The organism is Tepidimonas charontis, from assembly GCF_007556685.1.
In the GTDB taxonomy this organism is placed as follows: domain Bacteria; phylum Pseudomonadota; class Gammaproteobacteria; order Burkholderiales; family Burkholderiaceae_C; genus Tepidimonas; species Tepidimonas charontis.
Map to the genome: position 1 here is coordinate 1 of NZ_VJON01000009.1, position 57289 is coordinate 57289.

At 66.9% G+C, this 57289-nt stretch carries 46 protein-coding genes and 5 pseudogenes (1 of these 51 cut by a window edge); 28 read left to right on the forward strand and 23 right to left on the reverse strand.

What is annotated here, in order from left to right; translation table 11 throughout:
* A pseudogene (locus Tchar_RS04175) lies at window positions 1-323 on the reverse strand (transposase); the annotation flags it as partial.
* Between the two features lie 187 nt (window positions 324-510).
* On the opposite strand from Tchar_RS04175, the gene Tchar_RS04180 reads away from it, so the two are divergent.
* The 9 genes and pseudogenes from Tchar_RS04180 (at window position 511) to Tchar_RS04220 (ending at window position 11385) form a co-directional block, all read left to right on the forward strand.
* A complete protein-coding gene (locus Tchar_RS04180) occupies window positions 511-1974 on the forward strand; it encodes a DUF3375 domain-containing protein (RefSeq protein ID WP_144327831.1) in 1464 nt (487 codons plus the stop codon).
* A gap of 24 nt (window positions 1975-1998) precedes the next feature.
* Window positions 1999-2676 carry a DUF4194 domain-containing protein gene (locus Tchar_RS04185; protein ID WP_144327832.1) on the forward strand — a complete coding sequence of 226 codons (678 nt, stop codon included), beginning with the start codon at window positions 1999-2001 and terminating at the stop codon, window positions 2674-2676.
* Window positions 2669-6064: pseudogene (locus tag Tchar_RS14305) on the forward strand (ATP-binding protein). The gene Tchar_RS04185 and the pseudogene Tchar_RS14305 overlap by 8 nt, the downstream one beginning before the upstream one ends.
* Entirely contained in the window at window positions 6061-7278 is a 1218-nt protein-coding gene (locus Tchar_RS04195; RefSeq protein ID WP_144327833.1) for a DUF3322 domain-containing protein, read from the forward strand. The pseudogene Tchar_RS14305 and the gene Tchar_RS04195 overlap by 4 nt, the downstream one beginning before the upstream one ends.
* A 112-nt stretch (window positions 7279-7390) precedes the next feature.
* Window positions 7391-7867 (forward strand): HIRAN domain-containing protein, encoded by a 477-nt coding sequence (locus Tchar_RS04200; RefSeq protein ID WP_144327834.1) that lies wholly within the window; start codon window positions 7391-7393, stop codon window positions 7865-7867.
* On the forward strand, window positions 7864-8949 hold the full coding sequence (locus Tchar_RS04205) for a hypothetical protein (RefSeq protein ID WP_144327835.1): 1086 nt from the start codon (window positions 7864-7866) through the stop codon (window positions 8947-8949). Before Tchar_RS04200 ends, Tchar_RS04205 begins: the two co-directional genes overlap by 4 nt.
* Window positions 8950-9118: 169 nt before the next feature.
* Window positions 9119-10819, forward strand: a complete 1701-nt coding sequence (locus tag Tchar_RS04210; RefSeq protein WP_236640206.1) for a site-specific DNA-methyltransferase — start codon at window positions 9119-9121, stop codon at window positions 10817-10819.
* Between the two features lie 2 nt (window positions 10820-10821).
* Complete coding sequence (locus Tchar_RS04215; protein ID WP_144327836.1) at window positions 10822-11091, forward strand: DUF4160 domain-containing protein; 270 nt, start codon at window positions 10822-10824, stop codon at window positions 11089-11091.
* A gap of 12 nt (window positions 11092-11103) precedes the next feature.
* On the forward strand, window positions 11104-11385 hold the full coding sequence (locus Tchar_RS04220; protein ID WP_144327837.1) for a DUF2442 domain-containing protein: 282 nt from the start codon (window positions 11104-11106) through the stop codon (window positions 11383-11385).
* Window positions 11386-11760: 375 nt separating this feature from the next.
* Here Tchar_RS04220 and Tchar_RS04230 read toward each other — a convergent pair.
* Window positions 11761-12850: pseudogene (locus Tchar_RS04230) on the reverse strand (IS5 family transposase).
* An 85-nt stretch (window positions 12851-12935) separates the two neighbouring features.
* On the opposite strand from Tchar_RS04230, the pseudogene Tchar_RS13950 reads away from it, so the two are divergent.
* The 3 genes and pseudogenes from Tchar_RS13950 to Tchar_RS04245 form a co-directional block, all read left to right on the forward strand.
* Window positions 12936-13276: pseudogene (locus Tchar_RS13950) on the forward strand (IS481 family transposase); the annotation flags it as partial.
* Window positions 13277-13289: 13 nt separating this feature from the next.
* Entirely contained in the window at window positions 13290-16016 is a 2727-nt protein-coding gene (locus Tchar_RS04240; protein ID WP_144327838.1) for a DEAD/DEAH box helicase, read from the forward strand.
* Window positions 16017-16184: 168 nt separating this feature from the next.
* Window positions 16185-17681: a D-alanyl-D-alanine carboxypeptidase/D-alanyl-D-alanine-endopeptidase gene (locus tag Tchar_RS04245; protein WP_144327839.1), complete on the forward strand. Its 1497-nt coding sequence runs from the start codon at window positions 16185-16187 to the stop codon at window positions 17679-17681.
* 77 nt (window positions 17682-17758) lie between these two features.
* Here the strand turns inward: Tchar_RS04245 and Tchar_RS04250 are convergent, their stop codons facing one another.
* From Tchar_RS04250 to Tchar_RS04265, 4 genes are read right to left on the reverse strand one after another with little or no spacing between them, the layout of a single operon-like run.
* Window positions 17759-18295, reverse strand: a complete 537-nt coding sequence (locus Tchar_RS04250; protein WP_144327840.1) for a nucleotidyl cyclase domain-containing protein — start codon at window positions 18293-18295, stop codon at window positions 17759-17761.
* Complete coding sequence (locus tag Tchar_RS04255; protein ID WP_144327841.1) at window positions 18292-18993, reverse strand: fumarylacetoacetate hydrolase family protein; 702 nt, start codon at window positions 18991-18993, stop codon at window positions 18292-18294. Before Tchar_RS04255 ends, Tchar_RS04250 begins: the two co-directional genes overlap by 4 nt.
* A 14-nt stretch (window positions 18994-19007) precedes the next feature.
* Entirely contained in the window at window positions 19008-20099 is a 1092-nt protein-coding gene (locus Tchar_RS04260) for a cupin domain-containing protein (protein ID WP_144327842.1), read from the reverse strand.
* A 24-nt stretch (window positions 20100-20123) separates the two neighbouring features.
* The gene (locus Tchar_RS04265) at window positions 20124-21332 is read right to left on the reverse strand and encodes a 3-hydroxybenzoate 6-monooxygenase (protein ID WP_144327843.1); all 1209 of its coding nucleotides are present in this window, start codon (window positions 21330-21332) and stop codon (window positions 20124-20126) included.
* Window positions 21333-21522: 190 nt separating this feature from the next.
* Between Tchar_RS04265 and Tchar_RS04270 the strand changes: the two genes are divergently transcribed.
* Both Tchar_RS04270 and Tchar_RS04275 read left to right on the forward strand, forming a co-directional pair.
* Window positions 21523-21993 (forward strand): MarR family winged helix-turn-helix transcriptional regulator, encoded by a 471-nt coding sequence (locus Tchar_RS04270; RefSeq protein ID WP_144327844.1) that lies wholly within the window; start codon window positions 21523-21525, stop codon window positions 21991-21993.
* Between the two features lie 86 nt (window positions 21994-22079).
* Window positions 22080-23333 (forward strand): glutamate-5-semialdehyde dehydrogenase, encoded by a 1254-nt coding sequence (locus Tchar_RS04275; RefSeq protein ID WP_408033537.1) that lies wholly within the window; start codon window positions 22080-22082, stop codon window positions 23331-23333.
* Between the two features lie 76 nt (window positions 23334-23409).
* On the opposite strand, the gene Tchar_RS04280 is transcribed toward Tchar_RS04275, so the two are convergent.
* On the reverse strand, window positions 23410-23853 hold the full coding sequence (locus tag Tchar_RS04280) for a hypothetical protein (RefSeq protein WP_144327846.1): 444 nt from the start codon (window positions 23851-23853) through the stop codon (window positions 23410-23412).
* A gap of 22 nt (window positions 23854-23875) precedes the next feature.
* Window positions 23876-24160, reverse strand: a complete 285-nt coding sequence (locus Tchar_RS04285; protein WP_144327847.1) for a hypothetical protein — start codon at window positions 24158-24160, stop codon at window positions 23876-23878.
* A gap of 225 nt (window positions 24161-24385) precedes the next feature.
* On the opposite strand from Tchar_RS04285, the gene mnmA reads away from it, so the two are divergent.
* Entirely contained in the window at window positions 24386-25702 is a 1317-nt protein-coding gene (gene mnmA, locus Tchar_RS04290; protein ID WP_201739300.1) for a tRNA 2-thiouridine(34) synthase MnmA, read from the forward strand.
* Here the strand turns inward: mnmA and Tchar_RS13955 are convergent.
* From Tchar_RS13955 to rpe, 8 genes and pseudogenes are all read right to left on the reverse strand, one after another.
* Window positions 25665-26834 (reverse strand): annotated as a pseudogene (locus Tchar_RS13955) (ABC transporter ATP-binding protein); the annotation flags it as partial. The gene mnmA and the pseudogene Tchar_RS13955 overlap by 38 nt on opposite strands.
* Complete coding sequence (modB, locus tag Tchar_RS04300) at window positions 26831-27496, reverse strand: molybdate ABC transporter permease subunit (RefSeq protein ID WP_144327849.1); 666 nt, start codon at window positions 27494-27496, stop codon at window positions 26831-26833. The gene modB and the pseudogene Tchar_RS13955, both read right to left, overlap by 4 nt.
* Window positions 27497-27511: 15 nt before the next feature.
* Entirely contained in the window at window positions 27512-28477 is a 966-nt protein-coding gene (modA, locus tag Tchar_RS04305) for a molybdate ABC transporter substrate-binding protein (RefSeq protein WP_236640207.1), read from the reverse strand.
* A gap of 80 nt (window positions 28478-28557) precedes the next feature.
* Window positions 28558-29412: a sulfite exporter TauE/SafE family protein gene (locus tag Tchar_RS04310; protein ID WP_144327850.1), complete on the reverse strand. Its 855-nt coding sequence runs from the start codon at window positions 29410-29412 to the stop codon at window positions 28558-28560.
* A 265-nt stretch (window positions 29413-29677) separates the two neighbouring features.
* The gene (locus tag Tchar_RS04315) at window positions 29678-30172 is read right to left on the reverse strand and encodes a single-stranded DNA-binding protein (RefSeq protein ID WP_144327851.1); all 495 of its coding nucleotides are present in this window, start codon (window positions 30170-30172) and stop codon (window positions 29678-29680) included.
* Window positions 30173-30357: 185 nt separating this feature from the next.
* A complete protein-coding gene (locus Tchar_RS04320; protein ID WP_144327890.1) occupies window positions 30358-31551 on the reverse strand; it encodes an MFS transporter in 1194 nt (397 codons plus the stop codon).
* A gap of 130 nt (window positions 31552-31681) precedes the next feature.
* Entirely contained in the window at window positions 31682-34045 is a 2364-nt protein-coding gene (locus tag Tchar_RS04325; protein WP_161595448.1) for a methyl-accepting chemotaxis protein, read from the reverse strand.
* A 375-nt stretch (window positions 34046-34420) separates the two neighbouring features.
* Window positions 34421-35125 carry a ribulose-phosphate 3-epimerase gene (gene rpe, locus Tchar_RS04330; protein ID WP_236640208.1) on the reverse strand — a complete coding sequence of 235 codons (705 nt, stop codon included), beginning with the start codon at window positions 35123-35125 and terminating at the stop codon, window positions 34421-34423.
* 150 nt (window positions 35126-35275) lie between these two features.
* On the opposite strand from rpe, the gene Tchar_RS04335 reads away from it, so the two are divergent.
* The 5 genes from Tchar_RS04335 (at window position 35276) to Tchar_RS04355 (ending at window position 40494) form a co-directional block, all read left to right on the forward strand.
* Window positions 35276-37216 (forward strand): site-specific recombinase, encoded by a 1941-nt coding sequence (locus Tchar_RS04335; RefSeq protein WP_236640209.1) that lies wholly within the window; start codon window positions 35276-35278, stop codon window positions 37214-37216.
* Window positions 37217-37252: 36 nt separating this feature from the next.
* Window positions 37253-38299, forward strand: coding sequence for a thiamine-phosphate kinase (gene thiL / locus Tchar_RS04340; protein WP_144327855.1), 1047 nt, complete (start codon window positions 37253-37255; stop codon window positions 38297-38299).
* The gene (locus Tchar_RS04345; protein ID WP_144327856.1) at window positions 38296-39168 is read left to right on the forward strand and encodes an NUDIX hydrolase; all 873 of its coding nucleotides are present in this window, start codon (window positions 38296-38298) and stop codon (window positions 39166-39168) included. The genes thiL and Tchar_RS04345 overlap by 4 nt, the downstream gene beginning before the upstream one ends.
* On the forward strand, window positions 39165-39725 hold the full coding sequence (locus tag Tchar_RS04350) for a phosphatidylglycerophosphatase A family protein (RefSeq protein WP_236640211.1): 561 nt from the start codon (window positions 39165-39167) through the stop codon (window positions 39723-39725). Before Tchar_RS04345 ends, Tchar_RS04350 begins: the two co-directional genes overlap by 4 nt.
* Window positions 39726-39948: 223 nt before the next feature.
* Complete coding sequence (locus tag Tchar_RS04355) at window positions 39949-40494, forward strand: CinA family protein (protein WP_144327858.1); 546 nt, start codon at window positions 39949-39951, stop codon at window positions 40492-40494.
* Between the two features lie 80 nt (window positions 40495-40574).
* Here Tchar_RS04355 and Tchar_RS04360 read toward each other — a convergent pair whose 3' ends face one another.
* Both Tchar_RS04360 and Tchar_RS04365 read right to left on the reverse strand, forming a co-directional pair.
* A complete protein-coding gene (locus Tchar_RS04360; protein ID WP_144327859.1) occupies window positions 40575-41423 on the reverse strand; it encodes a UPF0149 family protein in 849 nt (282 codons plus the stop codon).
* A 129-nt stretch (window positions 41424-41552) separates the two neighbouring features.
* On the reverse strand, window positions 41553-42692 hold the full coding sequence (locus tag Tchar_RS04365; RefSeq protein ID WP_144327860.1) for a hypothetical protein: 1140 nt from the start codon (window positions 42690-42692) through the stop codon (window positions 41553-41555).
* 68 nt (window positions 42693-42760) lie between these two features.
* On the opposite strand from Tchar_RS04365, the gene Tchar_RS04370 reads away from it, so the two are divergent.
* Window positions 42761-45256: a Lon protease family protein gene (locus tag Tchar_RS04370; RefSeq protein WP_144327861.1), complete on the forward strand. Its 2496-nt coding sequence runs from the start codon at window positions 42761-42763 to the stop codon at window positions 45254-45256.
* A 141-nt stretch (window positions 45257-45397) separates the two neighbouring features.
* Here Tchar_RS04370 and Tchar_RS04375 read toward each other — a convergent pair whose 3' ends face one another.
* The 4 genes from Tchar_RS04375 to Tchar_RS04390 form a co-directional block, all read right to left on the reverse strand.
* Complete coding sequence (locus Tchar_RS04375; RefSeq protein ID WP_236640213.1) at window positions 45398-46507, reverse strand: SGNH/GDSL hydrolase family protein; 1110 nt, start codon at window positions 46505-46507, stop codon at window positions 45398-45400.
* Window positions 46508-46642: 135 nt separating this feature from the next.
* A complete protein-coding gene (locus Tchar_RS04380; RefSeq protein WP_144327863.1) occupies window positions 46643-47248 on the reverse strand; it encodes an MOSC domain-containing protein in 606 nt (201 codons plus the stop codon).
* A gap of 6 nt (window positions 47249-47254) precedes the next feature.
* Entirely contained in the window at window positions 47255-48655 is a 1401-nt protein-coding gene (locus tag Tchar_RS04385; protein ID WP_144327864.1) for an aminopeptidase P N-terminal domain-containing protein, read from the reverse strand.
* Window positions 48652-49422 (reverse strand): nucleotidyltransferase family protein, encoded by a 771-nt coding sequence (locus tag Tchar_RS04390; protein WP_144327865.1) that lies wholly within the window; start codon window positions 49420-49422, stop codon window positions 48652-48654. Before Tchar_RS04390 ends, Tchar_RS04385 begins: the two co-directional genes overlap by 4 nt.
* A gap of 53 nt (window positions 49423-49475) precedes the next feature.
* Between Tchar_RS04390 and Tchar_RS13810 the strand changes: the two genes are divergently transcribed.
* Both Tchar_RS13810 and Tchar_RS04395 read left to right on the forward strand, forming a co-directional pair.
* The gene (locus Tchar_RS13810; protein ID WP_201739301.1) at window positions 49476-49619 is read left to right on the forward strand and encodes a hypothetical protein; all 144 of its coding nucleotides are present in this window, start codon (window positions 49476-49478) and stop codon (window positions 49617-49619) included.
* 491 nt (window positions 49620-50110) lie between these two features.
* Complete coding sequence (locus Tchar_RS04395) at window positions 50111-52000, forward strand: phosphoenolpyruvate carboxykinase (GTP) (protein WP_144327866.1); 1890 nt, start codon at window positions 50111-50113, stop codon at window positions 51998-52000.
* Between the two features lie 89 nt (window positions 52001-52089).
* Here the strand turns inward: Tchar_RS04395 and Tchar_RS04400 are convergent, their stop codons facing one another.
* Window positions 52090-52623 (reverse strand): hypothetical protein, encoded by a 534-nt coding sequence (locus Tchar_RS04400; protein WP_144327867.1) that lies wholly within the window; start codon window positions 52621-52623, stop codon window positions 52090-52092.
* Window positions 52624-52729: 106 nt separating this feature from the next.
* Here Tchar_RS04400 and Tchar_RS04405 point away from each other — a divergent pair, with 106 nt between their 5' ends.
* The 5 genes from Tchar_RS04405 to Tchar_RS04425 all read left to right on the forward strand — a co-directional run.
* Window positions 52730-53701, forward strand: a complete 972-nt coding sequence (locus Tchar_RS04405) for a LysR family transcriptional regulator (protein WP_144327868.1) — start codon at window positions 52730-52732, stop codon at window positions 53699-53701.
* Window positions 53701-54588, forward strand: a complete 888-nt coding sequence (locus Tchar_RS04410; RefSeq protein WP_144327869.1) for a metallophosphoesterase — start codon at window positions 53701-53703, stop codon at window positions 54586-54588. The genes Tchar_RS04405 and Tchar_RS04410 overlap by 1 nt, the downstream gene beginning before the upstream one ends.
* 58 nt (window positions 54589-54646) lie before the next feature.
* Window positions 54647-55627, forward strand: coding sequence for a PstS family phosphate ABC transporter substrate-binding protein (locus Tchar_RS04415; protein ID WP_144327870.1), 981 nt, complete (start codon window positions 54647-54649; stop codon window positions 55625-55627).
* Window positions 55628-55637: 10 nt separating this feature from the next.
* Window positions 55638-56240: a hypothetical protein gene (locus tag Tchar_RS04420; RefSeq protein WP_144327871.1), complete on the forward strand. Its 603-nt coding sequence runs from the start codon at window positions 55638-55640 to the stop codon at window positions 56238-56240.
* A gap of 110 nt (window positions 56241-56350) precedes the next feature.
* Window positions 56351-57289: the start of an ABC transporter permease subunit gene (locus tag Tchar_RS04425; protein ID WP_236640216.1), read on the forward strand. The gene runs 1341 nt beyond the window's last position; the window shows 939 of its 2280 coding nt (coding positions 1-939); it begins with the start codon at window positions 56351-56353; its stop codon lies off the right edge, out of view.

Sequence of the window (57289 nt, forward strand, 5' to 3'; positions counted from 1 at the left end):
CTCATCCGGCACCACATCCACCCCCAGGTCCAACCCAACAAACCGGGCCAGCAGCGGCGTGTCATACAGGGCTTCCTCCACCGCCGGATCCGACAGCCCAAACCACTGCTGCAGAAAGTAAATCCTCAAAAGCTTCTCGACCGCAAAGGGTGGACAACCCCACCCTTGGGGCCTGCCTTGGGCGCATACGGCTCGATGAGCGCAACCAGCTCTTTCCAGGGCACCACACGCTCCATCTGCTCCAAAAACTCACGCTTGCGGGTGCGCTTGGTGCGCAGCTCAAAGCCCGTATACATCGGCACCTGAAGACTCATCTGCTTCATGTCGCTATTGTCCCATCCCGGCAGTCAGGTGGGGGTTTTGCAGACCTTCCTTAATCAAAGTTCGTTCGTTTCGGATCAATAATTCGTCGTCAATGAAGTCACTCCGCAGTTCGGTCGATGCCCTTTGCGCTTTAGCCAGGCGGCACCAAAGCGAGAGGGCATGACATAGGGATTAAACCGTTGCCCAATGGACCACGCCACCCTCTCCGCCCTGCGCGACCGCCACCCGGCCTGGCGGCTTCTGGCCTCGCCGCATGCCCCGCTCGTGGCGAGCTTCCTGCACCGGGTGTTCGTGGCCCCCAATGTGCGGGTGATGAGCGAGGCCGATCTGGCCGAGGCACTGGAGGACGAGCTGTACGCCCTGCGCGAGCAACTGGGGGCTGAGGCCTACCCCAAGTCGGCAATCGAATACCTCAATGACTGGGCCGCAGCGGACAAGGGCTGGCTGCGCAAGTTCTACAAGCCGGGTACGGATGAGGCACAGTTCGACCTGACGCCAGCCACGGAAAAGGCGATTGCCTGGCTGCTGTCGTTGACCGATCGGCCCTTTGTTGGCACTGAATCGCGCCTGCTCACGTTGTTCACGCTTCTGGAGCAGATCAGCACGGGCACCGAGACCGATCCGAGCAAGCGTCTGGCAGACCTTCGCGCCAGGCGCAACGCGCTGGATGCGGAGATTGCCCGGCTGTTGGCAGGCGAGGTACTAATCCTGGACGATACGGCCATCAAGGATCGTTTTCTCCAGTTCCAGCAGCTGGCACGCGAGCTTTTGGCCGACTTTCGCGAGGTGGAGCACAATTTCCGCCAGCTAGACCGCAAGGTGCGGGAGAAGATCGCGCTGTGGGAAGGCAGCAAGGGTGCGCTGCTCGATGAGATCATGGGCGAGCGCGATGCCATCGGGGATTCTGACCAAGGCCGCAGCTTCCGCGCCTTCTGGGACTTCCTGATGTCCAGCCGGCGGCAGGAGGAGCTTTCCGAGCGGCTGGAGCGGATACTTGCGCTTCCTGCGATTGCTGAGCTTGCCCCCGACCCGCGCCTGCGCCGGGTGCATCATGACTGGCTGGAAGCTGGTGAGCACACGCAGCGCACGGTGGCAATGCTCTCGCAGCAGTTGCGCCGTTTCCTGGACGACCGGGCCTTTCTGGAAAACCGCCGCATCCTGGACCTGCTGCACGGCATCGAGAGCAAGGCGCTGGCTTTGCGCGAGGCCATTCCCGCCGGTATGGTGATGAGCATCGACGGCATGGCGGCGGACATCCAGCTGCCGCTGGAGCGTCCGCTGTACACGCCGCAGGTCAGGCCACGCCTGGGCGAATTCGCGCTGGTCGCGGGCGGGGACGATATCGACACCACGAGCTTGTTCGGACAGAGGGTGGTGGACAAGGGGCGCCTGCGCGCCAATGTGCTACACGCGCTGCGTAACAGGCCGCAAGTCACGCTGCGCGAGCTTGTGGAGGATGAGCCGCTGCATCAGGGTCTGGCCGAACTGCTGACCTATCTGGAACTGGCCCACACCCAGGATGGCCTGGACGGGATACGCGCTGTGATCGATGAGCGCGTGACCGATACCATCCGCTGGTCGTCGTGCAACACCGAGGGCGAGGCGGTGATGCGCGAGGCGCGCCTGCCGCGCGTGATTTTCACGCGCTGACCATTGACCGCGAACAGATAAAACATGGGCGAAGTCTTCTACGCGCACGATTCACCCCAAGGGCACCAAGGCACCCCGCATGCCACCCCCGAGCTGACTCAGCTGTTGCTGCACCTGCTCAAAGGGGTGCTTTACCGTGAGGAGGATGAGCGCCTGTGGGCCAGCCTGCTGCATCTGCAGACGCAGGTGCGGGAATACGCCGCCGTGCTGTTGCTTGACTTGGTAGTGGAAGAAGCGGAGGGCTATGCCTTTTTGCGCAGCCGCCCCGACCCGGACGAATCCGAGGACGGTCCGCGCCTGCCCCGTCTCGTTGCGCGGTGGCCGCTGTCCTATGCGGTGAGCCTGATGCTGGCGCTCTTGCGCAAGCGCCTGGCAGAGTTCGATGCCCTTGGCGGGGACACACGGCTGGTGCTGTCCCGTGATGACATCGTCGAGCTGATGCGCGTATACCTGCCCGATGGCACGAACGAGGCCCGCTTGATCGACCAGGTGGACGCAACCCTTACCAAGGTGGTGGAGCTGGGCTTCCTGCGCCGGCTCAAGCCCGCCGTTGGCAGTGCGCACGACCGCGGCCATTACGAGGTACGCCGCATCCTGAAGGCCTTTATCGACGCAACCTGGCTAGCGGAGCTGGATGCCCGGCTCGAAGCGTATCGCCTGGCCCTGTCAGGGAAGGTGGAGGAGGACAACCGCGATGCTTGATGCACCGATGCTTGGGCTTGACTTCGTGGCGGACGACAGTCGGGTGGGCTTTCGGCTGCACTCGCTGGGGGTACTAAACTGGGGCACCTTCAACCAGCGCGTATGGCGGCTCGATCTTGGCGGGCGCAACGGGCTCCTGACCGGCGACATCGGTTCGGGCAAGTCCACCCTGGTCGATGCCATCACAACCCTCCTCGTGCCACCGCAACGCGTGGCCTACAACAAGGCGGCGGGGGCCGAGGCCCGCGAGCGCTCCCTGCGCTCCTACGTCGTTGGCCATTACAAGAGCGAGCGCAACGAAATCACGGGTAGCACCCGCCCGGTCGCGCTGCGCGATGCATCCAGCCACTCCATCATCCTCGCGGTGTTCCGCAATGAGGGCTATGACCAGGCCGTGACGCTGGCCCAGGTCTTCTTCTGGGGAAAAGACACGCAAGGCTAGCCCCAGCGCCTGTTCGTCACGGCCGAGCGGGCCCTGAGCATCGCCGATGACTTCCGGGTCATGGAGGGCGACATCCATACCCTGCGCAAAAAGCTGCGCAGCGCTGACTGCCAGCTATTCGACAGCTTCCCGCCCTATGCCGCCTGGTTTCGCCGCCGCTTCGGCATTGAGCACGAACAGGCCCTGGAACTGTTCCACCAGACGGTTTCGATGAAATCGGTCGGCAATCTCCTCACCGACTTTGTCCGCAATCACATGCTGGAACCGTTTGATGTGGGCAGTCGCATCGAATCCCTGATCGGTCACTTCGATGATCTGGACCGGGCCCAGCAGGCGGTGCTCAAGGCCAAGCGGCAGGTGGAAATGCTGACCCCGCTGGTCGAAAACGGCGCACGTCACCGCCAGCTCACGGACGAGATCGAGCGCTGGCGCCAGGCGCGGGATCAGCTTCGGCCGTACTTCGCCCGCCTCAAGGGCCAGCTGCTGGAGCGCCGCCTCGACCTGCTGGCGCAGGAGGCCGCCCGGCTCGATGCACGGATCGAGCGCCTGGAAGCCGAGCGGGAGGCCGCGCGCGTTGAAATCGGCCGACTGGAACGTGCCATGCGCGACCAAGGCGGCGACCGCCTGGAGGAGCTGGCCGCCGAGATTCGCCGCCTGCAGCAGGAAAAGGTCCAACGGCAGCAACGCGCCGACCGCTATCATGTCCTGCTCGCCCGCATGGATGAGCCAGCACCGGAAGATGAGGCCGGCTTCCTTGCCCTCCAGCAGGGCATGGCCCAGCGGGCCGAAGCATTGCGCACGCAACTGGCCGACCTGGACAACCGCGAGCGCGAAGAGGACTTCGCCTTCCGCAAGGGACGGGAAGAACACACCGCCCTCACCGAGGAGATCGACAGCCTCGCGCGGCGCAAGAGCAATATCGACACAGCCCAGATCCGCATCCGCGAAGCGCTGTGTGCGGCGCTGGGGCTGCCCGAGGACGAGCTGCCCTTCGCGGGCGAACTGATTCAGGTGCGCGCGGAAGAGCGCGACTGGGAAGGCGCCGCCGAGCGGCTGCTGCGCGGCTTCGGCCTGGCCCTGCTGGTACCGGACGGCCACTACAGGGCCGTCGCCACATGGGTGGACCGCCAGCATCTGGGCGCCCGCCTGGTGTACTTCCACGTACGGCCGCGCAAGGTTGCGCCGGGTGCCAGCCTGCATCCGCAATCCCTGGTAAGAAAACTCGTCATCAAGCCCGATTCCCCCCACCACGCATGGCTGGAACAGGAACTGCAAAGCCGCTTTGACTTTGCCTGCTGCGACACCCCCGAGCAGTTTCAGCGCGAGGCGCGGGCCATCACCCGCGCCGGGCAGATCAAAGAGCCGGGTGGCCGTCACGAGAAGGACGACCGCAGCCGGATCGACAATCGCAGCCGCTACGTGCTGGGCTGGAGCAATGCCGACAAGCTGCGGGCCCTGCGCGATGCGCGCGCCCAGCTCGAGGCCAGACTGGCGGTGCATGCCCAGCGCATCAGCGAGCTCAGCCAGTCCCGCCGTGAATTGCAGGGCCGGCTGGATGCGCTGAACCGGCTGGAAGAATTCACCCGCTTTGCCGACATCGACTGGATGAGCCTGGCGCGCAGAATCGCAACACTGACCGAGGAGCGCACACGGCTGGAGACCGCCCCGAACACCTTGCAGGAACTGGGACGCCAGCTCAGGACCGCGCAGGACCGGCTTGGCGAGCTGGAGGGCCAGTACGCCGAGCTTCTGGGCAAGCGGGGTGAGATCAAGAACAAGCACGAAACGGCCCAGGCCATGCGCAACCAGGCCGCTTTGCTATGGCAGCAGGCGCCGCTGACCGAGGCCCAGATCGGGCAGCTGGATCAGTGACGCGCGCAGGCGCTGGGTGAACACCAGCTTTCGGTCGAATCCTGCGACAACCGCGAGCAGGAGATGCGTCAATGGCTGCAGATGCGCATCGACAATAAGAACAGGAACCTGACCGACCTGACCGAACGCATCGTCAACGCCATGCGTGGTTTCAAAGAGGCGTTCAAGGCCGAGACCGTGGAAATGGATGCCAGTCTGGCGGCCCTGCCCGAATATGAACGCATGCTCGAGGGTTTGCAGCGCGACGACCTGCCGCGCTTCGAAGCGCGTTTCAAAGAGCTGCTCAATGTCAACACGATCAACGAGATCGCCCAATTCAACGCCCAGCTCAACCGCGGGCGCGAGCGCATCAAGGAGCGCGTCGAGCGCATCAACCTGTCGCTGCAGGCCATCGACTACAACCCCGGCCGATATATCACCCTGGTGGCCTCCCCCAGCCCGGATGCCGAGATCCGCGAATTCCAGCAAGCCCTGCGCGCCTGCACCGAGGGGACACTGACCGGCTCGGCCGACGAAACCTACTCCGAGGCCAAGTTCCTGCAAGTCAAGGCCATCATCGACCGCTTCCGTGGCCGCGAGGGACTGTTGGACATCGACCGCCGCTGGGCCACCAAAGTCATCGACGTGCGCAACTGGTTTTTGTTCTCGGCCAGCGAGCGCTGGCGCGCCGATGGCGCTGAGCACGAACACTACTCGGACTCGGGCGGCAAGTCGGGCGGCCAGAAGGAAAAGCTGGCCTACACCGTGCTGGCGGCAAGCCTTGCTTACCAGTTTGGCCTGGAATGGGGAGCGGTGCGATCACGATCATTCCGCTTCGTCGTCATTGACGAAGCCTTCGGGCGCGGTTCGGACGAATCGGCGCGATACGGCCTGCGCCTGTTCCAGCAGCTCAACCTGCAGCTTCTCATCGTCACACCGCTGCAGAAGATCCACATCATCGAGCCTTATGTGGCCAGCGTCGGCTTTGTGCACAACGAAGGCGGGCGCGACTCCCGGCTGCGCTGCCTGTCGATCGAGGCATACCAAGCGCAGAAAGCCGCCAATGCAACGGCTGGGATGGGCACGCCCCCATGAACTGGACCCTGCCTGCCGATCTGCGCGCGCAAGTCCAGCGCCTGTGGGATCGCGGCGAACTGCTGCGGGCAGCGGTGATGGACACCCTACCCTGGCCGCTGCGCCTCAATCTCAAGGGCCCCTCGCCTGCCGACCTCACCGAGCGCTTCGAAGCCGTACGAGACTGGCTGTACAACATCGCCAACACTCCGTATGTTCGCATCGAATGGCGCGACTGGAACCACCGCATCCAGGGCATGCAGCGGCTGCCAGCGACAGTGTGGCTCGACACCCTGGGAGACACCCTGGCCTTCATCGGCAAGACCCGCCAGGCCGAACAGTTCCAGGCCCTGTGGCAGCAAACGGCAGCCGCGCAGCCTTGCCTGCTCGACTGGCTTGCCCGGCGGCCGATCCAGGCCCTGGATTGGCTCGACCGCTGGGAACAACTCCTGGCAATCGTCGCCTGGCTGCAGGCTCACCCTCGCCCGGGCATCTATATGCGCCAGGTCGACATCCCCGGCGTCGACAGCAAATTCATCGAGACCCACCGCGGCGTGCTCACCGAACTGCTCAATCTGGCCCTGCCTCCCACCGCCATCGAAGCGGACGCCACCGGCCTTGCCCAATTCACGCGCCGCTTTGGCTTCCTGGACAAGCCCGCGCGGATCCGCTTTCGACTGCTCGATGCCACCCTGCCCAGTCTACCGGGCTGCCCATCCTCACCGCAGAACCTGCCCGACATCACCCTGGACATGGCCAGCTTCGCGGCCCTGACGCTACCCGTGCAGCGCGTGTTCATCACCGAGAACGAAACCAACTTCCTTGCCTTCCCCCCCGTGGCCAAGGCCATCATCATCTTTGGCGCGGGCTACGGCTGGGAAGCCCTGCCGCCCGCAACATGGCTCCAGCGCTGCCGGCTGCACTACTGGGGCGACCTCGACACCCACGGCTTTGCCATTCTCAACCAGCTGCGCAGCCACTTCCCCCACACGGCCTCCTTCCTCATGGACCGCGAAACACTGCTGGCCCACCGCCTCCACTGGGGCGAAGAACCCAAACCGGTCCACCACGACCTCCCCCATCTGACCATCGAAGAGGCCGCCGTTTACGACGATTTGCGCTTTGATCGCTACCAACCCCGGCTGCGAATGGAACAAGAGCGCGTGGGCTATGGCTGGCTACAGCAGCAACTGGCAAGTCGGCTCTCGCGAGCGGACACAGCCCCGTCTTTGTAAACGGGGGCCGGGCCGACGTCTTCAGCGGTATGCGCTGCCTATTCTTCTTTTTGTGAGCGCTGTGTCCCCCTGTTTCGAGGGCGAGCGCATTGGCTGAGTAGGGGGTTTTGGAATGCACGCTGCCGCCGCTGCGCGCGAAGCGGCGGTAGCTGCGGCGCCGTTTGACCCGGTAGCGGACTACGACGTGCGCCAGCCGGCCTTGCCCGCATTGGACGCGACCAGCCGCGCCCGCCTGATCCCGGTCTTGTCGTGCCTTGGGCTGGAACCCGCTGCCCCTGGCACGCTGCTCATCGCCAACGTGGCCGGCTACGCCCATTACGACGGGCCCCAGCTCGAAGCACAAGGGCAGGCCGGTTTTGCCAGCGGCGACGCTCTCACGCTCGAGCGCGAGCCGGACAATCCCCGTGATCCGCTCGCCGTGCGCATTCTCTGGCAAGGGGCGCATCTGGGCCATGTGCCGCGCGCCGAAAGTGCCGAGATCGCACGGCGGCTCGATCGAGGCGAACCGCTCGTCTGCCGCCTGCTGCGCTATACCCCAGCGGCGGCCGCTTGGCGCAAAATCGAGTTTGTCATCGCGGAGGGCAAATGAAAACCGCCACCACTGTGCCTGCGCTGTGGCCGACGTATCGGCTCGCCGCCTTCATTTTTGCGGCGGTCATCGGGCTCATCGGGTTCTTCGCCGCCGAAGGGCTGGGCGAGGGGCTTTTCATCGCCATCGCCATGAGCCTGACGGGTTTTATGGTCATGCTGCTTCTCTATCCGCCCGTGCGCTGGGCGCAACTGGCTTTCGTTCGCGTGGAGCCCTGGCTTGAGCGTCACTTCGGCACGCGCGCAACGGTGCTCGATGACAGCGCCCGTCCGCAGGCGTGGCTTGCCAGCCCCGCAAAGAAGACCAGCGCTTGCTCGGGAAACAGCCGTGTACCATTTCCCGCCGAAGTCGAGGCGAGCTCCCTGTCACGCGCCGTTCCTGCGCTTGTCGGCGAAGAGTGGGCGCGAGCCGCCGACTCCGACCCCGGCGCCCTCGGCTCCGGCGTGCGCTTGCCCACACCGCTGAACCGATCGCTTGCGCACGCCGACACGGTCACGATCCAACCCGGCGTGCGCTGGCTCGCCGAGCAGATGCGCCCATGGCGCGAGCGGCTGAATCGGCGGGAAACTCCTGCCGGGCATAAGCTCTGGGGTAGTTATGAAGAGGCGGCAGCCGCTCTGGAGCATGCCGTGCGCCCCGCCATACAGGGGCTGGCCCGAGAATTGGCGGCGCTGTCCAGGGCCGCTTACGAGGTCGGGGCTGGCCAAGGCATGCCAGAGATTGCCGCAGCACGCTTTGCGGCCACCTTGGAACATTGGCTGACGGTGCGCGCCGCGCTGGCCCAACGCACCTTTGCCCATGACCCCGTGGGCGATGCGCGCGTCGAAGCGATCCTGGATGCGATCGATACGCGACTTGATCGAGTCTTCGCGGCCTATATCCACTTCGCCCAGCACCCCCAGGAGGCACTACGCTGGGCCGATGCAAACGGGCAGATGTCGATTGCTGTCGATTTCGATTGCCAGCGCGAGGTGCGAGACTTCGTCAACTGGGTGGTGCTCAAGACGCGCGGGCGGGGTAGCGGAACCCTCCGGTGGCTGGTCACGGCGTTTGCAATCGGGTACTGGTTGGGGGGGGCGTAGCCCCGCGTCCCCATGGCAAGGTTGCGGCCGTAGTTGACGGGGGACGCTGCCCCTGCCGCCCTGGGGCCAGACCGCGCTGGGGCGGTGTCTGCGCGGTGCGCAGCGGTGCGCCGCCAACGGGCAGGGTAATCGCCTGCCCGCTGATAGACTTCGCATCGACCGTGTCTGCGTGACCGGCGCCATCGACGCGCAGCCGTTGCACGAACACGCGCGCCGGGCAACGCCTTCCCCTGACGCCCGCGCCAACCGCCGACCTCCACACCCCATGCCCACGCTGAACTGGATTGGCAAGGAAGCCGTCGTCAAACACCACCAGGCCGTGCCGTTCCGCCTGCTGGAGGCGGTGCCCGAGCGCTCCTGCGGCGATGCCAGCAGTGGCAACCTCATCGTGCAGGGCGACAACCTGCACGCGCTCAAGGCCCTCTTGCCGCGCTACGCCGGGCAGGTCAAGTGCATCTACATCGACCCGCCGTACAACACCGGCAACGAGGGCTGGGTGTACAACGACAACGTCAACAGCCCGGAGATTCGCAAGTGGCTGGGCGAGGTGGTTGGCAAGGAAGGTGAGACGCTGGACCGGCACGACCGCTGGCTGTGCATGATGTACCCGCGCCTGGTGCTGTTGCGGCAGTTCCTGCGCGAGGACGGCGCGATTTTCGTATCCATCGATGACAACGAGGTGGCCGCGCTACGGTTGGTGATGGACGAGATTTTTGGGGCGAAAAATTTTGTGGCGACCGTCCTGTGGCAGAAGGTTTTTGCGCCGAAGAACTCTGCTCGCCATTTTTCTGAGGATCACGATTACATTGTCATTTACGCTTTAAACGCGGACAGTTGGCGCCCTAACCTGATTCCTCGTGACGAAGGCGCGAACGCGAGATATAAGAATCCGGATAATGACCCACGTGGCCCATGGACATCGGGCGACTTGCAAGCACGCAACTACTACTCTGAAGGAACCTACCCGGTCACCTGCCCATCTGGTCGAGTCATATCCGGTCCAGGAAAAGGAATGTACTGGCGAGTATCAAAAGCCAACTTCGACCGCCTGAATCAAGAGGGGCGTATCTGGTGGGGCGAATCTGGGAACAATATGCCTCGCCTCAAGCGCTATCTCTCCGATGTAAAGGATGGCGTGGTGCCACAGACCATGTGGTTTTACAAAGATGTCGGGCACACTCAGGAAGCGAAAAAAGAACTGCTCGAACTGGTCGACTTCAACACGTCTGACGACGTTTTCATCACGCCGAAACCCACCCGGCTCATTCAGCGCATCCTGCAAATCGCCACCGACAAGGATTCCCTCATCCTCGACTCCTTCGCCGGCTCCGGCACCACGGCCCATGCCGTGCTCAAGCAAAACGCCGAGGACGGCGGCAAGCGTCGCTTCATCCTGGTCGAAATGGATGAAAACATCGCCCGCAATGTCACCGCCGAACGCGTGCGGCGCGCCGCGCTGGGCTACACCAATGCCAAAGGGCAAGCGGTGACTGGCCTTGGCAGCGGCTTCCAGTTCTGTCGTCTGTCCGCCGAACCGCTGTTCGATGCCGACGGCCAGATTCGCCGCGACGTGACTTTTGCGCAACTGGCCGAGTTCGTCTGGTTCACTGAGACCGGCACGGGTTTTACCGGCACCGCCGATTCACCGCTGCTGGGCGTGCACGAAGGCCGCGCGATCTATCTGCTCTACAACGGTATCCTCAAAGACAGGTCGATCGGTGGCGGCAATGTCCTCACCGGCCCCGTGTTCGATACACTGCCCAAGTTTGCGGGCCCGAAGGTGATCTACGCTGCCGCCAACCGCATGGGCGCTCGCGCCGCGCGCGAAGGCATCACCTTCAAGCAAACGCCTTACGCCTTGGAGATGTGACGATGCCGACGATCAGCATGTTTTACGGCATATTGGTGGCCATGTATGTGTTGGATACCGACAAGCATCACCTGCCACATATTCATGTACGCTACAACGATTTCAAGGCCGTGATCCAGATTCCCGATGGGTATTTGCTTGAGGGAGAGTTGCCGCCAAGACAAATGAAACTGCTGCAGGCGTGGATCGAAATTCACCGCGACGAGTTGATGGCAGACTGGTATTTGGCTAGCACGGGGCAGACGCCTTTCAAAATCGACCCATTGCGTTGAGGGGGGATCGTCATGACGCCCGACGTAATTCAAGTCAGACCGCTTCCGGGTTACGTCCTTGTCGTCCAATTCGCATCCGGTGAATGCCGTCGCTTCGATATGCGGAGCCTGTTACGCTACCCGGCATTTTCCGCGCTGCAAGACGAAGCCTTGTTTCGGCGCGCCCACGTCGAGCACGGCACAGTGGTGTGGACGGATGAGATCGACCTCTCTCCAGACATGCTGTATTTGCGTGGCCAGCCAGTGGATGTAGCTGATTTTTCGATTCAGGAACCTCTGCATCCCATGGGGTAAATGTAGAGTTACATAGACGCCCGCCGTCATGCACTCTTCGTCAGTCGCGAAGCGATGCGTGAACTGATCGACAACCTACGGAGCCCCCAACCCTGATGATCCGCCTGCACAAAAACGCCACGACTACGCCGGCTATCCGCGCCTACATCCAGGCTTCGCCCCTGTCCGTGGCGGCGCTGGCGGATGAGTTGGGGGTCTCTGAAGACACGATCCGGCGCTTTAACAGGCCGTTGAAAAAATGTACATCAACGCAACGCCATCAGCATGCACATCGGTTTTCAGCCGACTTCAGAGCCCATTTCGCGGTCTGCGCAGCCCTTTTTCGGGGCCCGTTTCAGGCCTGTTGGCCCATTTTGGGCGCACGTATCCCCGGGCTCACGCATGATGCGCGTCCCACCAGCCGCCGATTGCCCCAAGGCGCTACCCCAGTTGTAGGTGGCAAAGCACAGCAGCGCCTGACCCGTGAGCTTGGCCTGACCGATGAGCTTGGTCTTGGCCAGACCACCCACGGTCTTGATCCAGCCAAAGGCCTCCTCAATGCGCTTGCGCACCTTCTGACTGGTCTTGTAGCCCTCGTGTCGGGTGATCCGGGCATCCACCGCCGAGTGCCTGTCCTTGGCCGCCACGTGCGGCGTGACCTTGAGCTTTCGGCAGCCCTCGATGAAGGCCTTGCTGTCGTAGCCCTTGTCGGCCCCGACCGTAGCCCGCTTGTTCTTGTTGCCCCGGCGCCCAAGCATCGCGAGCGCTGCCTCGCGCTCGGCGGTGCCGCGGGCATGGGTGATCTGCACGTCCACGATCAGACCGTTGCGGTTTTCCATCAGGATGTGGCCCATGTGGCACAGGCGGGACTTGTCGCCCTGGCTCTTCTTGAACAGGCGGGCATCGGCGTCCGTGGTGCTGGCGTGGGTGTCGTTGCAGCGCTGCTGCCCTTTGAAGTCCACCTCGGGGTTGCGCCCGGGCGGGCTGGCGCTGTCGTCGTCCCGGCGCTTGAAGCTCAAGGGCTCCGCCCAGGCCTCGATCAGCGTGCCGTCCACGCTGAAGTGTTCGTCGCTGGTCAAGCTTGCCCAATCGGCGGTGTGCTTGACCCGCTCGAAGAAGGCGCGGGCCAAGTCTTCGTTGAAGAGCCGCTCGCGGTTGGCGCTGAAGGGGCAGTGGCCCCAGACCTTGTCCTCGATGTTCAGGCCCACGAACCAGCGGTACAGCAGGTTGTAGTTGACCGCTTCGACCAACTGGCGCTCGCTGCGGATGGAAAACAGGATCTGCAGCAGCAGGGCATCGAGCATCTCCGGCGGCACCGACGGGCGGCCCCGGCGGGCGTACACCGCGTCGAACTCGCGGTTCATCGTCGCCAGCAGCGCAACGACTGCGGCGCGCAGCTTGCGCAGCGGGTGTGTCTGCGGCACGCGCTCTTCAAGGCTGATGTAGCTGAACATCGCTTGCCTGGGAAGTCTTGGTTGCCTCTCATCGTCCTCGTCCGCGTCGTTCGCCGATCGTTTCAGATCATACTGGCGGAGGCCAGCGTCGACGGGGGATTTTTTCAACGGCCTGTTAAGAGCCGGGATTCGGTGCAAGATCGCTCGCATACCGCGCATCGCCTGCAAACCACGCTCACCCCCGGCGCAGGAGCTTCTGGTGGTGCAATTGCGCAAGACCCCTTCTGCTCCCCCTGGACGACTTCCTGGTGGTGACGCGGGAGTTCATCCACCCCAACGTCTCCCGTTCCGGCCTCAACCGTTGCCTGCAACGGCATGACGTCGGCCGCCTGACGGACTTGCAGCCCACTGCCGGAAAGTCGGGGCACAAGCCGTTCAAGGTCTACGAACCCGGGTATCTCCATGTGAACGTCAAGTATCTGCCCCAGATGCCCGACGAGGATCACCGCCGCTACCTGTAGGAAATTCACCATGACGGCCTTTGCCCCCAAAACATACCAACAGCAGGTGCTCGACAGCATCGAGGCCTATTTCAAGGCCTGTCACGAGCTGCTGTCGCCCTCGATTGCCTTCACGGTCACCACCGAGCGACTGTGGGGACACGGTCTGCCCTACAACCCGTTGTCGGGCTTTCCGGATGACATGCCGTATTTTTGTTTGCGCGTGCCCACCGGCGGCGGCAAGACCTGGCTGGCCGCAAAAAGTGTAGCGCTCGTCAATACACATCTCTTGCGCACCGAGCACAGCGTGATTCTGTGGCTGGTGCCCAGCAAGGCGATCCGCGCGCAGACGATCAAGGCGCTGAAGGATCGTAGCCACCCGTATCATGCTGTGCTGCGCGAGGCGGGGCCGATTACGGTGCTCGATCTTGCAGAGGCCATGAGCGTGACCCGTGCCACGCTGGATACTTCGACTACGGTGATCGTCGCCACACGTCAGGCATTCCAGGTGGAAGACGAAGAGTCGCGCAAGGTATATCAGAGCAGCGGCGCACTGATGCATCATTTCGAGCACCTTTCACCGAGCCAACGCGAGGCGCTGCTGACCGATGGCGAGGGCAGCGAACGTACCACGCCTTACTCCCTGGCCAATGTGTTGCGTCTGCGGCGCCCATTCGTGATCGTCGATGAGGCGCATAACAGCCGCACCGAATTGGCCTTTGACATGCTGGCGCGCTTGCGCCCCAGCGGTATCATGGAGCTGACCGCCACGCCCGACCTGGAACGAACGCCCAGCAATGTGCTGCACAGTGTGTCCGCCGCCGAGTTGAAGGCGGAAGACATGATCAAGCTGCCGGTGATGCTGGAAACGGAGCCGAACTGGCAACAATGCCTGGCCGATGCCATCGCCCGACGCGATGCCCTACACAGGCTGGCGGATGAAGAATACCGGGCCGGCGCGCCCTATCTGCGGCCCATGGTATTGATTCAGGCGCAGCCGCGACGCGCCGGGGTGGAGACGCTCGATGTCGAGCGAGTGAAAAACGAGCTGACGGCCAACCACGGCATTCCTGCCCGTGAGATCGTGGTGGCCACCGGCGAGGAAAAGGGGCTGGAGAGCATCGAGGCCGATTACAGGCTGGGACTATCTGACCCGGCCTGTCCGGTGAAGTTCGTCATCACCCAGAGGGCGCTGGCCGAGGGGTGGGACTGCCCCTTTGCTTACATTCTGGTCAGCTTGGCGGAGCTGCAATCGGCCACCGCGGTGGAGCAGTTGCTCGGGCGGGTACTGCGGCAGCCGGGGGCGCGGCGTTGGCAGGCCAACGCCTTGAATCAGTCCTACGCCTTCGTGGTGTCGCGCAGCTTTGCCGAAACCGCCACCGCCTTGCGCGACCGCTTGGTGGCTGGTGCAGGCTTTGAGCGGCGCGAGGTGCGCGAGTTCGTGGCCGCAGCCAAACCGGAGCAAGGGCGGTTGGACCTGGAAGGCCACAGCGGCCGGGTCGTGTTTCGGCCGGTGGCGATTGCCCTGAACGAGAGGCCGACTCTTTCGAGCGTGCCCAAGCCGGTGCGCGACAAAGTGAGCTGGGATGGCCAACGCCACACGCTGACCATCACCGCTCCGTTGACCGAGGATGAGGCCGAGGTGCTCAAGACAGCGGTGACCAGCGAAACCGCTGCGGCAGCCATCGCGGAAGCTGCCGAAGTCAGCCGCACCACGGCCATCGAGTTCTTCCAGACGCCTGCCGAGCTGGGCGAGCGTTTCCGCGTGCCCCAGCTGGCCTTGCGCGTGCAGGGCGAGCTGGTGCCTTTTGACGATCCGGAGGTGCTGGAGTATCCGTGGGACTTGGCCGCCGAGGAGTCTGCGCCGACAGAGGCGGAACTGGCGACGCTGGATGCAGCGCTGAAGGTGGCGCAAGGGGGCGAGATCGATGTCGATGAGTATGGCCGCGTGGTCTCGCGCTTTTTGCCCGAGTTGCAGCGCGATCTGGGTCTCGTCTACCCACCGGAAAACTGGGACGAGGTGCGCCTGGCGGCGTGGCTGTGCCGCAACCTGCCTGAACCGTCGCTGATCCACACCAGCAAGCTGGCGTTCGTCGCGGCCTGGCTGGCCGCCTTGCTGCGCCGCGAAGGCTTCACGCTGGCCCGCGCCAATCTGCAAAAATTTTTGATTCGCGATCTGCTGGAAGTGCGCATTCGCGAGCTGCGCAAGCAAGCTGTTGGCAAGGCATTCCAGCAGGTCCTGTTCGGTGGCGACGCGGACGCGCGGGTGGCGGTCACCGATTCGTACACCTTCGAGTTTCACCCCCAGGCTTACGCCCCCAGCCGCGACTACGACGGGCGCTTCGGGCGTTTTGACTTCCGCAAGCATTACTACGGACGCATTGGCGACTTCGACAGCAAGGAGGAGTTCGAGTGCGCCTGCCAGTTGGATATGTGGGCGCAGCAAGGGCGCATCCAGTTCTGGGTGCGCAACCTGGTTCGGCGTGAGGGCTGCGCGTTCTTCCTGCAAAAAGCAGACGGACGTTTTTATCCCGACTTCCTGTGTCGCCTGCCGGGCCGCGCCAACGAGCCCGGCCCGATTCTGGCGGTTGAATACAAAGGGGCCGACCGCTGGGAGGCAGCCAAGGATGATCGTTTGATTGGCGGCTTGTGGGCCAGTTTGTCAAATGGGCGCTGCCGCTTTGTGATGGTCAAGGACAAGCGGTGGGACTGGATTGAGTGCGAACTGCCCCTAGTCTCGGCGCCGTTGCTGCCCTGACACGTCAGCGCTGCAAGCGGTATGGGTAACCCGTTTTTTCAGCAAGCACCAGTTTCACGCGCGGCCGAGGTGTTGCGCACCGCTGGGGTTTTCCCTTTTCGCGGTGACGATCTGAGGCCAGCGCGGCGCGCTCTAATGCCTGGGCAGCCAGCGCCCAGCCGGACCCCGATGGCGCGGCAGCCTTGCTGGCAGCTGCGGTGGTGGCTGCTGTGCGGCGCTGCGGTGTGGGTAGCCGGCGTCCATGCGCAAGGCCTGCCGGCTGGCGTGCAGCAGGCTTTGCAGGCCGCCCGTGTACCGTCCGACGCGGTCGCAGCGGTGGTGGCCGATGCGGCACCCGGCGGGCAGGTATGGCTGCGCCACCGTGCGGACGTGCCGATGAACCCGGCGTCGGTGATGAAATTGGTGACCACCGCCGCGGCGCTGGACCGCCTGGGCCCGGCGTACACCTGGCGCACCACGGTGCATGTGGACGGGCCCGTGCGTGCCGGCACGCTCCAGGGCACCCTGTACCTGCGCGGCGGCGGCGACCCCAAGCTAGTGGCGGAGCGCCTGTGGCTGCTGTTGCAGCGCATTCGCGATGGACTGGGCATTCGCGCCATCGACGGCGACATCGTGCTGGACCGCACGGCCTTTGCCTTGCCGCCGCACGACCCGGCCGCCTTCGATGGCGAGCCGCTGCGGCCCTACAACGTCGGGCCAGATGCGCTGCTGGTCAATTTTGGCGCCCAGGTGTTCACCTTCGTGCCCGACACCGAGGCCGGTGTGGCGCGCGTGCAACTGGAGCCGCCGCTGGCAGGAGTGACGCCGCCCGTGCCGGTGCCGCTGGCCGACGGGCCGTGTCAAGACTGGCGGGCGGCGCTGCGCGCCGATTTGTCGGATGCGCTGCGCCCACGCTTTGCTGGGCGCTACCCGCTCAGTTGCGGCGTACGGTCGTGGCCAGTGGCGCATCCGCAGCCACCGTATTTCGCCGCGCGCGCGGTGGCAGGGCTGTGGGCACAGTTGGGCGGGCAGTTGACGGGTGCGGTGCGCGCAGGCGCGGTGCCTGCGGGCTTGCCCGCCCGTCTGGTTTTCGAGTCGGTGCCGCTCGCGGAGGTGGTGCGCGACGTCAACAAATTCAGCAACAACGTGATGGCGCAGCACCTGCTGCTGACGCTGGCGCTGCCGGCACCGCAGGAGGAGGCACGCCGCGCGGAGGGGGTGGTGCGCCCGGCCAGCGTGCCCGATGGGCAAGCCCTGCCCCCGGCAGCACCGGCCACGTTCGAGGCGGCGCGCGCTGCACTGCAAGCGTGGTGGCGTGAGCGCTTCGGCACGCAGCCGAGCCCGCCCGAGGTGGACAATGGCGCCGGGTTGAGCCGCGACGCGCGCACCACGGCGGCGGCGCTGGCGCAGCTGCTGCAGTGGGCGTGGACCCGCCCGTGGATGCCGGAGCTGCTGTCCACACTGCCGGCAGCGGGCATCGACGGCACCCTGCGGCGCAGTCCGATGCCGCCTGGGGTGGCGCACCTGAAGACCGGCAGCCTCGCCGATGTGCAGGCCTTGGCCGGGGTGGTGCATGGGCCGCAGGGGCAGCGGCGGGTGCTGGTGGCCATCGTCAACCATCCCAACGCGCGGGCGGCGCGCCCGGCGTTGGATGCCCTGGTGCAGTGGGCGGCAGCGCTACCGTAAACGAAGCGCTGCCGCACTGGGGGCGCGTGGTGCCAGGACGACGGATGGCTGGCCGTGGTAGGCGGCGAACGGCGTGCTCAGGGCTCGATTTCGATACGCCCGGGGCCATTGGCGGCAGACACGTCGAGCGCGCGCTGGGCAGCGATGATCATCTCCGCCGCTAGGGTGCGCCAGTCGGCCACGGTGTCGTGGTGCGCGGCGCGCGTGTGCACGCCGATACTCAGGCTGATGCCGCCGGCGCCCCTGTGGCCGGGGCGGGCGCCAGCATCGGCGGCGACTTGACGCAAATCACTGGCCAGTACCAACGCGCTGGGAATGTCGGCGTCGGGCAGCACGACGACGAAGGCGCCCGGTGCCCAATGCGCGAGCAGTTCGTGCGTGCGCAACCGTGCCTTGAGCGCGGGCACCAGGCGGCGCTCGGCGCGCCGCACCGCCGCCGCGCTCAGCTGTGCGGCCTCGTCCAATTGCAGGGCCAGCACGGTGGTGTGCAGGCCGCGCCGCGCGGCCAGTGACAGCATGCGCACCAGATAGTCCAGTGCAGCACTGGCATTGTGCAGTCCACTGCTGCGCTCCAGCAGCGGAACGGCCGGCCGTGCACGCGCCGCGCCACTCATAGGCCAGGGCCGATGTGGACGTCCACCGCCCCCGCGCCGTCCACCGATCCGTGCAGGCGGTCGCCGGGCTGAACGGCCGCCACCCCTTCTGGGGTGCCGGTGTAGATCACGTCGCCGGGCTGCAGGTGGTAAAACAGCGACAAATCGGCGATCAGCTCGGGCACGCTCCAGATCAGGTCGGCGATGTCGGCCCGTTGGCGGACCGTGCCGTTGACCGTCAGCGCGATGGCGCCGCGCGACAGCGCGTGTCCCGGCATCGGCGTCACCGCACCGCACACTGCGCTGCCCTCGACATCTTTGCCCAGACACCAGGGGTGGCCCTTGTCGCGCAGACGCAGCTGCACGTCGCGCCGGGTCATGTCCAGGCCGACGGCGTAGCCATAAATCAACTCGTGTGCCTGCTCGACGGGTACGCGATGGCCGCCGCGCCCCAGCACCACCACCAACTCGACTTCGTGGTGAAAGTCGTGCGTTTCGCTGGGGTAGGGCAGGGTAGCCCCGCTGGGCAGCAGATGCACCGGCGACTTGGTGAAATAAAACGGCCGCGCGGTGGCCTTGTCGATGGCAACGCCCATTTCGCGCGCGTGGGCGTGGTAATTGCGCCCGACGAAAAACAGCCGATATACGGGCAAGCGGGCGGCGCCGTCGACGGTGGTGAGCACGGCGGGTTGTGGGGCGGGCCAGAGTTCGGTGGTCATGGTGGGGCAGCGCATCAGGCGGCAGGTGCCAATGGTACGCCATGGCCGACCGTAGGGCGGGTGGGGTCGTCGCACACTTCGTAGATGCCGAGTTTGCGGTGCAGGGGTGCTTCATCGGCGATAAACAGAAACGAGGGACGCTCGATGCAGCGGTTGCGCAGCGTCACCAGTTCATAACCGGGGGCGCAGCAGGTGTCGGCTTCGTCCAGCGAGAAGGTTTGTGCGCCGATGGTGACGTCCACGGCCCCATCGATGAGGTGAAACACCTGCGCGGGCGAGCGCGCCGGCAGGGTAAGCGTTTGGCCGGGGCGCAGCATCAGGGCGTAAAAGCCCAGTATGTTTTGCGCGTCTTCGCCGGTGGCGGGGTTGGTGTAGGTCAGTTGCACGCAGGCGCGCTGGGGGTCGTCCGCCGCCAGCGACAGCAGCGCTGCGCGGGTCTCCACCCAGGGATAACGCAGCAGTGGGGTGCGGGGATTGTCACGGGCGAATACGGTGGTCGGCGCCAAGCCGGCGCGCGTCCAACCGCGCTCGCCGTGGCGGGCGTGGGTGTGTTGGCGTGTGCCGGTTTCGTGGTAGCTGGCCTCCAGCGCGTAGATCAACGGCAGGTCCAGCACGTCCAGCCAAACCACGGGTTCGGTGCCGTCGTGGCCATGCTCGTGCCACAGGCCCGACGGGGTCAGAATCAGGTCGCCGCGCTGCATGGGGCAGCGCTCACCGTCGACCGCAGTCCAGGCACCCTGACCCTGCACCACCATGCGCACCGCATTGGGGGTGTGGCGGTGGGCGGGCGCCCATTCGCCCGGCAGCAGCAGCTGCATACCCAAGTAAATCGCTGGGGTGGCTTGCAGGGCCTCGGGACCGTGGCCGGGATTGGCCAGCACCAGCACGCGTCGCTCGGCCTTGTCGATGGGGGTGAGTTCGCCGGCGCGCAGCAACAAGGGGCGCAGCGCTGCGTAGGACCAGTGCACCGCCTGGGTGGCGCGCGCTGGCCGGTTGGCGGGCAGCAGCGCGCGCAGGTTCGGCCACAGCGGCACCAGATGGTATTGACGCAGTTCGTCACGGTAGTCGGCGGGCAGTTCGTCCAGACGGCCCAGGCGGTCGCTCATCGGGGGTCTCCTTGTTCGGGTGGTTTAGCCCTGTTGCAGGCAGCTGCCGACGTGCCAGCCGTACAGCCATTCCAAGGCGTCGTAGAAGCGCTCGGCGGGACGGTCGCGCCACATTTGATTGCGGATCAGGCGCTCCACCCCGCTGGCGTGGTAGATACGGCCCATTTCTCGGCTGCTCAGCACCACGCGGGCGGTGCGCGCTACGCGGTTGCGTTGGTACAGGTCCAACGCCGCCGCCCAATCGTGATCGGTGTGGCGCAGCGCCTCGCGCAAAGTCACCGCATCTTCCAGCGCCATGCAGGCCCCCTGTGCCATGTACTGCGTCGTGGGGTGGGCGGCGTCGCCCAGAATCGTCACCCGCCCGAACACCCAGTGCTCGATCGGGTCTCGGTCCGCGGTCGCCCAGCGTTTCCAGCTCCGGGGCAGATCGATGAGCTGGCGCGGCAGCGGATGGATATCCTGGAAATAACTTTGTACCTCTTCTCGACTGCCCTCGCGCACCCCCCATTCTTCCGTCTCGCGGCTGTGGAAGGTGACGACGACGTTGTATTGTTGGCCGCCGCGCAGCGGGTAGTGCACCAGATGGCAGCGGGGCCCGGCCCACAGGCTGGCCGCGTTCCATTGCAGCGCTTCGGGAAAGTCCGCTCGATCGACGACGGCCCGGTAGACGACGTGGCCGGTGACGCGGTGCGGGTCGCCGACGAATTGCGCCCGCACCACCGAGCGCACCCCATCGGCCCCGATCAGCGCCTGGCCGCGCCAGCGCTGGCCACGCTGGTCGATGATCGTTACACCGATGTCGTCGGGCTCGACGCGCACGATGCGCGTGTCGGTGTGAAGGCACACGCGCTCGCTGGCCTGCACACCCTCCAGCAGCGCGGCGTGCACGTCCACGCGATGGATCACCGCATACGGATTGCCAAAGCGCGCACGAAATGTGGCCCCGGTGGGCACCCGGGCCACCAGGCTGGTGTCCAACGCGTCGTGCATCACCAGCTCATCAATGTAGACGGCTCGCGAGCGCGCTCGTTCCCCCACGCCCAGGGCGTCCAGGGCCGAAAAGGCGTTGGGCCCGAGTTGGATGCCGGCGCCGATTTCACCGATCTGGGCCGCCTGCTCGAAGACTTGCACGGCATAGCCCAATTGGGCCAAGCCGAGGGCGGCGGCCAAGCCCCCGATGCCGCCGCCGACGACGAGCACGGGTTCGGTTTGAGGGGCGGCGAACGTGATCATGGCTCGGCGCTCCAGGGCGGGAGGTTAAGGATTGACGGAATCGGGGAGTGAATGTCTAAGCGCATACATATTATCAGTACACTGATGATCAGTATAAAATTTCACCACGATCTTGAAATACGGGTTATCCCTTGGCAGCTGGGTGTCACTGCGGCGTTGCCGAAGGCTGGGGGCATGCACAATCACAGCCATGAGCGCATCCGCTGCCATCGTCGATCTCAATGCCCAGCCGGGGCACGTGATCCGTCGCCTGCATCAGATTGCAGTGGGGATTTTTTTGCAGGAAACCGCTGCGCACGGTATCACCCCGGTGCAGTACGCTGCCCTGCAGGCGGTGGCCAACGAGCCGGGCATCGACCAGCGCACCTTGGCCAGCCGCATCGCTCAAGATACATCCACCACGGCGGGTGTGGTAGACCGCTTGCAGGCGCGCGGTTGGCTGCAGCGCCAGCCCGATGCGAACGACCGACGTGTGCGCCGGCTGGTGCTGACGCCCGAGGGGCAGGTAACCTTGCGTGCCGTGGTGCCAGCCATGCAGCGCGCGCAGGCGCGCATTCTGGCCCCGTTGACCCCGGCGGAGCGTGCGCTGTTCATGGCGTTGCTGCAGCGCTTGGTACGCGAGAACAACGATTGCAGCCGCGCCCCAGCGGCTGGAACTTGAGCCGGCGGTCACGCCAACGCTCGGCCAAGGTGCGACAATCACAGGCCATGAATGCTGCGACACCTGCTGAATCCGTCGTCGAGTTGATGGCCACCCTGGGCCAACAGGCGCGCACTGCCAGCGCCGCCATGGCGCGCGCCACCGCCGCACAAAAAAATGCCGCGCTGCGCGCGCTGGCGGCCTTGCTGCGGGCGCACGTGCAGCCGCTGCTGGCGGCCAATGCGGTCGATCTGGAGCGTGCGCGCGCCGAGGGCTTGAGCGAGCCGATGTTGGATCGGCTGCGGCTCACACCCAAAGTGATCGAAACCTGCGCCCAGGGCTGTGAGCAGCTGGCTGCCATGCCCGACATCATCGGCGAGATCATCGGCCTGACGCAGCAGCCCAGCGGCATCCGTGTCGGGCAGATGCGCGTGCCCATCGGCGTCTTCGGCATGATCTACGAAAGCCGCCCCAACGTCACCATCGAGGCCGCGTCGCTGTCGATCAAAAGCGGCAATGCCTGCATTTTGCGTGGCGGCTCCGAGGCCATCGAGTCCAACCGCGCGCTCAGCGCCCTGGTGCAGCAGGCACTGGAACAAGCCGGGCTGCCGAGCGCGGCGGTGCAGCTCGTGCCCACTACCGACCGCGCCGCCGTCGGCCAACTCATCGCCATGCCCGAGTACGTGGACGTCATCATTCCGCGTGGTGGCAAAGGGCTGATCGAGCGCATCAGCCGCGAGGCCAAGGTGCCGGTCATCAAACACCTGGACGGCAACTGCCACACTTATGTAGACGACCCGTGCGACATCGAGCTGGCGCTGCGCGTCACCGATAACGCCAAGACGCAAAAATTCAGCCCCTGCAACGCCACCGAGAGCCTGCTGGTGGCGCGCGGTGTGGCCATGGCCTTTTTGCCGCGCATGGGCGCCATCTTTGCCGCCAAGGGGGTGGAGATGCGCTGCTGCCCCGAGGCGAAGGCCATTGTGGGCGTGCTGCCTGGCGCGCGTGTGCTCGACGCCCGCGAGGATGACTGGTACGCCGAGTACCTGGCGCCCATCATCAGCATCAAGATCGTGGACGGCGTGGACGAGGCGATCGCCTGGATCAACCGCTACTCCAGCCACCACACCGACGCCATCCTGACCACCGACTGGAACCACGCGCAACGTTTTTTGCGTGAGGTGGACTCCAGCAGCGTCATGGTCAACACCAGCACCCGCTTCGCCGATGGCTTCGAGTATGGGCTGGGGGCGGAAATCGGCATCAGCACCGACAAGTTTCACGCCCGCGGGCCGGTGGGTGTGGCCGGGTTGACTTCGTTGAAGTACGTGGTGCTGGGGCAAGGCGAAGTGCGCACGTGAGCAGCGTGCCGCGCCACACAGGGCTGGCGTAGTCGGACGTGTTGCGTCACACGTCGCCGCCTTGGCTGTGATCGTGTCAGTGACGGGGTGTTTCGGGGGTGGCGTGGAGGTCGACCAGCGTCATGCACGGCTTGGTATCACGAGCGCCGACTGGGTGCGGCCAATCGCTATCGAGCGCCGCGGCGCTGGTGCAGTTACCACCGTGTAGGCGGCAGTGGCCGCTGGTGTCGAGCCACGGGTGTCCGTGGCCGTGGCAGCCGATGTGACACAGGGCTGTCCGCGCCGAGGCGCTCAATGGCAACTGATTGGTGCGACGCGGCCGTGGCAGCAAGAGCGCTGGCGCGTGTATTCCCCACAGTTGCGCCGTGCGCAGCGCCAGCAGCTGGCCGCGCAATTGCATCACTTCACGCTCCAGGCGCTGGACTGCTTGGTGCCACTCGCGCTGTGCGCGCTCGGCGTGTCGTTGTGCACGGGCCCACTGCCGGCAAATCACGGTGTAGTCGTTGTCGGCTCGATCCATTACGCGTTTTCCACTAAGCCGTTCAGTGCAAGGGAGGTAGCGCGGTTGGGCCTTCGGCATCTGGCGCTTCGGCGCAACCGGCGACGGCAGCCCGCTGCAACCAATCACGTGAAAGACGGTGCAGCACGATGGCCAGCGCCTCGGAAATGGCGGGATGGTCGGCCAACCGTTGCAGATTGCGCGACAGTTTATGAGCTGCATACGGGCAAAGCGGGCGATCGGCATCGCGCACCGCGTGGTAATGGAGCAGCGCAAGCGTGCCAGCCAGCAGCGGCTCTAGCGGCGCCAGTGGGGGTATCGAGGTCATCGTGGGGCTCCTTGAAAAACTCCGTTGCAGAACGGCAGGGGTGACTTGAGTGTAATACGAATCATTCGCATATGCAATAGAGGGTGACCGACACCCTCCTCGTCGGGCTCATTCTGGCGAGCACGGGTGAGTGAAGCGGCGTATCCGCGGCGGGCGGTGGTTGGCTGCGCGCGTGCGGGTGGTGTGGGTGACATGGATCGATTCGATGAAGGGATAATCCCGTCCATGACCAAACCACGCGTCGTCGTCGGACTGTCGGGCGGGGTGGATTCCGCCGTCAGCGCCTGGCTGCTCAAGCAGCGGGGCTACGAGGTCGTCGGCATCTTCATGAAAAACTGGGAAGATGACGACGACAGCGCCTACTGCTCCAGCCGGCAAGATTGGCTGGATGCGGCTGCGGTGGCCGACGTGATCGGCATCGACATCGAGCACGTCAACTTCGCCGCCGAGTACAAAGATCGCGTCTTTGCCGCCTTTTTGCGCGAGTACGAGGCTGGCCGCACACCCAATCCGGATATCCTGTGTAATGCCGAAATCAAGTTCAAGGCGTTTTTGGACCACGCCATGCGGCTGGGGGCGGACAAGATCGCCACTGGGCACTACGCGCGCGTGCGCTGCGTCACCCCGGATGGGCGGGTAGTGCCTGCCGATGAGGCCAGCGCCGGTGATGGGCGCTTCGAGCTGCTCAAAGGGGTCGATCCGGGCAAAGATCAGAGCTACTTTTTGCACCGCTTGACTCAGGCGCAGCTCAGCCGCGCCCTGTTTCCCGTAGGGCATTTGCACAAGCACGAGGTGCGGCGCCTGGCGGCCGAGATCGGCCTGCCCAATGCGCGCAAGAAAGACTCCACCGGTATTTGCTTCATTGGCGAGCGGCCGTTTCGCGCGTTTTTGCAGCGCTATCTGCACGGCACACCCGGCCCCATCGTCGATGAGCACGGGCGCGAGATCGGGCGCCACGTGGGTCTGAGTTTTTATACCCTGGGGCAGCGGCAAGGCTTGGGTTTGGGCGGCATCCGAGGGGGCGACGCGGGGCGCGCACCGGGCGAGCACGCACCCTGGTTCGTGGCGCGCAAAGACGTGGCCAGCGACACGCTGTGGGCGGTGCAGGGGCACGATCATCCGTGGCTGCAGTCGCGTTGGCTGCATGCGCAGGACGTGAGCTGGATCGCGGGCGAGGCGCCGACGGCTGCCCGCTTCAGCGCCAAGACGCGCTACCGCCAAAGCGACGCTGCCTGCACGCTGCAGCTGACCGCGACCGGCTTTCGGCTCACGTTCGATGCGCCGCAGTGGGCGGTGACCCCTGGGCAGAGCGCCGTGCTCTACGACGGCGAGGTGTGTCTGGGCGGCGGGGTCATCGATCAATCGGAGGCGACGCAGCGGCCGCTGCCGGCGCGCGTGCAGTCGCCGCCGCGTCGGCCGGCGCGCCATGCGCGGTCTTCATCGGCATCACATGCACCCAAGCGCAGTCCAGCCGCACCGGCACCGACTGCCCCGGCGTCAGGCGCTGACGCTGCGGACCCGAGCGCACCACGCGCAGTTTGACGCCGTCCAGTCCCGCCACCGCCAGCTCGACGAAGCTGGTCTCGCCCAGGTGGCGCAGCCCCACCACCTGGGTGGGCAGCGTGACCGCACACAAGCCGCTGCCAACCGCCCCGGCCGCCTCCTCGCCCAGGTGCAGCGCATCGCCCTGAATGACCCAGGTCACCGCCTGCCCGGGGCTGAGCTTGCCCTTGTCGCGCACGCGCAGGCGCAGCGCAGTGGGCTGCCCGTCCGGCGTCAACCACGCCAGCCAACCCGCCCCGGCGGCGCGGTCGGCGTCGTCCAGTGGTCCCAGCCAGCGCCCGGCAAAGCGGTTTTGGATGCCCAGCAAGTCGGCCACGCGCGCGTTGCGCGGCGAGCGGTAGATCTGGTCGGGCCGTCCTTGCTGCAGCACCACGCCGGCGTCCATCACCACCAGCCGGTCGGCGAGCTGGCGTGCCTCGTGCAAATCGTGCGTCACGAGCACGATCGGAATGTGCAGCGACTGTCGCAATTCCGCCAACAGATCGTAGAGCCCCTGACGGGTCATCTGATCCACTGCCGAAAACGGCTCATCCAGCAGCAGCAGGGCGGGCTCCCGCGCCAGCGCACGTGCCAGCGCCACGCGCTGTTGTTGGCCGCCGGATAGGGCGGCGGGGCGGCGCGTCTGTTGGTCGGGTGACAGGCGTACCCGATCCAGCCATTGCGCCGCGCGGCGCTGGCGCTCGTGGCGCGGCAGATGCAACAGCGCCAGGGCCACGTTGTCGCGCGCGCTCAGGTGCGGCATCAAGGCGTAGTTTTGAAAGACCAGCCCCACGTGGCGCCGCTGTGGCGGCCAGCAAACCCCAGCCTCGGTGTCCAACCACACCTGACCAGCGACGACGATGCGTCCTCGTGCAGGCCGCATCAACCCGGCCATGCAGCGCAGCATCGACGTTTTGCCCGCGCCCGAAGGGCCCACCAGCGCCACCACCTCGCCGGGAGGGCAGGCAAAGGCGCCGTGCAGCGGCATGGGTTGCGCTTGTTCGACCTCTACCCATAACGCGCCTTCCCGATCGCGGGCTGCCCCAGCGGCGGTGGTGGTTCGCGCCGCGCCGGGAGCCGCTGGCGCAGCTGCCGGCTCGCGCTGGATGCCCGTGGCGACCGAGGTGCTCATCGCGACTTGATGAGCCGCGCAGCGGCGAAAAACGACGCCGCCACCGCCCCCAGCGACAGCAGCAGCAACACCAGCGCCATGCGGTCGGCGCTGGCCAGATCGAAGGCTTGAACCCGGTCGTAGATGGCAATCGCGATGGTGCGCGTCTCACCCGGGATATTGCCCCCGACCATCAGCACCACCCCAAACTCGCCCAAAGTGTGCACGAACGTCAGCACCATCGCCGACAACAGCCCCGGCCACACCAGAGGCAGCTCGATACGCCAAAAGGTGGACCATGCCCGCAGGCCGCTGACCGCTGCCGCTTCCGCCAGTTGTGGCGGGATGGATTCGAACGCACGCTGGATGGGCTGCACGATAAACGGGATGTTGAACACGACCGAGGCCACCAACAGGCCGAGAAAATTGAAGGTCAAGCGCAGGTCGAACTGCGCCAGCAGCCAGCGCCCAAGCGGTGAGCCGGCCCCCAACGTCACCAAGAGATAGTAGCCCAGCACGGTGGGCGGCAGCACCAGCGGCAAAACCACCACAGCCTCCACCAGCGCCTTGCCACGTAAGCGGGTGCGGGCCAGCCAGCGCCCCAGCCACAGCCCCAGCGGCAGCAGCACCGCCAGGGTGGCAGCCGCCAACTCCAGCGACAGCACGAATGCAGGCCAGTCCATGGCGCACGCATCGGTTCAGGACGCCGGGCTCGGCAATTCGAAGCCGTAGCGCTGCAACACCGCTCGGACCTCGGGGGTACTCAGGAACGCATAGAAAGCCTGGGCGGAGGGCGGCGCGCCGCGCAGCAGTACCATGCGTTGCGCCAGCGGCTGGTGCCACGTGGCGTCGATCAACGCAAAGTGGCCGCGCGCCGCCACTTCCGGCGCCAGCGCAAGCGCGTAGGCGATGATGCCACCCTGTGTGCCACCGGAGGAGGCGAACTGCACCGTCTGCGCGATATTTTCGCCCAGTACCAAATGCGGCTGTATGGCAGCCCACAAGCCGGCGTGCTGCAGGGCTTCCCGTGCGCGCATGCCGTAGGGGGCATGCTCGGGCGAGGCAATGGCGAACTTTTTCAGGCGACCGTCCTGCAAAGCAGCAGCCAGATCGCGCAACGTGCCGTCGGCTTTCAACGGCGAGCCGTGCGGCACGAACAGCCCGATGCGTCCGATGGCGTAGCGCTGCCCCCGATCGACGGTCAGGCCCGCATCCGCCAGTCGATACACGAACGCCTCGTCAGCCGACAGAAACACATGAAACGGCGCACCCTGCAGGATCTGGGCGGTGAACTGCCCCGAGGAGCCGAAAATGAGCCGCACCCGCTGGCCATGTTTGCGCTCGAAGAGGGCAGCGATTTCACTCAGCGCAAACTTCAGGTCCGACGCCGCCACTACCGTGGTACTGTTGCCGGACTGGGCGCGTGCCAGCGACAGCGCGGAGCCGAGGGCGGTCGACGCCGCCCACGCCAGCCAGTGACGGCGGCGCAGGCCGAGGTGCCGGCGCCATGGGGGCGGTGCAAGGCGGTGGTGCGCGCCGGGCGCGCGCGCATCGGTGAGGGCAAGCATACTCGGTGAAGCGGTGACGTATTGCACGGAAAGCGATACGGTGGACGGCAGGCGCCGCACGCGGCTGATGGTCACAGCGGCGGGCCCAATGGACATCGGGCCCAGCATAACGCAGGTGTGCGCGGTAGTGCACAGGTGCATGACCAGCCATCTGGGGGATCTCGATCGGCAGCCGCTCAACCGAGCGAGTACCCGGCCGCGCGCATCAGCATCAGCAACGCCACGCCGAGCGTCAACAGACCAAAGGCCCGACGCAGCACCTTGGGGTGGACGTGTCGCGCCAGTGTGCGTGCGGCCAACAAGGCGGCCACCGCCGCTGAGCCGAACGGCGCGGCCACAGGCCACGGCAGGGCGCCGTGCAGGGCGCCAGCGGCCACCCCGCTGGCCGAAACCAGCGCGATCACGGCCAGCGATGTCGCCTGAATGCTGCGCCAGTCCAGATCGCTGAACCGTTGCAGCGCCGGGATGATGACGAACCCGCCGCCCACGCCAAACAGACCACTGAGAACACCCGCAGCCAGCCCCGTGGCGCCCAGCGCACGCGCGCAGCGCGTGGTCCAGCGCAGCCGGCCTTGGACCGGGTCGAGTCGGCAGGGTTGGTCAGGCGGTGTGTCCAGTGCTTCGTGGGCCGGGCCACGCCAGCTGCGCCAGGCTACGTAGAGCAGCAGGGCCGAGAAGGCCAGCAGCAGCGGGGTCGCTGGCAGCCGTGCGGCCAGCCACACCCCTGCCGGTGCCCCCAGCATACCCAGCACGCCCATCCAGGCTGCTGCGCGGTAGCGCACGATTCCCTCGCGCAAACCCAACAACGCCGCCAGCGTGGCTGCCGCACATACCGCGATCAGGCCGGTGGGGGCGGCTTGCGTGAGTGGCAGGTGCAGCCCCAGTACCAACAGCGGTACCGCCAAAATACCGCCGCCGGCACCGGTCAGCCCCATCACGATGCCCACCGCCGCCCCCAGGGCCAGTGTTTGGCCGAGCGCCGGTGTTGCCAGTGCAGTGGCCAGTGAGAGGGGCAGCGCAGACAGGTCCATTCCTCGGTACCGGAGTGGTTGAGTAACACCAAGCACTGGAGTGCGCATCCCCTCACGGGCGCGGCGCCACCCGTTCGTCACGCTCGCGCCACGGCCCAGACGCCACGCCCAGCGCGCCGGCGGTCACTGCCGGGCCGCCAACCGATCGGCATCGGTATGCGGGTCCAGCATGATCCATTGCGCGACGCCGCGGGCCGTGTGATCAGACGCACCGTGTCGATTCGACACTGACCCGCGCAGCCCGGGCGTTGTACGCGCGCCGGCCTCAAAACGGAATGTCGTCGTCCATGTCCTCGAAACCGGTGGCCGCCGCCGGTGTGGCTGCCGGCGCCGCACGGCTGGCCGCCGGCGCGCTGCTGCGCGCCGCAGCCGGGGTGGCGGTGCGCGGGGCGATTGCGCCGTCCTCGGCTGCGCCGCCCATGCCTTCCCGGCTGCCCAGCAGCTGCAGCTCGGTGGCGATGATGTCCACCGTGTTGCGTTCGATGCCGTCTTGGCCGGTGTACTTCCCGTATTTCAGGCGGCCCTCGACATAGACCGGGCGGCCCTTTTTCAGATACTCACCGGCAATCTCGGCCAGTCGGTCGTAGAAGGTGACGCGATGCCACTGGGTGTCCTCGACCGTCTCACCGGTGTTGCGGTCCTTGCGGCGGCTGGAGGTGGCGATGCTGACGCTGGCCACCGGTTGACCCGATGGTAGGTAGCGAATCTCGGGATCGCGGCCGCAATTGCCGACGAGGATGACTTTGTTGACGGATGCCATGGCGAAAGTCCTGGAAAAAGGGGGGAGGCTGCGCGGCGGCTCGCGCCGGGCCGCGTGCACGAGCGCATTGTGCCGCAATGCAGGCGCGGCGAGTTCCCCCGGTTGGGGGAGCAGGGCCTGTACACGCTGCGCCCAGCCCCAAGCGGCGCTGGGCGCGGTCGGATGGGGGACCAACCCCAGTGCCGTCACGGCGTGGCAGCCGTGGCCGCGGCGGCGGGTGCGGGCGCCCGCAGGCCCCAGCTCAGGCACAGCCACAGCGCGCACACCACGGCGCCGCCGGCAAAAATGGCGGTTGGCCCGTGGTGCTGGGCCAGCCAGCCGCCCAGCGCGCCACCGGCAAACAGGCCCAGCGATTGCAGGGTGTTGTAGACCCCGAGCGCGGCCCCGCGCGCCGACGGTGGCGCCAAGCGCGAGGTCAGGCTGGGCTGGCTGGCTTCCAGCGTGTTGAAGCCCAGAAAGAACACCATCAGGGTCAGACCCAGCGCCAGCAGCCCAGCGTGCGCCTGGGCGGCCCACCACAGTGCCAGTTGGGCCAGCAGCAACAAGCCGATGGCGCCGCGCAGCACGGCGGCCAGATGGCCACGCCGCTCCAGGCGGAACAGCACGCCGCCCATGATCAGGAACGATACGACGAGTGCTGGCAAATAGACCTGCCAGTGTGCGGCTTTGGGCAGGCCCGCCTGCACCAGCAGCGCCGGCACCGCCATCCACAGCGCCATCTGCAGAGTATGCAGCAGCAGCACACCCAGGTTCAGGCGCAGCAGCGCCGGGTCGCGCAGTACGGTGCGCAGCGCATGGGGGGTGGGCAGGCGCGGGCGCGCCGGTTCAGCGGGCACACCCCACTGCACCACGGCCATGCCCAGCAGGGTCAGGGCGGCCGTCAACGCAAACAAACCGGACAGGCCCACCGCGCCGGCCAAGGGCGGCGCCAACACCAGCGACAAGGCAAACACCAGTGCAATGCTGGCGCCCACCAGGGCCATGGCTTTGGTGCGCACGGTGTCGCGGGTCAAATCCGCCAGCAACGCGGTAACGGCTGCCGAAATGGCGCCGGCACCTTGCAGGGCGCGTGCTGCGATCAGGTGGTCGATGTGCGTGGCCAGCGCTGCCCAGACGCTGCCGGCGGCAAACACCGCCAGCCCCGCCTGGATGACGCGCTTGCGGCCCCAACGGTCGGAGGCCAGCCCGAGCGGCATCTGCAACAGCGCCTGGGTGAGCCCGTAAATACCCAAGGCCAAGCCGACGCGCTCGGGGTCGTGTCCGCCGGGCAAGCGCGCTGCTTCCAGCGCGAAGACGGGCAGCACCAGAAACAGCCCCAGCATACGCAGCGCAAAAATGCCGGCCAAAGCGGCGCTGGTGCGGCGCTCATCGGCGGTCATGCGGGTGGCGGTGGGCGAAGCGGCGCCAAAGGCGGTCATGCGGCGGTGCGGTCGAGCCAGACGTTCAAAAACCGCCATTGTGCCGCAGCGCCGCACATCGCGTGCGGCGCCCGCGATACCCCAGTGTGCATCAGTCGACGCTGGCGCTGCCTGGCGTTGCCGTGAGCGCGCTGCGGTACGCCCCGCAGCCGATCAGCAAGTCCTGAGACAGCGGCTCCACGTACGACGATTTGGCACGCACTTGCCCGGTCACTGGGTTGATGATGTTGTACTCGATCCAGCCGCCGCCCTGGTCGGCCCGATGCCAGGCGTCCTCCATGAAGCGCTCGGCGTCGATGCCTGGCGCGTCGTGAACGCGGGTGCCCACCTTGTTGCGGTCCAGGCCCATCACATGGTAGGTGCCGGCGCGGTCCAGCACGAAGATGTAGAGGTCGCGGTCGACGAAGGGACCGTGAGTGTTTTGAAAATCTTCCTTGGCGCGCTCGTAGCCGACGGCTTGGATATGCGCCACCGCTTTCTTGACGAGCTGATAGGCCTCGTCGGCGGTGCCCTGGCGCAGCTTCATGTGCCGCACGGCCTCGTCGAGTTCGTGGGTGCGCTGCATCAAGCGGTTGGCGCGGTGCGTGGTGCGCTCCACCATCGCCGAGTTTTCATAGGTGACTTTGTCGAGGTCGCCTACCGCGGCCACCACCTCGGCCAGCGCAGTGCTCTGCTGGCGGCTGGCTTCAGCCATCTCGCCGATGCGCGCGGCGATGTCACGGATGCCGCGCACCAGCGCCGCCATCGCCTCGCTGACGGTGTGGATTTCGCTCACCGTGACTTGCACGCGCTGCGCGGACTCGTCGATGAGCTGGCGCACTTCGTTGGCGGCTTCTTGACTGCGCTGCGCCAGGCGCCGCACTTCGGAGGCCACGACGGCGAAGCCACGCCCGGCCTCGCCCGCGCGCGCCGCCTCCACCGCCGCGTTGAGCGCCAGGATATTGGTCTGGAAAGCGATGCCGTCGATGGTGCCGATGATCTCGGTCATACGCTGCGAGGTGGCTTGCAGCGACCCCAGGCCGCCCACCGTGTGCTGCATCAGCTCGTTGGCGCGCTCGGTTTCGGCATTGAGTTGGGCCGTCAGGCGCCGGATGTCATCCGCGCCGGCGGCGTTGGCCTGTACCGTGTCGGCCACCTGGCGCACGTTCGAGGTGGTCTGCTCCAGGCTGGCGGCTTGGCTTTGCGTGCGCTCAGCCAGTTGCTGGCTGTCTTCCACCAACTGCAAGCCCACGTGGCCAAGCACGGCGGCAGCGCTGCGCACATCGGCCACCAATTCCGACAGATGCGCCAGCATATTGCGCAGGCGCTGGCTCATGTCGGCCATTTCGTCGCGTCCAGGCAATACGGCGTCGCCTGTGAGGTCGCCCTCGGCGGCGCGGTCGATGGCCTGGTTCAGATGCGTCAAGCCGCCGACGGTGGCGCGATAGAACGCTGCCATGCCGTAGGCCAGCAGCAGCAAGACCACGGCGCACACCGCGGCGATGGCCCCGATCATGACCTCGCGCTGGGTCGAGCGCGCCGTCAGGCGTGCCTCGGCGCGCTGCAGCAACTCGTTCATCAAGGCGGTTTGCGCCGCCACCGCTGCATCGGCCAGCTTGAAATAGTCAGCGGCGTCGATGGTCATCGCGGCGGTGCGCAGGTGCGCATCGGTGGCACGGATCAACTCGTCGGTGCTGCTGCGAAACGCGCCCCATTGGGGTGGCACCGTCTCGCCACGCCGCTGCAAGGCGTCGAGCCGCTCTTGCAGCGCTGGCAACAAGGCCGTGATCTGGTCGGTCGTGCCAGCCAGCCGCACCACGTTGGAGAGGATGACCGAGTCGGTCATCGCGTCGGGGTGGGCCAGTTGTGCCGGTCCGCGCCCACGCAGCATGCTCGAGACCTCGCGCACCGCCGGCAGCACCGACAGCGCCATGCGCGCCTGGTGACTGACCACCGGATCCGCGTCCAATTCGAGTTGGGAGAAGTCGGCCACCAGGCCAATCAGCCGGTGCAAGCGCGCCAGGTGCTGCGTGGTGTCGGCATGTTGCACCGGCGGGTTGTCGTCGCCGGCAGCGGCGCTTTTATCGATGGCCTGGCGCAGCGGCAGCCACGCGCCTTCGACATTCCAGTGGGGGTGGCCAGCGAGGGCGGAGTCGGCCTCGGCCAGCGCCTGCCGCAACGGCGCGCGCGCCGCCTCGCGGCGTTGCTTGAGGGCGTCGTTGCCGCTGTTGAGCGCATAGTCCGTCAGGTCACGCCACGTTTGCAAGCGTTCGCCCAGCACCAACAAGGCCCGCGCCGCCTGTAGGCCGGCACGGGCTTCGCGCGCCTGCTGCGCGTCACGCCAATGGTCCAGCGCCAGCAACCACGCCACCGCCAACAGCGGCAACACCACCACTGCGGCCATTACCAGCATTTTTACGGGCATCGAAATGCGCTGCAGCAGCGCCACGGCGGGGGCGGTCAATGGGCCTAGCATGGGTCGACGTTCATCTGGGTTGCTGCTGGGCGCGCAGCGCAAGAGCGCAACAGGGGGAGCCCCAGGCTGTTCAGAAATACGACGCGTATGAGTATCCGGTAAATCGGCCGTATTCGCGCCCACGGCACATACGGGAAAACCCGAATAGAGGTCTCTTTTTTTATTCTTTTTGTGACAAGCAAGCCGGGCGCGTCGAAGGTTGCGGGTGCGCAGACACGCGCAGGCTCGGGCGGCGGGCGTGCCTGCTCGGGCAAGCCCAGTCTGTCCTCGTCCGTTGCCGCCTGCGTCAGCCGCTGTCGCTGCGTGTCCAGCGACTCAACCGAGCCGGTGGCCTTTGGCGGCGTGCGCGTCCGCTGTCGCTGCGTGTCCAGCGGCTCACGCCAAGGCCGCGCGCATGCGGCCGATCACCGCTTTGTAGTCGGGCTGACCAAAAATGGCGCTGCCGGCGACAAAGGTGTCGGCGCCGGCGTCGGCGACGCGGCGGATGTTGTCCGCCTTGATGCCGCCGTCCACCTCCAGCCGAATGTCCTTGCCGCAGGCGTCGATGCGCCGGCGCGCCTGCTCCACCTTGCGCAGCGCGCTGTCGATGAAGCTCTGCCCGCCAAAACCGGGGTTGACGCTCATGATCAAGATCAGGTCCAAGTCCTCGATCACCCAATCCAGCACATCCAGCGGGGTGGCCGGGTTGAACACCAGGCCCACCTGGCAGCCGCGCGCCCGGATGGCCTGGATGCTGCGGTGCACGTGCGTGCTGGCGTCGGGGTGAAAACTGATCAGATCGGCGCCCGCATCGGCAAACATCTGCGCCAGGGCGTCGACCGGCTGCACCATCAGATGCACGTCCAGCGGCACCGGGCGACCGTCAGCAGTGGTGCAATGGGGTTTGAGCGCCTGCGCCACCCCCGGGCCGATGGTCAGGTTGGGCACATAGTGGTTGTCCATCACGTCGAAGTGAATCCAGTCGGCGCCAGCGGCAATCACACTGCGCACTTCCTCACCCAAACGGGCAAAGTCGGCCGACAGGATGGATGGGGCGATACGGTAGGTGCGGGCAGTCATGGCGACAAAACGACGTTGCATCCAGCGCCCTATTGTCGGCTTTTTTCTCCATCACGCACGGCGGCTACCATTGGGGTTTCGCAACGCCAACCATCAGCTTTTCCGATGCCACAGACGCCGCCTCACGTGCCCCCCGCGGATTTATTGGCCCCCGCTACTGACGCCGATGGCGTGACTGTGCGGTTGTGGTTGCGCGCCTGGGTGGCCTGGCTGCGTGGCGAGGGGACGGACGTGCGGGCAGTGCTGGCCCGACTGCAAGCGTGGCTGCAGGCCGTTGAGGCCGATGCGCAGGCCCAAGCGCGTCTGGCGCACGCGTGGCAGCGCTTGGGCGCGGCGGCCGCCGATTGGGCTCCGTTGTTGGCCGATGAAGGGATTGCGCGCCGGCCCGAGTTCGTTGCTGAGTTGGCGCATCGCCTGCGCCGACATCTGCTGCCGGTGTCGCCACGCACCACCGACAGCTCCGAATGGTTTGGCTGGGTATTCGACGACGAGCGCGACGCCCGCTGGCTGGCGGCGATACCGGCGCGGCAGGTGCAGCGTCTGCAGCAACTGCTGGCACCTGAGGGCAACGGTGCGCCGCCGGTGCCGGTCGTGTGGCGTGGCGTCTTGCTAGACGCATTGGCCATCTGCACAGCGCACGTGGCGGTCACCTTGGTAGAGCCGGAGGTGTGGCAGCGTATGGTGCCGGCATCACGCCGTCTGCGTGCTTTCGAGGGCCTGGCGCGCAACCTGGATGCCTTGCGCAGCACCGTGCGCGCGCACGGCCCCCACGCTGCGCCGACCCAGGCTGCGGTGGATGCGCTGCGTGCCGCGCTGGATGCGTGCCGCCACGCGGCCTACACCGCCTATGCCCATTTGGATGAGCATGGCATTTCCACGGCCGTGGTGTTTCGCCTGCACCAACTGCGTGAGCGTGTTTTGCGGGCCAAGCGCCTGCTGGAAGCGCTGGCCAGTCCCAACCCGGAGCGGGCAGCGATGCATCTGCTGGCGCGGCTGGTGCGTGCCAACCACCAGGCGCGCCGCATCGGTCCCCTGGTGGCGCGGACGTCGCAGCTGCTGGCGCAACGGGTGGCCGAGCGCAATGCCGAGACCGGGGAGCACTACATCAGCCGTAACCGCACCGAGTACTGGGCGATGCTACGTCGTGCGCTCGGTGGTGGTGCGGTACTGGGTCTGACCACATGGAGCAAGTTGGCACTGACCGCATTGGGCCTGAGCGCCTTTTGGGGCGGCTTGGTGGCGGGGCTCAATTACGCGGCGTGGTTTGTGCTCATCATGCTTTTGCATTGGACGGTGGCGACCAAGCAGCCGGCGATGACGGCCCCGGCCTTGGCCGCTCGTTTGAAGCACCTGCACAGTCGCGAGGCGGTGCTGCGGTTCGTCGACGAGATCGCGCACCTGTTGCGATCGCAAGTCGCAGCCATCGCTGGCAATTTGCTGGCGGTCGTCCCGACGGTGTGGCTGCTCGACTGGGGGTGGCGCAGTGTGAGTGGCAGCCATCTCGTCGATGAGGCCAAGGCGCTGCACTTAATTGCGACCCACCAACTCTGGGGGCCCACCCTGTTGTTTGCCGCCGGCACCGGCGTGCTGCTGTTTGCCAGCAGTCTAATGGCGGGCTGGGCGGAAAACGCCTTCGTGCTGTACCGGCTCGACACCGCTTTGGCCCACCATCCGGCCTGGATACGCTGGCTGGGGCCGCAACGGGCCCAGCGCTGGGCAGCCTGGCTGCGCAGCCACATCTCGGGGCTGGCAGCCAACGTCTCCCTGGGCCTGCTGCTGGGGCTGGTACCCGCCCTACTGGGCTTTTTCGGCCTGGGCTTCGACGTGCGTCACGTGACTTTGGTGACCGGGCAGCTCACGGCGGCGCTGGTCGCACTCGGCCCGCAAGCCCTGATGCAATGGGACGTTCTGTCGGCGCTGCTGGCGGCCCTGCTGGTTGGGCCCATCAATTTGGCGGTGAGCTTTTACCTGGCATTTCGGCTGGCGCTCAAGGCGCAGGGCATCAACGCGGTCAACCGCCAACGCATCCGTCAGGCGCTGCTGTACCGTTGGCGCAAGGCACCGGGCAGCTTTTTCTGGCCCCCGGCGTCCGAGCCTGCGCCGCGCGGTTGAGGCGCGTGCGGCAACCAGGGGCACGGAATCAGGGCGATGGGCGAATTCGACCTCATCCGCACCCACTTCTGGCGCGCCGCGGCCATACGGCCCGACGGCAGCGGCGTGCTGCTGGGCAACGGCGACGACTGCGCGCTGCTGGCGCCGGCGCCCGGCATGGCGCTGGCGGTATCGAGCGACATGCTGGTGGCGGGGCGCCACTTTTTGCCCGATGTCGATCCCGAGGCGTTGGGTCACAAGGCGCTGGCGGTCAATCTGAGCGATCTGGCCGCCATGGGGGCGCGTCCCCTGGGATTTACGCTGGCGCTGGCGCTGCCCCGGCCCGATGCGGATTGGCTGGCGGCGCTGGCGCGCGGCCTGTTTGCCTTGGCCGATGCCCACGGCTGCACCTTGGTGGGCGGCGACACCACCGCCGGGCCACTCAACCTGTGCCTGACCGTGTTCGGCGAGGTGCCCGCCGCGCAGGCCAGTCGGCGCGACGGTGCGCGCATCGGCGACGACCTGTGGGTCAGCGGCACACTGGGTGACGCCAGCCTCGGTCTGGCGCTGGCGCGGGGGCAATGCCACGCAGCTGCCTGGCCCGATCCTGCCCATGCGGCCTACCTGCGCCAACGCCTGGAGCGCCCCACCCCACGGGTAGCGCTGGGCCTAGCGCTGCGCGGGCTCGTCCACGCCGCCATCGACGTCAGCGACGGCCTGCTGGCCGATCTGGGCCACATCCTGGCTGCCTCCGGGGTGGCCGCCGAGCTGCAGGTGCCCGCGCTGCTGGCGGGCGCCCTGCACCCGGCGCTGCGTGCGCTGCCGCTGGCGCCGGCGCTGTCGGCGGCGCTGGCGGGCGGCGACGACTACGAACTGGTGTTCACAGCGGCACCTTCGCAGCGCAGCGCCATCGAACGAGCGGCGCAACGCGTCGGCGCGCGGGTGACGCGGGTGGGCCGCATCGTGCCGGGCGCCCCAGCCGCCCACGCGCTGGCCGACGGTGCGCAGCGCGTGCGCTTGGTCGATGCCGACGGCGCCCCTTACCCACTGCCGCCCGGTGTGCGGCTGGACGGCTTCGACCATTTCGCTACCATCGCCCCATGAACGACCGCACGTCCGACCCGACCGCCGAAGAATGCCCACGTGCGGCGGCCTCGGTGGTTCTGCTGCGCGACGGCCCGCAGGGGCTGGAAGTGCTGCTGCAGCGGCGCCATGCGCAATCGCGCGTACTGGGCGGGCTATATGTGTTTCCGGGCGGCAAGGTCGATGACGACGACGCCGATCCGGCCTGGGCGCCGCTGCTCGACACCCCAGCGGCGGCGCTGACGGTACCGTTGGCCGAGCCGGCCCTCAGTCCGGCCCAGGCCCAGGCCCTCTACGTGGCGGCGGCGCGCGAGCTGTGGGAAGAGGCTGGCGTGGCGCTGGTCGATGCGCCCGAGCGCTTCAGCGGTGTGGCGCGCGACGCTGCGGCGCTCGGGTGGCGGCAGATGCTGGTCGCCGCAGGCGTGCGTTTGCGCACCCAAGCCCTGCGCCCCTGGTCACGCTGGATCACGCCGCGTCGCCCGCCAGTGGGCACGCCGCGCTTCGATACACGCTTCTTTCTGGCCCGCTTGCCCGCGGGCGGGCACGCCAGCCACGACGCGCGCGAGATGACCGACACCCTGTGGCTGACGCCGCGCCAGGCGCTGCAGCGCTACTGGGCGCGCGAGATCGAGCTGATTCCACCGCAACTGATGGGGTTGGCTGAGCTGGCGCGTCATGCCGATGTCGCCAGCGCGTGGGCCGCGGCGGCCCACCGCACGCCGCCCTGCATCCTGCCCGAGACGTTCGACGACGGCGGCGAGCGCGCCATCTGCTACCCCGGTGATGCACGCCACCCGGTGCGCGAGCGCGCCTTGCCCGGGCCAACGCGCCTGCGCTGGGTGGGAGGGCGCTTCGAGCCCTACGACGGTTTTGAAGGATGGTTTCGATGAACGACCCCACGCCCGAGCGCACTTCCCGCCCCGAGCTGGCCCTGCCGTGGCCGGTGCCCTCGGCGCGCTTCATGTGCGCGCGCCTGTCGCACCTCATCGCGTTGTTTTTCGGTGCCGGGCTGGCACGCGTGGCCCCGGGCACCGTCGGCACCCTGTGGGCGTGGGCGGCCTTCGTGCTCATCGATGCAATGGCCGCCCCGGGCGACCTCGGCTGGGCGACCATCATCGCATGCGCTTTGCTGCTGGGCTGGTGGGCCAGCACCGCCACCGCGCGCCGCACCGGCATCGCCGACCCCGGCTTCGTCGTCATCGACGAGGTGGTGGCCTTTTGGTTGGTGCTGTGGATGGCCGCTCCCGCCAGTCTGTGGGGACAGACGGTGTGCTTTGCCCTGTTTCGCTTCTTTGATGCCGCCAAGCCGGGCCCCGTGGCGTGGGCCGACCACGTCTTCAAAGGAACGGGCTGGCGCGGCGGCTGGGGTGTGATGTTCGACGACCTGGTGGCGGCGTTCTGTACGCTGCTGGTGATCGCACTGTGGCGCTTCGTCTTCGGTGGGTGAGCGGCCATGACCATCGCGCCGCGTGACCCCCCTGTTCTGGCCTGCCACGGTATCGGCGCAGGTCCGGTTCAAGGTAAGCCGTGCCCCGGGGTGGTGCGCTCATGTTGGTCCGGGCGCTTGCAAACGCGACGTCCACGGCAAGCCTGGGTATTTCTACAGACCCCGCTCGGGCCGATGGACAGTTATTGATGCGAGATGCTGTTGATGCGGAATAAACGAACCTATGGCTTGTGACGACTCCCCAGGTACCGCACCGCTGCTGTGGGTGCCGGCGGCGGTGTGGCCGCTGTTGGGTGATCTGGCCACGGCGTTGCGGGCGCGCGGCTGGCACTTGGTCACCGCCGAGAGCTGCACCGGGGGCCTGGTGGCGGCGTGCTGCACGGCCTTGGCGGGATCGAGCGACTGGTTCGAGCGCGGCTTTGTCACCTACTCCAACGCCGCCAAGGTGGCCCAACTGGGGGTGGACGCCGCGCTGCTCGCCACCCACGGGGCGGTCAGCGAGCCGGTGGCACGCGCCATGGCCCATGGTGCCGCGCTGGCCACCCAAACGCAGGTGGCGTTGGCCATCACCGGCATTGCCGGGCCCACGGGCGGCAGTGCAGCCAAGCCGGTGGGCGCGGTCTGGTTTGGCTGGTGCGTGGATGGGCGGGTCGATGCCGAGGGGATGCGCTTCGACGGCGACCGCGCCGCGGTGCGCGCGGCGGCGGTCGAGTATGCGCTGGCGGGTTTGGTTAGGCGGGTTCGCGTGTCCGACGCTGGGGGCAGATGAGACCCACGTTTGACCGAATGGTGGTTCGTGGCATCAAGCGCGTGAGGGTACCGATGCCGGCAGCGGGTTGAAACGGCAGCCTACGCCGCACCGCAGCACTTCTTGTACTTCTTGCCGCTGCCACACGGACACGGGTCGTTGCGGCCGGGCTCGGGCGCTTTGCGCACCGTGGCCACCGGCGGGCCGAGCTCGCGTGCCACGTCGTGCAGGTCGTAGCAGGCCAGCACCGCCTCATGAAAGCGCTGCAGGCGATCCAGGCTCATGCTCGGTGGACCGTTGTCGTCGATGGGGTTGATTTCGGGAGGGGCCGTGTCGTCGTCCAGCAGGTCGGCAATCGCCCGCAGGGCATCTTCCCAGATCGGGCCCAGCTCGCGGTCGCGCGGCGTGCGCCAGTCCTCTGGCCAGGCCTCGACCGCGTCCATGAAACCCAGGGCCCACATCTGGGCAAAGGCGGGTAGGGTCGTGTCGTCCAAGGTGGCCAGCGCCTCGGCACGCCGCTCCTCGGGCAGGCCGGCCACGATTGAGCGCAGATCGATGACGTAGGGCTCCAGTCCTCCGTCGTCGGTCAGGGTTTCGATGGGCTGCTGCAGCGCCTGGGCCACCTGGTTCCAGCGCCGCATCCACAGCTGAATGAAAGTTTCGAATTGGGCCTCGTCGCGAAATTCCACGTCGCCCAAGCCGGAGGCACTGCGTTGCGCCGGATCGCCACCACTGAACAGCACCGGGAAGTACTCGCTGGGCTGGATCAGACGGCGGCAGCACAGCAGCGCCGTCAGAAACCCGTCGCAATACTCCCAGGTCGTGGGGACGCTGGCATGGCGCGACTTCAGGTCGTCCAGAATGCTTTCGAGTTGCTCGAAATCGTCGTCGCTCAGAGGCGCGTTCAGGGCGGTGGGCGGCAGCCCTTCGGGGTGGGCAGGTGCAGACATCACCGCAGTGTAGCAAGAGGGCCACGCCGGCCGTTGACCGGTCGTCGGTGTCGTGGGGGCTGGGCCTGCCGTTGCGGGGGCCCAAATGCCGGAGGGGCATGCGGATCGGCCGTTGGCCGCGCAGCGGGCTTACACCACCAGGTCGATTTGCTGCATCAAGCGTGCGTTGCCGTCTTCCGTCAGGTACATGCCGCTGCTGCGCAGCCGGCCCGCCTCGCCCAGAGCGAACGGCGTCGCCACACGCCCCAGGTGCAAGGCACCGACCCCGGCGTCGCCCAGGGGTTGCAGGCGCTCGGTGCCGGCACCGTCGCGCGTCCACACCAGCAAGCGCGCAAAGCCTGCATCGGCCGCGTCGATCCATCCGTTGCCGTCGTCGTCCAGGGCGGACAACTCGGCGAATCCGTCGCCAGTGAGCGCACCAAAAAGCTCGCGTCCGTCGTCGATTCGCCCATTGCCGTTGCGGTCCAGGGCCAGAAAACCGCTGCCGGTGGCGACGAAAGGAATGCTCTCCAGCGTGCCGTCGGCATCCAGATCGAATGCGAATCGGAGGTCGGAGAGGGCGGGCAGACCGGCATCGAGCGCCAGTACCAAGGGATCTTTGAGACGCTGCACCGCATCGCCGGCGCGCACCGACAGCGCGCGCACGTCGACGGTGGTGCTGTGCAGGGCGAAATCGAGTGCGAAGTCGATCTGGCGGCCGTCTGCCAGCGCCACGTGCCCGCTGGCCTGAAACGTCAGGTGCTGTTCGGCGACGTGAATCTCGACGCGGTCGTAGATCAATCCCCACCCCACCGAGCCGACCGAGTCGGGTGATGTCGCCGCGGCGGCCGCATCGACCGCCACGTCGAGCGAGGCCGAGGTGTGCAGCGCCTCGGCCCGGAAGACGCGAACTCTGAGGCCGGTGAGCGCTTCGATCATGCGCGCCAGCGTGCGCAAGCTGGGGTCGAGCGTGGGGTCATCGCCCGCGTTGCGGGTGGCGGCGGTACCGTCCGTGGTGCGGTCGCGTCGGTTGGTCGCGAGCGTTTCGCCGTGCGTGGCGGCGGGTTGCCCGCGCATCGGCGCTGCTGCAATGGCGGCGCGCTGGTCCTGGCGGGACGTGCCCTTGGGTCCGTGCGCCATCGGCAGCGGCTGCGGGGTCGCTGGCCGCTGGACGCGCGGTTCGGCACCGGCGCCGCTACCCGACCACGCCTGCAAGCGCTCTTGCACGGTGGTGTGGCGCTGGGCCTGCGCATGCGCGTGCCAGACCAAGTGGCTGTCGGTGATGTGCATGTCCAGAATATCGGTGGCGCCGCGCTCGCGTGCAGGCAGGCCCGACGAATGGCGCTAGACTGGCCCCCATGTCCAATGATGTGCCTATTCCCTCCGTCGCCGCGCGGATCGTTGCCTTGCCTGCGCAGGCGTTGCGCTTGCGGGTCGATCCGTCGTCCTTGGGCTTTGCGAGCACCGATGAGCTGGCGCACGAGCCGCTGCCTTGGATCGGGCAGGCACGCGCGCAGACGGCGGCGCGTTTCGGTCTGACGCTGGATCAGCCCCATACGCACCTGTTCGTGTTGGGGGCGGTGGGCACGGGGCGCTCTACCCTGCTGGCGCAGGAGATGCGCGCGGTGGCGGCGCAGCGCCCGGTGCCGCCCGATTTGTGCTATTTGCACAATTTTTCGACGCCCGAGCGTCCGCGCGCGTTGCGTCTGCCGGCGGGACAAGGACGCCAGCTGCGCCAGCGCATGGCCGAGTTCTGCCAGCTGCTGCAGGTGGAAATTCCCAAGCGCTTGAGTGAGCCCTCGTTCAAGGCGGCGCTGTCGGCGCTGGAAAAAACCTACAGTGACCGCGAGACCGAGGCGTTTGCCGCGCTGTCGGCCTTCGCGCGGCAGCGCCATTTCGCGCTGCGGCGTGAAAGCGGGCAGCTGATCTTCACCTTGCTGGACGACCGGGGCGAGCCGCTCACCGCCGAGGCGCTGGCAGCGCTCGACGCTGAGCGCCGCGCCGCCTACGACGAAGGCGAACGTGAGCTGCGCGCCGAAATCTTGCGTTTTTTGGAGGTCACCGCCGGGCTGGAGCGCGCCCTGCGCGAGGGCGTGGGGGCGCTGCGCCAGCAGGCGGTGCGCCCACTGCTGGACCGCGAGCTCGACGCCATCCGGCAAGGCCTGCGCAAACAGATCAAAGACACGCGCAAGCTTGGCCAGTGGCTCGACGCCGTCGAGCGCGACGTGCTGCAATATCTGGAGCTGTTCGAGCCCGCAGATGAGGACGATGACGCCGAGCGACGCGATGCACTGGAGCGGCGGCTACAGCGTTATCGCGTCAACCTGGTGGTGGACAACGCCGACCAACAGGGGGCGCCGGTCATCATCGAGGACAACCCGCTGTACCGGCCGCTGTTTGGCAGCATCGAATATCAAACCGACAACGACGTGCTGGTGACGGATTTTTCGCGCATCCGCGCCGGCAGCCTGCTGCGTGCCCATGGCGGCTTCCTGATGCTGCACCTGCGCGACCTGCTGGCCGACGAACTGGTGTGGGAGAAGCTGCGCCGCTTCCTGCGCAGCGGTCGGCTGCAGATCGAGGAGCCGGGCACGATGTTTTCGGCGCTGGCCACCACCTCGCTGGAGCCGGAAGCGGTGGACGTGGACGTCAAGATCGTCCTCATCGGCTCCGACGAGCAGTTCTATGCGCTGCAGGAGGCCGATCCGGAGTTCGCGCGCCACTTCCGCATAAAGGTAGACTTTGCCGAGACGTTCGTCGCCACCGACGAGACGCGGCGCGCCACCGGCGTTTTCGTTGCCCACACCGCGCGCCGGCTGGGGCTGCCGCCGTTCAGTGCCGACGCCGTGGCGCGCCTGATCGAGGACAGCCACCGCGAGGCCGAAGACCAGCGCCGCCAAAGCGCCGCCTTCGGCCGCACCGAGGCGCTGGTGGTGGAGGCCGCCACCGTGGCGCAAGCGCGCGCGGCACGCCGCGTCGAGCGCGGCGATGTCGAGGCGGCGATTGCCGCGCGCAACCGCCGCCACGACTACCCTGACGAGCGTCTGCGCGAGGCGATCGCCGACGGCGACCGCGTGGTGCACGTCCATGGCGCACGGGTGGGGCAGCTCAACGGCTTGGCGGTCGTCGATTTGGGCGACTATCGGTTTGGCGCACCGATTCGGGTGGCGGCGCGCACCTTACCGGGGCAGGAGGGCTTGCTCAACATCGAGCGCGAAGTCGAGCTCTCGGGGCCCATCCACGACAAGGCCGTTTTGGTCCTGCACAGCTATCTGTCGGCCTTGTTTGCACCGCTGGCGCCGCTGGCCTTGACGGCCTCCATCATGTTCGAGCAGGAGTACAGCGGCATCGAGGGCGACTCGGCCTCCTGTGCCGAGTTCTATGCGCTGCTGTCGGCGCTGGCGGGTGTGCCGCTGCGCCAGGGGATTGCCGTCACCGGGGCCATCAACCCGTTTGGCGAGGTGTTGCCCATCGGGGGTGTCAACGAGAAGATCGAGGGGTTTTACCGTGTCTGTGCACAGGCGGGCCTGGACGGCACCCAAGGCGTGCTGATTCCGGCGCGCAACCGCCGCCACCTGATGTTGGCCGACGACGTCTGCGAAGCGGTGGCCGCAGGCTGCTTTCACGTCTGGGCGGTCGATCACGTGGCCGACGGCATGACCTTGCTGACTGGGGTACCGTTTGGCGCTGCCGACCCCACCGCGCTGGGCGCTTTGGCGGCGGCCGACCACGCAGACGGCGCGTCGCCCGAATTTCACCCCGACTCAGTCTTGGGGCGCGCCGCCGCCACTTTGGTGGCGTATCGCCGTGCCTGTCTGCGCGCCGGCAATCCGCGCGCCTGGCGGCGGCGCTAGATCGGCGCGCCGTTTACCCCCGCATCAAGGCCTCGATGGCGTCGGGCTCCACTGGCACGTCGTGGGTGATCAGTTCGCAGCCGGCGGCAGTGACCACGGCATCGTCTTCGATGCGGATGCCGAGATTCCCTCACAGCGCCATCACAACCAGCCGCGCGCCGTCAACGTCTCTTTGACCAGTTGGCCCATCAGCTCATTGGTACGCGGCGTGCCGTGGAAATTGTCGGAAAACACATACGTATTCCACCAACCGGCACCGGCCGGGGCCGCAGCGCTGAGCGCCGCTTCGGTGCAGGTTTGGATGCTGTATGTCGGCAGGCCCTGATCGTCCGTGCCGGTGGCGGGGCAGGCGGGGGTCGTGGTGTTGACGAGCCCAAATGTGGCCGGGGTGCTCAGCCACTGATTGAAAGCACCGAAGAAATCCACCACCGCCACTCGCGACTCGGCGCTGAAACGCTGGGCCAAGCGCGCGTTGAAGGCGATCACCCAAGCGCGCGCCACGGCGGCGATTTGGTCGGCCACCGCTGCCCCGGCTGCACCACCGCCGCTGGCTTGGGCCACGGCAGCCAGTACGGCTTGAAAGCGCGGCGTGCGGGTGACATCGGGCGCGTTGACCACCACCACCCGCTTGGCCCCCTTGGCCAGGGCGTGCGTTTGCAGTGTGTCGGCCAGCTGGTCAGCCAATGCAGTCATGTAGAGGCCGCCGGCCTGAGCGAGTCCTTCGTTTCCACCCGCTGCGGCCTGGGCGATTTGCGCCGGCGTGAGCAATTCGCCCAGCAGCGCCACATACGCCACGCCGCCATCGCTGGAGGCGCGCAAATACGCTCCGATCAGATCGGCGGCGTCATTGCCGCCCCCATCCACGAGCAGCACGTCGCGCTCGTTGTACGGCGTTGCCCCCAAGTCCCGCAGCTGCTGTAACACCGAAAACGGCGTCGAGTCGCCGGCACTGCCGATCACGTTGATGCGCGCACCGCCGACGGCGTAGTTGGTGCAATGGGCGGCAGCGGGGTTGGCGGCGACCGTGTTGGGGCCCGTGGCCGTGTAGCGCGGGCACAACGGATCGACGTCGGCCGCGTCGGCCACATGGTCCACCCAAATGCGGGTCTGCACCAAGCTGCTGGCCTGTACGGTGAACTTGAAGCCAAAGGTTCCCCCATCCGACAGGCTGTCGCCCACGACCTTCACGGAGGTCACGTCAGAGCCGCCGCCGCAAGCGGTCAACACCGCGGCCAGGGCAAGGGTGGTCACTCGAAATGTCCAGCGCATGCGCGTCTCCCGTAAGTCGAACGACCGTTCGATGATAGAGGCGGTGCGGGCGCGGCGCCTATACGGAATTTCCCCCGATCGGTGTCGGTGTGGCGACACGCTGTCGAGCCGGCGCCGTCAGCGTATGTGCTTGTAGCGCTTGGCGTGCAAAGCCTGCGCGATGCTCAGGGCGCGCGGGCCCGGCAGCAAGCTGCCCGTCTGACCCGCCTGCAGTGCCCCCACCTGCACCACGGCCAGGTAAAAACCGCAGCGCTGGGATTGCACCATGTCCCGGCCGGCCTGTGCGTAGCCCATCACCGCGGCGAACTTGAAGCAAGGCTGGCGCGGCTCGGTCACACGCAGCACGGCATCGCCCAGGTGCAGCTCGTCACCCACGTACACGTCGGCCTCGGTCAGCGGTGCGTCCAATCCGCGCAGGCCCAGGTTTTCGCCGACGAAACCCGGCGGCAATGCCTCATCCAGCAGATCGACCGCTCGTTGACGCCGTTGCGCCTGCCACCAGGCGTGGTGCTGCACCGGCCACGCGTACACGGCCTTATCCAGGCCGCCGTGCACAGTGGGGTCGGCCTGTTCGTCATCGGCCAGCCCCAGCGGACCCAGTGGCACCGCGTCCATACGTGGGCGTTTCCCGATGGCGCTGGCGAAACGCCGGCCGTTCACCACCAGCGGCGCCACGCTGCCGGTGCACAGGTATTCGAGCGCGACGCGCACCGCGGCGGCCATGGTCTCTCACCCCCGCATCAAGGCCTCGATGGCGTCGGGCTCCACTGGCACGTCGCGGGTGATGAGGTCACAGCCGGCGGTAGTGATCACGGCATCGTCTTCGATGCGGATCCCCAGGTTCCAGAACGCCGACGGCACGCCCTCGGCAGGGCGCACGTACAACCCCGGCTCAATGGTCAATACCATGCCCGGGCGCAGGATGCGGCTGGGGCGGTCGCGGATGATCTCACCACTCAAGGGGTCGCGCCGTTCGTTCAGTTGACCGATCTCAGCCGGCTCTACGTAGCTGCCCACGTCGTGTACGTCCAGCCCCAGCCAGTGACCGGTGCGGTGCATGTAGAAGCGAAAATAGTGGCGCTGCTCGATGACGTCGTCCAGATGGCCAACGTCGTTTTTGTCCAGGAGCCCCAGGTCCAGCAGGCCTTGCGCCAAAACGCGCACCGCGGCGTCGTGCGCATCGACGAAGCGCGCACCCGGGCGGGTGGCTTCGACGGCGGCCTGCTGGGCCGCCAGCACGAGCTGGTACAGGTCGCGTTGCGGTCCGCTGAAGCGCCCAGTGGCTGGGAAGGTACGCGTGATGTCGCTGGCGTAGCCGTCGAGTTCGCAGCCGGCGTCGATCAGCACCAAATCGCCATCGCGCACGGGCGCCGCGTCGGCGCGGTAGTGCAATACGCAGGCGTTGGCGCCAGCGGCTACGATGCTGCCGTAAGCCGGGTACTGCGAACCGTTTTGGCGGAATTCGTGCAGCAGTTCGGCGTCCAGGTGGTACTCGCGCACATCCTGGCCGGCGCGAATCATGGCCGCGCAGCGCTGCATGGCGCGGATGTGGGCGCGCGCGCTGATGCGCGCCGCGCGCCGCATCACGTCCAGCTCGTGTGCATCCTTGATCAAGCGCATCTCGTCCAGCAGCGCGCACAGATCGCGCAGTGTCTGTGGACAGTCCACCCCGACGCGAACGCGTGCACGCACTTTCTGCAGCCAGCCATCGATGCGGCTTTCCAGCCCCGGGTGGACGGCGAACGGATACCACACCGCGCTGCGGTTTTCCAGCCAGGCGGGCAGGCGCGCATCCAGTTCATCGACTGGATAGGCTTCGTCCACCCCCAGCGCGGCGGGGGCGGCCGCTGGCCCCAGCCGGTAGCCGTCCCAGATCTCGCGCTCGGGATCTTTGGGCTGGCAGAACAGGCGGCTGCGCCCGTCGGCCGTCAACACCAGCCATGCATTCGGTTCGGTGAAACCGGTCAGGTAGTAGAAATAGCTGTCGAAGCGAAACAAAAACTCGCTGTCGCGGTTGCGCAGCCGGGTCGGCGCGGTGGGCACGATGGCGATGCCGCCGTCGCCGAGCTGGGCCGCCAGCCGAGCGCGGCGCTCGGCGTACAACGTGTGGTGGGCAATCGGTGTGGTCATGCCCCCGATGATACGAAGGGGCGCGCAGCGGCGTTGAGTGCGGCCCAACGCTGCGGGGTGCCGACGTCGGTCCAGGGGCCGTGCCAGACCTCGGCGCTGATGCGGCCGGCGGCCATCGCACGCCGTAGCACCGGGGCCAGCGGGGCGGCGATGCCATCGGGATTGCCGCGCGCAATGTCACACCACGGGGGCTCGAACAGCGCGTGGCGCAGCAGGGCGACGGTGGCATAGGTCCAGCGCGGGCGCGGGTCGTCGGCCGGCAGGTCGAGCGCGCGCCCTCGCTCATCCAGCCCAAAGTCGCCGCGGGGGTGATGATTGGGGTTGGGCACCAGCCACAGGTGGGCCAGATCGCCGCTGGCAGCGAAGCGCTCGCGCGCCTGCGATGCGAACGGGAAGGTCGGCATGAAGACGTCACCCGCAGCAACCCAGAATGGGTCGGTCAGACGCGGCAGCGCGCGCGCGATGCCGCCGGCGGTCTCCAGCGCTCGGCCGAAATCGCGTCCCTCCATCGAATAGTGCAAGGCCACCGCTGCGCCTGCCGCGCAGTAGGTGGCGCCGAGCGCGCGGGGCAGCTGCTCGCCCAGCCATGCGGTGTTGATGAGGACGTTGCGCACGCCGGCGCGCGCCAGCGCTGCCAAGTGCCAGCTCAGCAACGGGCGGCCGTGCACGGGCAGCAGTGGCTTCGGGGTGGTGTCGGTGAGGGGGCGCATGCGCTCGCCGCGGCCAGCGGCCAGCAGCAGCGCTTCGCACGGCGGCGGTGTGGTCATGGCGCCATTTTGCGTACAATCGACTTGATAATTGTCAACCGGAGGCTGACCGCATGGCCCACGCCCAAACCCACGAATCCACCCCGCCGTCTGATGATCCGGCGGAATCCATCGTTGGTGTCATTCCCTGGCTCATCCCGTTGGCCGGCGCTATTTTGATGTTCCTGCTGGCGTTCATCGCCGTGGTCATGGCTTGAGCAAGCACGCCAGCATACCGCTGGCGCGCCGTCGTGGTCGGCTGGGTGCGGCCCCTCGCTGTGGCCGGCGCCCCCTTCACTTCTGGCCAGTCGCTCCCTCGGCCTCCGAGCAGGCCCGCCCTGCCCGGCGGGTGTTGGCGCCCATGGATTTATCGTTTGTCGGCCATCCGCGGCACGGCGTCGCAGGCGCGCCAACGGCAGTGTCATCGGGGTGTCATCAAGCCATGCATGTTTTGCATGAGGATGGGTGCTTGGTTGGCTTCACGGCGCCGCCTCCACTTCCTACAATGCGCCGACCGCCCGAGTGGGTCGGCCGGCACGGGCGTCATCCCGCCCATGCTCGGCGTCAGCGGCCACCGCGATCCGTGTGACGATCGAACCCCCTGGGGTGTAGCGCACCGCCAACGGCGGTGGTGCCGTTTCCTTGCCGTTACGTGCCCGGTGCGGTACGTACCTTCGCTGTCGCATACGCATACCAGGATCGTTGCCCCATGAATGCCCCCGTGATGCCGGGTCTCTCACTGCGCCCGCCCGCCTACGTCAAACACAGCCGCCTGATCGCTTGGGTGGCCGATATGGCCGCGTTGTGCAAGCCCGACCGCATCGAGTGGTGCGACGGCAGCCAGGCCGAATATGACCGCCTGTGCGAGCAGATGGTCGCGGCGGGCACGCTCAAGCGCCTCAACCCGGTCAAACGTCCGAACTCATATCTGGCCTGGACCGACCCGTCCGATGTGGCGCGCGTGGAGGATCGTACCTTCATTTGTTCGGCGCGGCGCGAAGACGCTGGCCCGACCAATCATTGGATGGCTCCGCAAGAGATGCGCGCCATCCTGCAGTATGGCCGTGATGGCCAGCCGGGGCTGTTCGACGGTTGTATGCGCGGCCGCACCATGTACGTCATCCCCTTCAGCATGGGACCACTGGGTTCGCCCATCGCGCAGATCGGCGTCGAGCTCACCGACAGCCCTTATGTCGTCGTGAACATGAGGCTGATGACGCGCATGGGCCGCGCGGTCTATGACGTGCTGGGCAGCGACGGCGCGTTCGTGCCCTGTGTGCACTCGGTGGGTGCGCCATTGCGGCCCGGGCAAGCCGACGTCGCCTGGCCGTGCAACCCCACCACCAAATACATCGTTCACTACCCCGAAACGCGCGAGATCTGGTCCTACGGCTCCGGTTACGGTGGCAACGCGCTGTTGGGCAAGAAGTGCCTGGCGCTGCGCATCGCCTCGGTCATGGGGCGCGACGAGGGGTGGCTGGCCGAGCACATGCTCATCCTCGGCGTGACCAGCCCAGAGGGCAAAAAATACCACGTCGCCGCGGCGTTTCCGAGCGCATGCGGCAAGACCAACTTCGCCATGCTGGTGCCGCCACGCGGCTTCGAGGGCTGGAAGGTGACCACGATCGGCGACGACATCGCCTGGATCAAGCCGCATGCCGATGGTAGGCTGTATGCCATCAACCCCGAGGCCGGCTATTTCGGTGTGGCGCCCGGCACCAACGAACAGACCAACCCCAACTGTATGGCCAGCTTGAGCCGGGACGTCATCTTCACCAACGTGGCGCTGACCGACGACGGCGATGTGTGGTGGGAGGGCATGGGGCCCGCGCCCGCGCACTGTCTGGACTGGCAGGGGCAGGACTGGACGCCTGCGGATGGCGCGGCCGGGCGCAAGGCCGCGCATCCCAATGCGCGCTTCACGGTGGCGGCCACCAACAACCCGGCGTTGGATCCGCAATGGGACGATCCGCAAGGTGTGCCCATCGATGCCTTCGTTTTTGGTGGGCGCCGCTCCAACACCGTGCCGTTGGTGACCGAAGCGCGTACCTGGATGGAAGGCGTCTACATGGCCGCCACCATGGGCTCCGAAACCACGGCGGCCGCATTCGGCGCCCAGGGCGTGGTGCGGCGCGATCCGTTTGCCATGCTGCCGTTTTGCGGCTACCACATGAGCGACTACTTCCAGCACTGGCTCGATATGGAGCGCCGGCTGGAAGCAAGCGGCCACACCCTGCCGCGTATCTACTGCGTCAACTGGTTCCGCAAGGACGCCGACGGTCGCTTCATCTGGCCCGGCTATGGCGAGAATATGCGCGTTCTGCGTTGGATCATCGATCGGCTGCAAGGGCGGGTGGCGGGCGAGGACCACGCCCTCGGCATCAGCCCCACCTACGATGAGATCCACTGGGACGGACTCGACTTCGGGCGCGAGCGTTTCGCGGCCGTGACCGACATGAACCCTGCGGATTGGGCGCGCGAGTTGGCGCTGCACCAGGAGCTGTTCGACCAGCTGGCGCATCACCTGCCGGCCGAGCTCGTCCAGACCAAAGCCCGCTTGGCCCAGCGCATCTTGGGCCCGACAGGCTCGGCATCGTGACCCCGCCGCGGCTGCCGACGATCGGGGCCGCGCAACCTTGCCGTCTGCGGGCGCCGGGCCAGGCCGTTGCGTGCGCAGATGCAGGTGCCTCAGATGTAGTACAAGCTGTAGCGGCGGCCCCTGGCCGTGGTGACTTGTTCGGCCGCGCTGGAGACCCACTCGCGCAGCGCCCCACGTTCATCGTCCAGTCCGCTGCCCAGGGGGGCCAGCGCCTGCGCCCACGCTTGCGCGTTGGCCGAGCTTTCTTGATGGATGCTCAGCGCATGCAGTTCGGCCTGCAGGCGCGCATCCAGCTGCGCCAGGCGTAGCGTGCGTGCCGCCGCACGCGCCTCGGCGCGGCGCCGTGCCCAGGCATCGAGTGTTGCCATCAAGCGCTGCGCCAGATGACGTGCCGGCGACGCCAGCAAGACGGAGCCCAAAAATACCACTGCCCACATCAGGATCCAGGCAGTGAGCAGATGGCCGTCGGCCCAGGTATCGGTCAGGCGCTCGGCCACGACGGCCAAGGCGGCCACGCCGGCGGCCAACAGCAGGGTCACCAGGGCGCGCGGGGCAGCCGCCCGGCGCGCCAGCTCGGCGCGGGTGGGCGCCGCAACGGGGGATGAAGTCAACGACGTGCTCATGGCAGTGCTCCTATCGGTTTGCCGTGGTGCAGCAATGGCGTGATACTAGGGTTTTCCCGAATGTGATGCAACTTTATTTTTTGAATGACCTATATTCACGGTGGTGATGGATCGGCTCAATTTCCGCACCCTCGATCTCAACCTGTTGCGCGTCTTCGACGAGGTGATGGCCGAGCGCAGCCTCACCCGCGCGGCGCACAACCTGGCGCTGACGCAGCCGGCCGTCAGCAACGCGCTGCGCCGCCTGCGCGAGCTGCTGGGTGACGATCTGGTGCGGCGCGCCGGTCACGGGGTGGAGCCGACGGCGCGCGCCTTGCAGCTGTGGCCAGCCGTGCGCGAGGCGCTGCAACGCCTGCGCGAGACGCTCGCCCCGGGGCCGTTCGATCCCGCCGCGGCGCAGGATGCCTTCGTGCTGGCGATGGCCGACGCCACCGCCAGCCAAATCATGCCGGGGCTGGTGGGCATCTTGGACCGCGAGGCACCAGGCGTGACCTTGCGCGTGTTGCCGCTGACCACCCGAGACCCGCGCCCGTTGCTGGAAAGCGGCGGCGTGGATCTGGCGATCGGCTACTTTCCCGGGGTGCTGGCCGAGCTCGGCGCCACCCACCTACAAGAGCAAGCGCCGCGCTTTTCGTCGCGCCGGCTGTACGAAGGCCACTATGTGGTGGCGATGCGGCGTGACCACCCGCTGGCGAAGGGTGAGCTGACGCTGGACGCCTACTGCGCCGCGCGTCACCTGTTGGTGAGTTTTTCCGGGCGCCCATTCGGCTTCGTGGACGAGGCGTTGGCGGCGCTGTCGCGCCGGCGGCGTATCGTGCTCACCGTCAACCAATTTTTCACGGCGGGGCAGGTGGTGGCCACGTCGGACCTGCTTACCGTGCTGCCAGCGCACTTTCTGCAGGCCACCGGCCACGCCGAGCGGTTGGCAGTGCGTGCGCTGCCACTGGCCGTGCCGCGTGTGCACGTGGACCTGCTGTGGCACCGCCAACACGATGCGGTCAGCGCCCAGCGCTGGCTGCGTGAGGCGGTAGCGCGCGCCGTCAACGACGCCGCCGTGCGCGCCGCCGGGGGAGTCTGATGCGGCTGCAGCTGCTGTCGGACCTGCACTGGGAGGCCAACCCCAGCTTCGTGCCCGAGCCGGCGCCCGACGCCGAGGTGCTGGTGCTGGCCGGCGATATCGGCTCGTACCAACGCGGCGCGGATGGTTCGGTGATGACGCGCCCCGACTGGGGGTTGCAGGCTTTTTCGCCCTTGCCGCAATACGCCGGCTGGCCGGTGCCGGTGCTGTTCGTGCCGGGTAACCACGAATACGACGCGCTGGACTGGGACGAGGCGCACGCCAACCTGCGCCGGACCTGCGAGCGGCTGGGTATCGTCTGGCTGGAGCGCACGGCTTGGGTCCACCGTGGGGTGCGCTTCCTGGGCACCACGCTGTGGAGCGACTACGACGCGTTGGCCGCGGTGCCGCTGCAGCGCCGGGGGCGGATACGCCCGATCCGGGACCCGGTGGCGCACGCGCAGCGGCAACGCGAACGCGCCATGCGTGCTGCCAACTTTTACCTGACCAAAATGGCTACCCGGCGCGCGGGGCAGCTGTTCGATGCCGCCGCGATGCGCGCCGAAGCGCTGCGCTGTCGCGACTGGCTGCAACGCGCCCTGGCTGAGCCGTTCGCCGGCCCCACGGTGGTGGTGACGCACTTTGCGCCCAGCCTGCGCAGCGCCGACCCGCGCTACGGGCTGCAACCCGGCACGGCGGGTTTTTGCAACGCTTGGGACGACCTGCTGGCGCACGCCGATCTGTGGCTGCACGGGCACCTGCACTGCGCACACGACTACCGGGTGGGCCGTTGTCGCGTGGTCGCCAATCCGCTGGGCTATGCCGACAAAGGCGAGCAGGGTGGCTTTCGTTCGCAGTGTGTCATCGATGTGCCGCGTTGTCACAAAAACGTCACATCCCGTCTCTAGCATCCGTGTGAACCCTCGGTGGTCGAGGGGTTTCTTTTCATCTCGACGGAGTATCCACATGACCCTACGCAAGCTCGTCGCCGCCTTGGGCCTCGTCGGCCTGGGCTTTGTGTCGACCACGGCGTCTGCCCAGCCCGTGCAAGTCGACCCCGCGTTGCCCGACTACCAAAAAGCCTCGGGCGTGTCGGGGAACTTCACCAGCATTGGTTCGGATACCCTCAACAACCTGATGACCCTGTGGGCCGAGGAGTACAAGCGCCTGTACCCGAACGTCAATATCCAGATTCAAGGGGCTGGCTCCTCCACCGCGCCGCCGGCACTGACGGCCGGTACCTCCAACTTCGGGCCGATGAGCCGACTGATGACCGCCAAGGAAGTGGAGGCGTTCGAGAAAAAGCACGGCTACAAGCCGCATCCGGTGCCGGTGGCCATCGACGCCCTGGCCGTGTACGTGCACAAAGACAACCCCATCAAAGGCCTGAGCGTACAAGAGGTCGATGCCATCTTCTCCAGCACGCGCAAGTGCGGGCTGGGTGAAGACATCACCAAGTGGGGTCAAGTCGGCCTGACCGGCGACTGGGCCAACCGCGACATCGCGCTGTACAGCCGCAACTCGGTGTCGGGCACCTATGGCTACTTCAAGGACGTGGCGCTGTGCAAGGGCGACTTCAAGCGCAACGTGGCCGAGCAGCCGGGTTCCGCGTCGGTGGTGCAGTCGGTGGCCACGCAGCTCAATGCCATCGGCTACTCGGGCATCGGCTACAAGACCTCGGGCGTGCGTGCGCTGCCACTGTCGAAGAAAAAGGGTGAGCCGTTCGTGGAACCGGACGCCAAGCACGCCATCGACGGCACCTATCCGTTGGCGCGCGTGCTGTACGTCTACGTCAACAAGAAGCCCAACCAGCCGCTGCCGCCGCTGGAGAGCGAGTTCTTCAAGATGGTGCTGTCCAAGCAAGGGCAGCGCGTGGTGATCAAGGACGGCTTCGTGCCCCTGCCCGCCGCCATGGCCAAGAAGGCTCTCGAAGACCTGAGCAAGTGAGGCGCGCACCATGATCCGCCAACCTCTGATCGGGATCGGGCTGGTTGCCGTGGTGGCGCTGGCCGGTTGTGCGACCCAAAGCCAACCGGCGGCAAAGGCCGCTGCACCGGCCGCAGCGGCGCCTGCCGCTGCCCCGGCGCCGCAGGCCGCCGCCGAAGTGCGCGAGTTCTACGTGGTGTTGCCCGAAGACGGTCGCTACTATGCGTTTGGCGACTTCAAGGTTTATCAGAGCTATCTGACGCATGGCGAGGTGGCCTTGACACGCACCCGCATCGGCGCTGGTCCGAACGGCATGACGCTGGTCTTCGGCATCACCAACGATGATGTCAAAAAAGAGTCGCCGAGCGCGGGCGAGCTGGCCTACGATGGTAAAGTGCCCGTTGCGAAAGACTTCTACGGTGAGGTCTTCAAGGACGGCCGCTACTACGTCTTCGACGATCTGGCACAGCTCAAGGATTTCGCCTCGCATGGTGAAGTGCCGTACTCGTTCACCGACATCGGCGTCGGTCCCAATGGCGCCTCGCTGGTGTGGGTGATGAATGCTCAGTCGGTCAAGGAAGGCAAGCCGCAAGGGCGCATGCAGCGTTTCCAAGCCCTGCGGCGCGGGTCTTGAGGCCGCATCGGTGATAACAACGATACCGGGCTGGGCGGCACGTCCGTGTCGCCCCACCCGATTTTTTGGTGACTCGCGGAACACCACCGGGTCCGCTGTGTGAAGCAACCGTGAACGCTCCATCCACTTCTTCCGCGCAACCCAGTTTGACCGTCACCAGCGTCGACCGCGCGATGCGTCGGCGGCTGCTCACGGACAAATGGTTTCGCATCCTCATGGTCGTCGGCGGCCTAGGTGTGATTGTGGCGATATCGGCGATCTTTTTTTATCTCGCCAGCGTCGTCGTGCCGCTGTTTCAGGAGCCGGAGATCGAGCGCCCACAGCGCTTCGCCGTTCCCGGCGACGCCACCCGCCCGGCGGTTACCCTCATCACCGACGAATTGCGTGAGCAGGTGCTGCGCGTGCAGCCGGACGCGCACATCATCGTGGTGCGCTATGACGACGGCCGCGAGCTGGGGCGCACCCGCGTGGCGCTGCCCGCAGGGGCCAAGCCGCTGTCGGCGGCCGTGGCCGACCGGGCCAGCGGGGTGTTCGCATTTGGGTTGGATGACGGCCGCGTGGTCGTGGCCAAAGCGGGCTTCAAAGTCAGCTTCGATGCGCAGAGTCGCCGGGTCATCGAGCCCGAGGTGGCTTACCCGGCTGGCTCCGATCCGATCGATCTCGGGGCCAATGGCCGCGCCTTGCAGCTGCTGGCCGTGCAGTCGAGCGAAAGCGGCACCACCGTGGCGGCCCTCACCGAGGACGGGCGGGTGTTGGTCAACGGTATCGAGATCGAACGCAATCCGATCACAGGGGCCGAGTCGGTCAACAGCAATGGCGCTGAGCTGACGCCGACGCCCCCACAGGTGCGCCAGCTGCTCATCGAATACAAGCAGCGTGAGTTGTATGTGTTGGCGGGCGCCAACGAACTGTGGCGCTACGACATCAGCGACAAGGCCAAACCCGAGTTGCTCGAAAAAGTGACGCTGACGGCCGCTGGCGAACGGGTTACGGCGTTGACCATGCTCTCCGGTGGCTTCTCCCTCATCGTTGGCACCGAACGCGGGGCG

What these genes read in the sequence shown, in the direction of transcription:
- modA (WP_236640207.1), bottom strand. Translation starts at nt 28,477, where the DNA reads ATGTCCATTGGGCCCGCCGCTGTGACCATCAGCCGCGTGCGGCGCCTG.
- Tchar_RS04205 (WP_144327835.1), top strand. Translation starts at nt 7,864, where the DNA reads ATGAAAACCGCCACCACTGTGCCTGCGCTGTGGCCGACGTATCGGCTC.
- Tchar_RS04385 (WP_144327864.1), bottom strand. Translation starts at nt 48,655, where the DNA reads ATGACCACACCGATTGCCCACCACACGTTGTACGCCGAGCGCCGCGCT.
- Tchar_RS04415 (WP_144327870.1), top strand. Translation starts at nt 54,647, where the DNA reads ATGACCCTACGCAAGCTCGTCGCCGCCTTGGGCCTCGTCGGCCTGGGC.
- Tchar_RS04250 (WP_144327840.1), bottom strand. Translation starts at nt 18,295, where the DNA reads ATGAGTGGCGCGGCGCGTGCACGGCCGGCCGTTCCGCTGCTGGAGCGC.
- Tchar_RS04265 (WP_144327843.1), bottom strand. Translation starts at nt 21,332, where the DNA reads ATGATCACGTTCGCCGCCCCTCAAACCGAACCCGTGCTCGTCGTCGGC.
- Tchar_RS04200 (WP_144327834.1), top strand. Translation starts at nt 7,391, where the DNA reads ATGCACGCTGCCGCCGCTGCGCGCGAAGCGGCGGTAGCTGCGGCGCCG.
- Tchar_RS04360 (WP_144327859.1), bottom strand. Translation starts at nt 41,423, where the DNA reads ATGTCTGCACCTGCCCACCCCGAAGGGCTGCCGCCCACCGCCCTGAAC.
- Tchar_RS04260 (WP_144327842.1), bottom strand. Translation starts at nt 20,099, where the DNA reads ATGAGCGACCGCCTGGGCCGTCTGGACGAACTGCCCGCCGACTACCGT.
- Tchar_RS04345 (WP_144327856.1), top strand. Translation starts at nt 38,296, where the DNA reads ATGAACGACCGCACGTCCGACCCGACCGCCGAAGAATGCCCACGTGCG.
- thiL (WP_144327855.1), top strand. Translation starts at nt 37,253, where the DNA reads ATGGGCGAATTCGACCTCATCCGCACCCACTTCTGGCGCGCCGCGGCC.
- Tchar_RS04380 (WP_144327863.1), bottom strand. Translation starts at nt 47,248, where the DNA reads ATGGCCGCCGCGGTGCGCGTCGCGCTCGAATACCTGTGCACCGGCAGC.
- Tchar_RS04215 (WP_144327836.1), top strand. Translation starts at nt 10,822, where the DNA reads ATGCCGACGATCAGCATGTTTTACGGCATATTGGTGGCCATGTATGTG.
- Tchar_RS04255 (WP_144327841.1), bottom strand. Translation starts at nt 18,993, where the DNA reads ATGACCACCGAACTCTGGCCCGCCCCACAACCCGCCGTGCTCACCACC.
- Tchar_RS04240 (WP_144327838.1), top strand. Translation starts at nt 13,290, where the DNA reads ATGACGGCCTTTGCCCCCAAAACATACCAACAGCAGGTGCTCGACAGC.
- mnmA (WP_201739300.1), top strand. Translation starts at nt 24,386, where the DNA reads ATGACCAAACCACGCGTCGTCGTCGGACTGTCGGGCGGGGTGGATTCC.
- Tchar_RS04410 (WP_144327869.1), top strand. Translation starts at nt 53,701, where the DNA reads ATGCGGCTGCAGCTGCTGTCGGACCTGCACTGGGAGGCCAACCCCAGC.
- Tchar_RS04185 (WP_144327832.1), top strand. Translation starts at nt 1,999, where the DNA reads ATGGGCGAAGTCTTCTACGCGCACGATTCACCCCAAGGGCACCAAGGC.
- rpe (WP_236640208.1), bottom strand. Translation starts at nt 35,125, where the DNA reads ATGCAACGTCGTTTTGTCGCCATGACTGCCCGCACCTACCGTATCGCC.
- Tchar_RS04370 (WP_144327861.1), top strand. Translation starts at nt 42,761, where the DNA reads ATGTCCAATGATGTGCCTATTCCCTCCGTCGCCGCGCGGATCGTTGCC.
- Tchar_RS04285 (WP_144327847.1), bottom strand. Translation starts at nt 24,160, where the DNA reads ATGACCTCGATACCCCCACTGGCGCCGCTAGAGCCGCTGCTGGCTGGC.
- Tchar_RS04220 (WP_144327837.1), top strand. Translation starts at nt 11,104, where the DNA reads ATGACGCCCGACGTAATTCAAGTCAGACCGCTTCCGGGTTACGTCCTT.
- Tchar_RS04400 (WP_144327867.1), bottom strand. Translation starts at nt 52,623, where the DNA reads ATGAGCACGTCGTTGACTTCATCCCCCGTTGCGGCGCCCACCCGCGCC.
- Tchar_RS04315 (WP_144327851.1), bottom strand. Translation starts at nt 30,172, where the DNA reads ATGGCATCCGTCAACAAAGTCATCCTCGTCGGCAATTGCGGCCGCGAT.
- Tchar_RS04310 (WP_144327850.1), bottom strand. Translation starts at nt 29,412, where the DNA reads ATGGACCTGTCTGCGCTGCCCCTCTCACTGGCCACTGCACTGGCAACA.
- Tchar_RS04420 (WP_144327871.1), top strand. Translation starts at nt 55,638, where the DNA reads ATGATCCGCCAACCTCTGATCGGGATCGGGCTGGTTGCCGTGGTGGCG.
- Tchar_RS04355 (WP_144327858.1), top strand. Translation starts at nt 39,949, where the DNA reads ATGGCTTGTGACGACTCCCCAGGTACCGCACCGCTGCTGTGGGTGCCG.
- Tchar_RS04320 (WP_144327890.1), bottom strand. Translation starts at nt 31,551, where the DNA reads ATGACCGCCGATGAGCGCCGCACCAGCGCCGCTTTGGCCGGCATTTTT.
- Tchar_RS04275 (WP_408033537.1), top strand. Translation starts at nt 22,080, where the DNA reads ATGGCCACCCTGGGCCAACAGGCGCGCACTGCCAGCGCCGCCATGGCG.
- Tchar_RS13810 (WP_201739301.1), top strand. Translation starts at nt 49,476, where the DNA reads ATGGCCCACGCCCAAACCCACGAATCCACCCCGCCGTCTGATGATCCG.
- Tchar_RS04325 (WP_161595448.1), bottom strand. Translation starts at nt 34,045, where the DNA reads ATGCTAGGCCCATTGACCGCCCCCGCCGTGGCGCTGCTGCAGCGCATT.
- Tchar_RS04245 (WP_144327839.1), top strand. Translation starts at nt 16,185, where the DNA reads ATGGCGCGGCAGCCTTGCTGGCAGCTGCGGTGGTGGCTGCTGTGCGGC.
- Tchar_RS04180 (WP_144327831.1), top strand. Translation starts at nt 511, where the DNA reads ATGGACCACGCCACCCTCTCCGCCCTGCGCGACCGCCACCCGGCCTGG.
- Tchar_RS04395 (WP_144327866.1), top strand. Translation starts at nt 50,111, where the DNA reads ATGAATGCCCCCGTGATGCCGGGTCTCTCACTGCGCCCGCCCGCCTAC.
- Tchar_RS04350 (WP_236640211.1), top strand. Translation starts at nt 39,165, where the DNA reads ATGAACGACCCCACGCCCGAGCGCACTTCCCGCCCCGAGCTGGCCCTG.
- Tchar_RS04280 (WP_144327846.1), bottom strand. Translation starts at nt 23,853, where the DNA reads ATGGATCGAGCCGACAACGACTACACCGTGATTTGCCGGCAGTGGGCC.
- Tchar_RS04270 (WP_144327844.1), top strand. Translation starts at nt 21,523, where the DNA reads ATGAGCGCATCCGCTGCCATCGTCGATCTCAATGCCCAGCCGGGGCAC.
- Tchar_RS04195 (WP_144327833.1), top strand. Translation starts at nt 6,061, where the DNA reads ATGAACTGGACCCTGCCTGCCGATCTGCGCGCGCAAGTCCAGCGCCTG.
- Tchar_RS04365 (WP_144327860.1), bottom strand. Translation starts at nt 42,692, where the DNA reads ATGCACATCACCGACAGCCACTTGGTCTGGCACGCGCATGCGCAGGCC.
- Tchar_RS04405 (WP_144327868.1), top strand. Translation starts at nt 52,730, where the DNA reads ATGGATCGGCTCAATTTCCGCACCCTCGATCTCAACCTGTTGCGCGTC.
- Tchar_RS04390 (WP_144327865.1), bottom strand. Translation starts at nt 49,422, where the DNA reads ATGACCACACCGCCGCCGTGCGAAGCGCTGCTGCTGGCCGCTGGCCGC.
- modB (WP_144327849.1), bottom strand. Translation starts at nt 27,496, where the DNA reads ATGGACTGGCCTGCATTCGTGCTGTCGCTGGAGTTGGCGGCTGCCACC.